Origin of the sequence: Streptomyces sp. P13-3-3 (assembly GCF_050571355.1) — a bacterium.
GTDB classification, from domain to species: Bacteria; Actinomycetota; Actinomycetes; order Streptomycetales; family Streptomycetaceae; genus Streptomyces; species Streptomyces althioticus.
In genome coordinates, this window is sequence record NZ_CP192228.1 from 5,232,677 (window position 1) to 5,290,347 (window position 57,671).

38 protein-coding genes and 1 pseudogene (1 of these 39 cut by a window edge) are annotated in these 57,671 nt (G+C 70.7%); 23 read left to right on the plus strand and 16 right to left on the minus strand.

Going from position 1 to position 57,671, the window contains the following annotated elements; all coding sequences use genetic code 11:
- Positions 1–335: 335 nt before the first annotated feature.
- The 3 genes and pseudogenes from ACQZOG_RS23630 to ACQZOG_RS23640 form a co-directional block, all read right to left on the minus strand.
- On the minus strand, positions 336–1,865 hold the full coding sequence (locus tag ACQZOG_RS23630; protein ID WP_033274070.1) for a helix-turn-helix domain-containing protein: 1,530 nt from the start codon (positions 1,863–1,865) through the stop codon (positions 336–338).
- A 90-nt stretch (positions 1,866–1,955) separates the two neighbouring features.
- Positions 1,956–2,162, minus strand: coding sequence for a DUF4236 domain-containing protein (locus ACQZOG_RS23635; protein WP_078493038.1), 207 nt, complete (start codon positions 2,160–2,162; stop codon positions 1,956–1,958).
- Positions 2,163–2,324: 162 nt separating this feature from the next.
- Positions 2,325–2,492, minus strand: a pseudogene (locus tag ACQZOG_RS23640) (dienelactone hydrolase family protein); the annotation flags it as partial.
- Positions 2,493–3,136: 644 nt separating this feature from the next.
- On the opposite strand from ACQZOG_RS23640, the gene acnA reads away from it, so the two are divergent.
- Positions 3,137–5,860, plus strand: a complete 2,724-nt coding sequence (acnA, locus tag ACQZOG_RS23645; protein WP_352378591.1) for an aconitate hydratase AcnA — start codon at positions 3,137–3,139, stop codon at positions 5,858–5,860.
- A 479-nt stretch (positions 5,861–6,339) separates the two neighbouring features.
- On the opposite strand, the gene ACQZOG_RS23650 is transcribed toward acnA, so the two are convergent.
- Complete coding sequence (locus ACQZOG_RS23650; RefSeq protein ID WP_354794231.1) at positions 6,340–7,332, minus strand: acetylxylan esterase; 993 nt, start codon at positions 7,330–7,332, stop codon at positions 6,340–6,342.
- Between the two features lie 253 nt (positions 7,333–7,585).
- On the opposite strand from ACQZOG_RS23650, the gene ACQZOG_RS23655 reads away from it, so the two are divergent.
- The 5 genes from ACQZOG_RS23655 to ACQZOG_RS23675 are packed head-to-tail and all read left to right on the plus strand — an operon-like array spanning position 7,586 to position 13,360.
- A complete protein-coding gene (locus ACQZOG_RS23655; RefSeq protein WP_058917160.1) occupies positions 7,586–8,578 on the plus strand; it encodes an ABC transporter permease in 993 nt (330 codons plus the stop codon).
- Positions 8,572–9,453: a carbohydrate ABC transporter permease gene (locus ACQZOG_RS23660; RefSeq protein ID WP_033274064.1), complete on the plus strand. Its 882-nt coding sequence runs from the start codon at positions 8,572–8,574 to the stop codon at positions 9,451–9,453. Before ACQZOG_RS23655 ends, ACQZOG_RS23660 begins: the two co-directional genes overlap by 7 nt.
- A gap of 57 nt (positions 9,454–9,510) precedes the next feature.
- The gene (locus ACQZOG_RS23665) at positions 9,511–11,166 is read left to right on the plus strand and encodes an extracellular solute-binding protein (RefSeq protein ID WP_387786919.1); all 1,656 of its coding nucleotides are present in this window, start codon (positions 9,511–9,513) and stop codon (positions 11,164–11,166) included.
- Positions 11,163–12,680: a GH39 family glycosyl hydrolase gene (locus ACQZOG_RS23670; protein WP_037642229.1), complete on the plus strand. Its 1,518-nt coding sequence runs from the start codon at positions 11,163–11,165 to the stop codon at positions 12,678–12,680. Before ACQZOG_RS23665 ends, ACQZOG_RS23670 begins: the two co-directional genes overlap by 4 nt.
- Complete coding sequence (locus ACQZOG_RS23675; RefSeq protein ID WP_033274061.1) at positions 12,677–13,360, plus strand: hypothetical protein; 684 nt, start codon at positions 12,677–12,679, stop codon at positions 13,358–13,360. Before ACQZOG_RS23670 ends, ACQZOG_RS23675 begins: the two co-directional genes overlap by 4 nt.
- Before the next feature lie 14 nt (positions 13,361–13,374).
- Here the strand turns inward: ACQZOG_RS23675 and ACQZOG_RS23680 are convergent, their stop codons facing one another.
- Positions 13,375–15,333 (minus strand): alpha-glucuronidase, encoded by a 1,959-nt coding sequence (locus tag ACQZOG_RS23680; protein ID WP_261675789.1) that lies wholly within the window; start codon positions 15,331–15,333, stop codon positions 13,375–13,377.
- A 120-nt stretch (positions 15,334–15,453) separates the two neighbouring features.
- The gene (locus tag ACQZOG_RS23685) at positions 15,454–19,260 is read right to left on the minus strand and encodes a GH92 family glycosyl hydrolase (RefSeq protein WP_193455877.1); all 3,807 of its coding nucleotides are present in this window, start codon (positions 19,258–19,260) and stop codon (positions 15,454–15,456) included.
- A 673-nt stretch (positions 19,261–19,933) separates the two neighbouring features.
- Between ACQZOG_RS23685 and ngcE the strand changes: the two genes are divergently transcribed.
- The 9 genes from ngcE (at position 19,934) to ACQZOG_RS23730 (ending at position 32,080) form a co-directional block, all read left to right on the plus strand.
- Positions 19,934–21,277, plus strand: coding sequence for an N-acetylglucosamine/diacetylchitobiose ABC transporter substrate-binding protein (gene ngcE / locus ACQZOG_RS23690; RefSeq protein ID WP_430741892.1), 1,344 nt, complete (start codon positions 19,934–19,936; stop codon positions 21,275–21,277).
- A gap of 7 nt (positions 21,278–21,284) precedes the next feature.
- Entirely contained in the window at positions 21,285–22,346 is a 1,062-nt protein-coding gene (locus ACQZOG_RS23695; protein WP_359498663.1) for a carbohydrate ABC transporter permease, read from the plus strand.
- Complete coding sequence (locus ACQZOG_RS23700; RefSeq protein ID WP_033274057.1) at positions 22,343–23,251, plus strand: carbohydrate ABC transporter permease; 909 nt, start codon at positions 22,343–22,345, stop codon at positions 23,249–23,251. Before ACQZOG_RS23695 ends, ACQZOG_RS23700 begins: the two co-directional genes overlap by 4 nt.
- A gap of 229 nt (positions 23,252–23,480) precedes the next feature.
- Complete coding sequence (locus tag ACQZOG_RS23705) at positions 23,481–24,692, plus strand: ROK family transcriptional regulator (RefSeq protein ID WP_033274056.1); 1,212 nt, start codon at positions 23,481–23,483, stop codon at positions 24,690–24,692.
- A gap of 134 nt (positions 24,693–24,826) precedes the next feature.
- Positions 24,827–25,927 (plus strand): ABC transporter substrate-binding protein, encoded by a 1,101-nt coding sequence (locus ACQZOG_RS23710; protein WP_033274055.1) that lies wholly within the window; start codon positions 24,827–24,829, stop codon positions 25,925–25,927.
- 178 nt (positions 25,928–26,105) lie between these two features.
- Positions 26,106–26,897 carry an ATP-binding cassette domain-containing protein gene (locus ACQZOG_RS23715; protein ID WP_033274054.1) on the plus strand — a complete coding sequence of 264 codons (792 nt, stop codon included), beginning with the start codon at positions 26,106–26,108 and terminating at the stop codon, positions 26,895–26,897.
- Positions 26,894–28,189 carry a sugar ABC transporter permease gene (locus ACQZOG_RS23720; protein WP_203549929.1) on the plus strand — a complete coding sequence of 432 codons (1,296 nt, stop codon included), beginning with the start codon at positions 26,894–26,896 and terminating at the stop codon, positions 28,187–28,189. Before ACQZOG_RS23715 ends, ACQZOG_RS23720 begins: the two co-directional genes overlap by 4 nt.
- A gap of 269 nt (positions 28,190–28,458) precedes the next feature.
- Positions 28,459–30,393 carry a 1-deoxy-D-xylulose-5-phosphate synthase gene (gene dxs / locus ACQZOG_RS23725; RefSeq protein ID WP_037642233.1) on the plus strand — a complete coding sequence of 645 codons (1,935 nt, stop codon included), beginning with the start codon at positions 28,459–28,461 and terminating at the stop codon, positions 30,391–30,393.
- Between the two features lie 181 nt (positions 30,394–30,574).
- Positions 30,575–32,080, plus strand: a complete 1,506-nt coding sequence (locus tag ACQZOG_RS23730; RefSeq protein WP_033274051.1) for an amino acid permease — start codon at positions 30,575–30,577, stop codon at positions 32,078–32,080.
- 81 nt (positions 32,081–32,161) lie between these two features.
- Here the strand turns inward: ACQZOG_RS23730 and ACQZOG_RS23735 are convergent, their stop codons facing one another.
- A complete protein-coding gene (locus tag ACQZOG_RS23735) occupies positions 32,162–32,548 on the minus strand; it encodes a hypothetical protein (protein WP_033274050.1) in 387 nt (128 codons plus the stop codon).
- A gap of 103 nt (positions 32,549–32,651) precedes the next feature.
- Here ACQZOG_RS23735 and ACQZOG_RS23740 point away from each other — a divergent pair, with 103 nt between their 5' ends.
- Together ACQZOG_RS23740 and ACQZOG_RS23745 are read left to right on the plus strand one after the other, a co-directional pair.
- Positions 32,652–33,671, plus strand: coding sequence for a hypothetical protein (locus ACQZOG_RS23740; RefSeq protein WP_033274049.1), 1,020 nt, complete (start codon positions 32,652–32,654; stop codon positions 33,669–33,671).
- A gap of 157 nt (positions 33,672–33,828) precedes the next feature.
- The gene (locus tag ACQZOG_RS23745; RefSeq protein ID WP_033274048.1) at positions 33,829–34,947 is read left to right on the plus strand and encodes a hypothetical protein; all 1,119 of its coding nucleotides are present in this window, start codon (positions 33,829–33,831) and stop codon (positions 34,945–34,947) included.
- Positions 34,948–35,054: 107 nt separating this feature from the next.
- On the opposite strand, the gene ACQZOG_RS23750 is transcribed toward ACQZOG_RS23745, so the two are convergent.
- Positions 35,055–36,149, minus strand: a complete 1,095-nt coding sequence (locus ACQZOG_RS23750) for an LCP family protein (protein ID WP_430741776.1) — start codon at positions 36,147–36,149, stop codon at positions 35,055–35,057.
- A 444-nt stretch (positions 36,150–36,593) separates the two neighbouring features.
- Here ACQZOG_RS23750 and ACQZOG_RS23755 point away from each other — a divergent pair, with 444 nt between their 5' ends.
- Genes ACQZOG_RS23755 through ACQZOG_RS23775 form a run of 5 tightly spaced genes read left to right on the plus strand, consistent with a single transcriptional unit; the run spans position 36,594 to position 45,112 of the window.
- Positions 36,594–38,216, plus strand: a complete 1,623-nt coding sequence (locus tag ACQZOG_RS23755) for a stealth family protein (RefSeq protein WP_033274046.1) — start codon at positions 36,594–36,596, stop codon at positions 38,214–38,216.
- A gap of 15 nt (positions 38,217–38,231) precedes the next feature.
- Positions 38,232–39,854, plus strand: coding sequence for a sugar phosphotransferase (locus ACQZOG_RS23760; RefSeq protein ID WP_058917167.1), 1,623 nt, complete (start codon positions 38,232–38,234; stop codon positions 39,852–39,854).
- Positions 39,851–41,614 carry a stealth family protein gene (locus ACQZOG_RS23765; RefSeq protein WP_193467753.1) on the plus strand — a complete coding sequence of 588 codons (1,764 nt, stop codon included), beginning with the start codon at positions 39,851–39,853 and terminating at the stop codon, positions 41,612–41,614. The genes ACQZOG_RS23760 and ACQZOG_RS23765 overlap by 4 nt, the downstream gene beginning before the upstream one ends.
- Entirely contained in the window at positions 41,611–43,707 is a 2,097-nt protein-coding gene (locus ACQZOG_RS23770; RefSeq protein WP_430741777.1) for a glycosyltransferase family 4 protein, read from the plus strand. The genes ACQZOG_RS23765 and ACQZOG_RS23770 overlap by 4 nt, the downstream gene beginning before the upstream one ends.
- 13 nt (positions 43,708–43,720) lie before the next feature.
- Entirely contained in the window at positions 43,721–45,112 is a 1,392-nt protein-coding gene (locus ACQZOG_RS23775) for a GDSL-type esterase/lipase family protein (RefSeq protein ID WP_037642243.1), read from the plus strand.
- Positions 45,113–45,186: 74 nt separating this feature from the next.
- Here ACQZOG_RS23775 and ACQZOG_RS23780 read toward each other — a convergent pair whose 3' ends face one another.
- The 8 genes from ACQZOG_RS23780 to ACQZOG_RS23815 form a co-directional block, all read right to left on the minus strand.
- Positions 45,187–47,316, minus strand: coding sequence for a 3-hydroxyacyl-CoA dehydrogenase NAD-binding domain-containing protein (locus ACQZOG_RS23780; protein WP_033274041.1), 2,130 nt, complete (start codon positions 47,314–47,316; stop codon positions 45,187–45,189).
- The gene (locus ACQZOG_RS23785; protein ID WP_033274040.1) at positions 47,313–48,530 is read right to left on the minus strand and encodes a thiolase family protein; all 1,218 of its coding nucleotides are present in this window, start codon (positions 48,528–48,530) and stop codon (positions 47,313–47,315) included. Before ACQZOG_RS23785 ends, ACQZOG_RS23780 begins: the two co-directional genes overlap by 4 nt.
- 155 nt (positions 48,531–48,685) lie before the next feature.
- Complete coding sequence (locus ACQZOG_RS23790) at positions 48,686–50,404, minus strand: hypothetical protein (RefSeq protein ID WP_261675794.1); 1,719 nt, start codon at positions 50,402–50,404, stop codon at positions 48,686–48,688.
- 390 nt (positions 50,405–50,794) lie between these two features.
- A complete protein-coding gene (locus ACQZOG_RS23795; protein WP_245657396.1) occupies positions 50,795–52,300 on the minus strand; it encodes a TrkH family potassium uptake protein in 1,506 nt (501 codons plus the stop codon).
- Positions 52,301–52,362: 62 nt separating this feature from the next.
- A complete protein-coding gene (gene trkA, locus ACQZOG_RS23800; RefSeq protein ID WP_430741778.1) occupies positions 52,363–53,676 on the minus strand; it encodes a Trk system potassium transporter TrkA in 1,314 nt (437 codons plus the stop codon).
- A 289-nt stretch (positions 53,677–53,965) separates the two neighbouring features.
- Complete coding sequence (locus tag ACQZOG_RS23805) at positions 53,966–55,246, minus strand: HRDC domain-containing protein (RefSeq protein WP_037642249.1); 1,281 nt, start codon at positions 55,244–55,246, stop codon at positions 53,966–53,968.
- A gap of 296 nt (positions 55,247–55,542) precedes the next feature.
- On the minus strand, positions 55,543–56,205 hold the full coding sequence (locus tag ACQZOG_RS23810) for a helix-turn-helix transcriptional regulator (protein ID WP_006130493.1): 663 nt from the start codon (positions 56,203–56,205) through the stop codon (positions 55,543–55,545).
- 316 nt (positions 56,206–56,521) lie between these two features.
- The gene (locus ACQZOG_RS23815) at positions 56,522–57,196 is read right to left on the minus strand and encodes a DUF3000 domain-containing protein (RefSeq protein ID WP_084206961.1); all 675 of its coding nucleotides are present in this window, start codon (positions 57,194–57,196) and stop codon (positions 56,522–56,524) included.
- Between the two features lie 160 nt (positions 57,197–57,356).
- On the opposite strand from ACQZOG_RS23815, the gene hemE reads away from it, so the two are divergent.
- Positions 57,357–57,671, plus strand: the 5' end (the start) of a protein-coding gene (gene hemE / locus ACQZOG_RS23820) for a uroporphyrinogen decarboxylase (protein ID WP_033274035.1). Its footprint extends 753 nt past the window's final position; the window shows 315 of its 1,068 coding nt (coding positions 1–315); it begins with the start codon at positions 57,357–57,359; the stop codon falls past the right edge of the window.

Below are 57,671 nucleotides of genomic sequence, written 5' to 3' on the forward strand. Positions count from 1 at the left end.
CCGAAGCGGGGGCCGACGATGCGGGAAGTAGTTACCGGTTTATCGGCGCTCCCGCAGGGTGTCACTTCCGAAACTCAACGAAATCGACCGGCCGCTCGCTGTCCGAAACTGTTCCACGCCAGGAAGGGGAGGCTCCGGACCGCTCTGCGGTCGGCTGCGGCGATCGGCTGATCCAGAACGAGGGATTGCGCCTGCCGCCTGCTGCGGCGGCCCACCATACGAAGCCCGGGCCGCCGACACGATCGCCCGGGCCGAGCGCGAGGGCCTTGTCCCACACGGGCTTACATGTTGAGGTGTCGTGCCCCTTGCCTCCAAGAGGCACGACACCACGACGGTCAGATGTCCCGGAAGATCTCGATCTGCGCCCCGATCGAGTTCAGCCGCTCCGCCAGGTCCTCGTAACCGCGGTTGATGACGTACACGTTGCGCAGCACCGACGTGCCCTCCGCCGCCATCATGGCGAGCAGGACGACGACGGCCGGGCGGAGGGCCGGCGGGCACATCATCTCGGCCGCGCGCCAGCGGGTCGGGCCCTCGACCAGGACGCGGTGCGGGTCGAGCAACTGCAGGCGGCCGCCGAGGCGGTTGAGGTCGGTCAGGTAGATGGCGCGGTTGTCGTAGACCCAGTCGTGGATGAGGGTCTGGCCCTGCGCCACCGCCGCGATCGCCGCGAAGAACGGCACGTTGTCGATGTTCAGGCCCGGGAACGGCATCGGGTGGATCTTGTCGATCGGCGCCTCCAGCTTGGAGGGCCGGACGGTGAGGTCCACCAGCCGCGTACGACCGTTGTCCGCGAAGTACTCCGGCGTGCGGTCGTGGTCGAGGCCCATCTCCTCCAGGACCGCCAGCTCGATCTCCAGGAACTCGATCGGCACCCGGCGGACCGTCAGCTCCGACTCCGTCACCACCGCGGCCGCCACGAGGCTCATCGCCTCTACCGGGTCCTCGGAGGGGGAGTAGTCGACGTCCACGTCGATCTTCGGCACACCGTGCACGGTGAGCGTCGTCGTGCCGATGCCGTCGACCTTGACGCCCAGCGCCTCCAGGAAGAAGCACAGGTCCTGGACCATGTAGTTGGAGGACGCGTTGCGGATGACGGTCGTGCCGTCGTGCCGCGCGGCGGCCAGCAGCGCGTTCTCGGTGACCGTGTCCCCGCGCTCGGTCAGCACGATCGGGCGGTCCGGGGCGACGGCGCGGTCGACCACCGCGTGGTACTGGCCCTCCGTCGCCGCGATGTCCAGGCCGAAGCGGCGCAGCGCGATCATGTGCGGCTCCACCGTGCGCGTGCCGAGGTCGCAGCCGCCGGCGTACGGCAGCATGAAGCGGTCCAGGCGGTGCAGCAGCGGGCCGAGGAACATGATGATGGAGCGGGTACGGCGGGCCGCCTCCGCGTCGATCGCCGCGAGGTCCAGCTCGGCCGGCGGCACGATCTCCAGGTCGACGCCGTCGTTGATCCAGCGGGTGCGCACGCCGATGGAGTTGAGGACCTCCAGGAGGCGGTACACCTCCTCGATGCGGGCCACGCGGCGCAGCACCGTGCGCCCGCTGTTGAGCAGCGAGGCGCACAGCAGTGCCACGCACGCGTTCTTGCTCGTCTTGACGTCGATGGAGCCGGAGAGGTGCCGGCCGCCCACCACACGCAGATGCATCGGACCGGCGTAGCCGAGGGAGACGATCTCACTGTCCAGCGCCTCGCCGATGCGGGCGATCATCTCAAGGCTGATGTTCTGGTTGCCGCGCTCGATCCGGTTGACGGCGCTCTGACTGGTACCCAGAGCCTCCGCGAGCTGGGTCTGTGTCCAGCCGCGGTGCTGCCTGGCGTCACGGATGAGCTTGCCGATGCGTACGAGGTAGTCGTCTGCCATGAGGTTGAGGCTATCTCAGATATGAGATGGCACCTCTTGGGGGGTCCATTCGGGTGACAGTCGGGATGATGTGACGTCAACACGCCCCGACTATCCGCTGGTCCGACGGCTGCGAGAAGTGCGCCGCCATCCGAAAGGTCCGGGCAAATCCATCGATGTCGTACGACGTCCAGTACTGCTCCGTGTGTACCGGGGGCCGTTCTTCCCGCCTCCGGTGGTGATGGACCACGACTTCTTGTTGATGTTCAGCCGCACCCCCGGAAGGATCCGGAAACTCTTACGGAACGTGAGGGGCATCCTCGCCTCCCTGCTCGGGCCCGCCCGGGCCTGCCGTGACTGACTGTGTCTCAGTCGGATACCCCCTTACCGGGCCCTGATGGCACCCGGCTTCGGGGGCCCCGCCCGAGCGCCGGGCCGCGTAACCGGCCCGCGCGGCCGGCCCGGGCGGGCTCCCGCGCCTCATCCCTCGGCCGGCGCGCCGCGCAGCAGCGGCAGCAGGCGCTCCCAGTGACGCTTCGAGCCGGCCGGGTCGAAGGCGTCGGTGTCGGCCATCGTGAAGCCGTGGACGGTGCCGGGGTAGATCTCCGACGAGTGGGCGATCCTGGCCGCCTCCAGGGGCCGGTTGAGTAACCGCCCCCGCCGCAGGCAACCGCACCTCGGGACCGGCACCCCGGCCCGCAGTGGACCGCGAGCCCGGACGTCGACCCGATATGGCCCGGTATCCAGCGCCCGGCGCCCCTCGGCGGCTCACCGTCTGCCCAGACACGCCGTCCGCCGCCTGCGGGCGGTCCGTGGTCGGTCGCGCAGTTCCCCGCGCCCCTTAGGGGGCGCTCCCGCCGCCGCGCCGAGACGGAGCGGGGGGGGCGGAGACCCCCTGGCGGCTCCCCGTCCGCCAAGGCACGCCCGTCCGCCGCCTGCGGGCAGTCCGTGGCTGGTCGCGCAGTTCCCCGCGCCCCTTAGGGGCGCTCCCGCCGCGGCGTGAGGCGGCCCCGCCACCCCGCCCGGAGGGTCGAGCCGCGCTCACAGGGGTACGCGAAAGCGGACGCACCGGAGCGGGGCCGGGCGTGCCCGGAGGGCCACGCCGGAACCCGGGCATGACCATTCCGCGCCCGTGTACTAGAGTTATCTCGACATCGAGATATCTGCCGAGGCGCACCGCGGTCGCCACTCGAGTTAGGCATGCCTAACTTAGCCCGACCTCACCGGAACGGCCAAGCCGGCGTGGCGGCACGATTGACGGTGGTACGCGCACATCAATGAAGGAGACTGTCGTGTCGGCGAACAGCTTCGACGCCCGCAGCACGCTGCAGGTGGGCGACGAGTCGTACGAGATCTTCCGGCTGGACAAGGTCGAGGGCTCCGCGCGCCTTCCCTACAGCCTGAAGGTGCTGCTGGAGAACCTCCTCCGCACCGAGGACGGCGCGAACATCACCGCCGACCACATCCGCGCCCTGGGCGGCTGGGACTCCCAGGCGCAGCCGTCGCAGGAGATCCAGTTCACGCCGGCCCGCGTGATCATGCAGGACTTCACCGGCGTGCCCTGTGTCGTCGACCTCGCCACCATGCGTGAGGCCGTGAAGGAGCTCGGCGGCGACGCGGCCAAGATCAACCCGCTGGCCCCGGCCGAGCTGGTCATCGACCACTCCGTCATCGCCGACAAGTTCGGCACCAACGACGCGTTCAAGCAGAACGTCGAGCTGGAGTACGGCCGCAACCGCGAGCGCTACCAGTTCCTGCGCTGGGGCCAGACCGCGTTCGACGAGTTCAAGGTCGTCCCGCCCGGCACCGGCATCGTCCACCAGGTGAACATCGAGCACCTGGCCCGCGTCGTCATGACCCGCGACGGCAAGGCGTACCCCGACACCCTGGTCGGCACCGACTCGCACACCACGATGGTCAACGGCCTGGGCGTCCTCGGCTGGGGCGTCGGCGGCATCGAGGCCGAGGCCGCCATGCTCGGCCAGCCGGTCTCCATGCTGATCCCGCGCGTCGTCGGCTTCAAGCTCACCGGTGAGCTGCAGCCCGGCACCACCGCCACGGACCTGGTGCTCACGATCACCGAGATGCTGCGCAAGCACGGCGTCGTCGGCAAGTTCGTCGAGTTCTACGGCGAGGGCGTCGCCGCCACGAGCCTCGCCAACCGCGCCACCATCGGCAACATGTCGCCGGAGTTCGGCTCCACCGCCGCGATCTTCCCGATCGACGACGAGACGCTGAGCTACATGCGCCTGACCGGCCGCTCCGAGCAGCAGGTCGCGCTGGTCGAGGCCTACGCCAAGGAGCAGGGCCTCTGGCTGGACCCGAAGGCCGAGCCGGACTTCTCCGAGAAGCTCGAGCTGGACCTGGCCACGGTCGTCCCGTCCATCGCCGGCCCGAAGCGCCCGCAGGACCGCATCGTCCTCGCCGACGCCAAGTCGCAGTTCGAGCAGGACGTCCGCAACTACGTCAAGGACGGCGGCGACGTCGACGAGGCCGTCAAGGAGTCCTTCCCGGCCTCCGACGCCCCGGCCATCTCCAACGGCGTCCCGTCCAACCCGGTCGAGGTGACCGCCCCCGACGGCACCACCTACACCCTGGACCACGGCGCGGTGACGGTCGCGGCCATCACCTCCTGCACCAACACCTCCAACCCGTACGTCATGGTCGCCGCCGCGCTGGTGGCCAAGAAGGCGGTCGAGAAGGGCCTGACCCGCAAGCCGTGGGTCAAGACCACCCTCGCCCCGGGCTCCAAGGTCGTCACCGACTACTTCGAGAAGGCGGGTCTGACCCCCTACCTCGACAAGGTCGGCTTCAACCTCGTCGGCTACGGCTGCACCACCTGCATCGGCAACTCCGGCCCGCTGCCGGACGAGGTCTCCAAGGCCGTCAACGAGCACGACCTGGCCGTCACCTCGGTGCTGTCCGGCAACCGCAACTTCGAGGGCCGGATCAACCCCGACGTCAAGATGAACTACCTGGCGTCCCCGCCGCTGGTCGTCGCCTACGCGCTCGCCGGTTCCATGAAGGTGGACATCACCCGCGAGGCCCTCGGCTACGACCAGGACAACAACCCGGTCTTCCTGAAGGACATCTGGCCCTCCGAGGCCGAGGTGAACGACGTCGTGGCGAACGCCATCGGCGAGGACATGTTCTCCAAGTCCTACTCCGACGTCTTCGCCGGCGACGCCCAGTGGCAGGCGCTGCCCGTCCCGACCGGCGACACCTTCGAGTGGGACGACGAGTCGACCTACGTCCGCAAGCCCCCGTACTTCGAGGGCATGCAGATGGAGCCGGCCCCGGTCGAGGACATCACCGGCGCCCGCGTGCTGGCCAAGCTGGGCGACTCGGTCACCACCGACCACATCTCCCCGGCCGGCGCCATCAAGGCCGACACCCCGGCCGGCAAGTACCTCACGGAGCACGGCATCGAGCGCCGCGACTTCAACAGCTACGGCTCCCGCCGCGGCAACCACGAGGTCATGATCCGCGGTACGTTCGCCAACATCCGCCTGCGCAACCAGATCGCGCCGGGCACCGAGGGCGGCTACACCCGCGACTTCACGCAGGACGGCGGCCCCGTCTCCTTCATCTACGACGCCTCGCAGAACTACCAGGCCGCCGGCGTCCCGCTGGTCGTCCTGGCCGGCAAGGAGTACGGCTCCGGCTCGTCCCGTGACTGGGCGGCCAAGGGCACCGCGCTCCTCGGCGTCAAGGCCGTCATCGCCGAGTCGTACGAGCGCATCCACCGTTCGAACCTGATCGGCATGGGCGTCCTGCCGCTGCAGTTCCCCGAGGGCCACACCGCCGAGTCCCTCGGCCTGACCGGCGAGGAGACCTTCTCCGTCACCGGCGTGACCGAGCTGAACGAGGGCACCACGCCCCGCACGGTGAAGGTCACCACCGACACCGGTGTCGAGTTCGACGCGGTCGTCCGCATCGACACCCCCGGTGAGGCCGACTACTACCGCAACGGCGGCATCCTGCAGTACGTGCTGCGCAGCCTGATCCGCAAGTAAGCGGCAGGCAGGGCGGTCCGAGGGCCGCATCCCCACGCGGGATGCGGCCCTCGGGCGTTCCCGCTCGCCTCGCCTCGCCTCGTCTCGTTTCGTCTCCGCGGCCGATACGCGCGGTAACCGTTTACATCCCCGCCCCCCGGCGCTACCGTCCCTTCCACGGACGAGGTGGGAGCGCTCCCACTGTTGGGCGTGGCGGACCGGAACCCGTCGCCGGGGCGTCACCGCCTCGTCCGCCCCCACAGTCGCGGACGGGAGTGTCATGATCACGCCACTAAGCGACCGCGTCGGCGCGGGGACGGCCCGGCGCAAGGGCGACCGGATCCTGTTCGTGGTGCTCGTCTGCGTCCTGGCCGCGGTACCGGCGGCCGGCCTGGCCCTCACCGCGGGCGCCGTCGCCCCCACCCGTCCCGACACGCTGCCGCGCTCCGAACTGCGCGCCGTGCTCTGCCGCGCGGGCCCGCTCACCGCCCCCGGCGTCCTCACGCGCCCAGCACCGCGCGCAGCCACCCCAGTTGCCGCCGGACATGCATCGCGTCCCCGCCCTCATGCCCGTTGAACGGGTAGGCGTGCAGGACCTTCTCCTCCTGGCCGCCCGTCAGTTCGGCGTACCGGTTGAACGCCGCGTACGCCCCGCTCGGCGGGCACACCGTGTCGCGGAGGCCCACGCCGAAGTGGGCCGGCGCCTGCGCGCGGCGGGCGAAGGAGATGCCCTCGACGTAGGACAGCGTGCGGTGGACGGCCTCCTCCGCGCCGCGGTGCACGGCGAGGTACGCGGTGATCTCGCCGTAGGGGGAGGCGTCCGTCAGGTCCAGCGCGCGGCGTATCCCGCACAGGAAGGGTGCGGTGGCCAGGACCGCCGCGAGGTCCGGGACCAGTCCCGCGACCGCCAGCGCGACGCCCCCGCCCTGGCTGTTGCCCACCGCCGCGACCCGGGAGTGGTCCACGCCGGGCAGGGCGCGGACGGCGTCCACCGCGCGCACCGCGTCGGTGATCAGCCGGCGGTGGTGGAGGTCGTGCGGGTCGAGCAGCCCCCGCGCGACCGGTCCGGGGCCGCCGGGCGCGACGGCGTGCGGGTCGGGGGTGTCCCCGCCGCATCCGTACTGGTCACCCTGGCCGCGGTTGTCCATCAGCAGGTGCGCGTACCCGGCGTTGACCCAGGTGAGCCGCTCGTGGGGGAGACCCCGTCCGCGTCCGTACCCGGCGAACTCCACCACCGCCGGGAGGGGCTCGCGCACCCCGGCGGGGCGGCTGAACCATCCCCGCACCGGGTCGCCCGCGAAGCCCCGGAACGTCACGTCCCAGGTCTCCGTCAGCCGCAGCCCGTTGTCCACCGGCTCGGCGGAGACCAGGGCGTCGCCCGCGCCGGCCGCCTCGCCCAGCGTGCGCTTCCAGAACGCGTCGAAGTCCGCAGGCTCGGTGATGTCCGGACGGTGACGTTCCAGGTCGGCCGGGGGCAGGTCGAACGCGGGCACGCGGCACCTCGCAGGCTCGGCGGGCGGCACCCCCGATCGTTGCGGGCGAACCGCAGGAAATTTCGGTGGACGGTAACAGATCACAGCCGGGTTCCACAGCGGCCCGTTCCGGACTTCCGTGCGGTCGTGACGTAGCAAAAGTCCCCTGCGCACCACCCATTGACACCGCTTACTACGACTCATAAGTTGCCGCGAAGTTACCGACAGATGCTCGAAAGTTTCGGTTCTGTGTCAGGCGCGGGAGGCCCGGGCAATGAGCAGCTCCACCACGTCGGCTCCACCTCCGGGCACCCAGGAGCCGCCACCCGCGCCCCCGCCCCGCCGGCGCACCCGGCCGCCCTCGCCCACCGGCTGGCGGCGCGCGCTGCGCAAGGACTGGCAGCTCTACTCGCTGGCCGTGCTGCCGCTGCTGTTCTTCCTGGTGTTCCGCTATCTGCCGATGATCGGCAACGTGATCGCGTTCCGCCGCTTCGAGCCGGGCGGGTCGATCCTCGGCGAGTACTGGGTGGGCCTGCGCTACGTCGAGATGTTCCTGTCCGACCCGACGTTCTGGCAGGTCTTCCGCAACACCCTGTGGATCGGCGGGCTGACGCTCGTCTTCTGCTTCCCGGTCCCCATCGTCCTCGCCCTGCTGCTCAACGAGGTCCGCCGCCGGTCGCTGAAACGGTTCGTGCAGTCGGTGTCGTACCTGCCGCACTTCCTGTCCATCGTGATCGTCGCCGGCATCACGATGCAGATGCTCGCCACGGACGGCCCGGTCAACCACGTCCTCGGCTGGTTCGGGCACGACCCCGTCCGGTTCATCCAGGAGCCCGACTGGTTCCGCACCATCTACGTCGGCTCCGAGATCTGGCAGACCGCCGGCTGGGGCACGATCCTCTACCTCGCCGCGCTCACCACCATCGACGAGGACCTGTACGAGGCCGCCCGGATCGACGGCGCGAACCGCTGGCGGCAGATCTGGCACGTCACCCTGCCCGGCATCCGCCCCACCATGATCACGCTGCTGATCCTCAACATCGGCACGTTCCTGGCCGTCGGCTTCGAGAAGGTCCTGTTGCTGTACAACCCGCTGACGTATCCCACCGCCGACGTGATCTCCACGTACCTCTACCGCACGGGTGTGGAGTCCAACAGCTTCAGCTACGCCGCCGCCATCGGCCTGTTCGAGGCGGTCATCGGGCTGGTGCTGATCACCTCGGCCAACCAGCTGTCGCGCCGCACGGTGGGGACGAGCCTGTGGTGAGCACGATCCGCCCCTCGCGGGGGTACCGCGTCTTCCAGGGCGTCAACGGCGTGATCCTCACCCTGGTCGTGCTGATCACGCTGTACCCGTTCGTCAACATCGTCGCCCGCTCGTTCAGCGGCGAGAAGGAGATCCGCGCCGGTGACGTGACGCTGTGGCCCCAGGGCTTCAACCTCACCACCTACGAGATCGTCTTCTCCGACTCGATGTTCTGGCGGAACTACGGCAACACCGTCCTCTACACGGTCGTCGCCACCGCCGTCGCCATGGTGCTGACCACCTGCTACGCCTACGTCCTGTCCAAGCACCACCTCAAGGGCCGCGGTGCGCTCGTCGGGATCGCCGTGTTCACCATGTTCTTCACCGGCGGCCTCATCCCCAACTACGTGCTGATCACCAGCCTCGGGCTGAAGAACAGCGTGTGGGCCATCGCCCTGCCGAACGCCATCAGCGTCTTCAACCTGCTGGTGATGAAGGCCTTCTTCGAGAGCCTGCCGACCGAACTGGAGGAGGCGGCGCAGATCGACGGTCTCAGCACCTACGGCACCCTGCTGCGGATCGTGCTGCCGCTGTCCAAGGCGGTCGTCGCGACCATGGTGCTCTTCTACTCGGTGTCCTTCTGGAACTCCTGGTTCTCCGCGTTCCTCTACATGGACCGCACCGAGCTGATGCCGGTCACGGTGTATCTGCGCAACCTCCTCGCGGGCGCCACCGGAGGGACCGCCGCCGGCGCGGGCACCGAGAACCTCACCCAGGTCAACGCCAACATCCAGGCGGTGACGATCGTGCTCACCTCGCTGCCGATCCTCTGCGTGTACCCGTTCGTGCAGCGCTACTTCGTCTCCGGCGTGATGCTCGGCGCGGTCAAGGGCTGACGGCCGCAGGCACTCCACCCACCCCCCCAAGTCCACCCCCACGTCACAGGAGTCCCCGTGAAGAACGACGGACAGCTCTCCCGGCGCCAGATACTCGCCGCAGCGGGCTTCATCGGCCTCGCCACCCTCACCGGCTGCGGCAGCGGCGGCGGCGAGGACACCAAGGACCTGTCGAAGAAGCGCACGGGCGCCATGAAGAACTACCGGGCGGGACAGCAGTTCAAGGCGACCGAGCCGCTCACCTTCACCGTGCTGCACAACGACAACCCGGTCTACCCGATGAAGAAGAACTGGCTGTTCTGGAAGGAGCTGTCCCGGCGCACCGGCGTCACCCTGGACGCCACCCCGGTCCCGCTGAGCGACTACGAGAAGAAGCGCAGCCTCCTCATCGGCGCGGGCGACGCCCCCCTGCTCATCCCCAAGACCTACCCGGGCGCGGAGACCGCCTTCGTCTCCTCCGGGGCCGTCCTGCCGGTCAGCGAGTACACCGACCTGATGCCCAACTTCCTGGACAAGGTGAAGAGATGGAACCTCCAGCCGGAGGTCGACTCGCTGCGCCAGTCCGACGGCCGCTACTACCTGCTCCCCGGCCTGCACGAGAAGGTGCGCCAGCAGTACTCGCTGTCCTTCCGCACCGACATCCTCGACAAGCACGGCCTCGCCCTGCCCACCACCTGGGACGAGGTGTACACGACCCTCAAGGCGCTCCGTGAGGAGTACCCCGACCGCTACCCGCTCACCGACCGCTGGAGCACCAACACGCCGTTCCCGGCGGGCGCGTTGTTCCAGTATCTCGGGCAGGCCCACGGCGTCCGCGCCGGCTGGTCGTACCAGAACACCACCTGGGACCCCGAGGCGGAGAAGTTCGTCTTCACCGGCGCGACGGACGCCTTCCGCCAGGTCGTGGAGTACCTGCGCAAGCTGGTCGCGGAGAAGCTGATGGACCCGGAGAGCTTCACCCAGACCGACGAGGAGGCGGTCAGGAAGCTGCTGGGGGAGAAGTCCTTCGCGATCAGCGCCAACGCGCAGGAGCTGGTGCAGAACTACCGCTACAACCTCCAGCGGCAGGTCAAGGGCGCCACCATCGAGATGATCCCGGTGCCGCTCGGCCCGGCGGGCGAGATCGTCATGGGCGGCGGGCGCCTGGAGAACGGCATGATGATCTCCAGCAAGGCGCTGGAGCGGGACGACTTCGTCGCCCTGATGCAGTTCGTGGACTGGCTCTGGTACTCCGACGCCGGCCAGGAGTTCTGCAAGTGGGGCGTGGAGAAGACCACGTTCACCCGCTCCGGTGACGCGGGCTACCAGCTCACGCCGGGCATCTCCCTCATGGGCTCCGACCCGGACGCCCCGAAGGACCTGCAGAAGGACTACGGCTTCTTCAACGGCGTGTTCACCTACGGCGGCAGCTGGGCGCTGGTGTCCTCCTCGTTCAGCCCCGACGAGAAGAAGTTCACCGACGCGATGGCCTCCCGCAAGGAGCTGCCCACCGACCCGCCGCACCCGCTGCGCGCCGAGGAGCAGGAGCAGGCCACCCTCTGGGACACCCCGCTGAAGGACCACGTCACCCAGAACGCCCTGCGCTTCGTCCTCGGCAAGCGTCCCCTCTCCGAGTGGGACGACTACGTCAAGGAGCTCGAGGCGAAGAACATGGACCGGTACATCGAGCTGCACAACCAGGCGTACGAGCGCTTCCAGAAGGAGAACGCGTGATCCACGTGCCCGCGGAGCCGGCCGGCCCGCTGTCCGACGCCTGGCGCGCCTGCGTCGGCACCGGCCGCCTCGACCTCGCCCTGCGCCGCGACTACCAGGACTCCCTCGCCCTGCTCCAGCGCGACATCGGCTTCCGGCACCTGCGCGGCCACGGCCTGCTCAGCGACGACATGGGCGTCCACCGCCCCTACGAGTGGCAGGGCTCCCGCCGCACCCACCACTCGTTCACCTACCTCGACCAGGTCTTCGACGCCCTCCTCGCCACCGGCATCCGCCCCTTCCTGGAACTCGGCTTCATGCCAGGGGAGATGGCGTCCGGCACACAGACGGTGTTCTGGTGGGAGGGCAACGTCACCCCACCCGCCGACGAGAAGGAGTGGACCCGCCTGGTGCGCGCGGTCCTCACCCACCTGATCGACCGCTACGGCCTCGACGAGGTGCGCACCTGGCCCGTCGAGGTGTGGAACGAGCCGGACCTGCCCCCGTTCTGGCAGAACGCCGACGAGGCGGCCTACCACCGGCTGTACGAGGCGACGGCGCACACCGTCAAGGAGGTGGACGCCGAGCTGGCCGTCGGCGGGCCCGCGCTGTCCCCGGCCGCCGACGGCTGGCTGGAGCGGTTCGCCGAGTTCGCCGAACACCGTGACGTGCCCGTGGACTTCGTGTCCCGGCACGCCTACGCCTCCGGGCCCGCGCAGAACGTCCCGTTCGGCACCCACCAGACCCTCGCCCCGGCGAGCACCCTGCTCGACCAGTTCGCCCAGCCGCACACGGCCCTCGCGGGCACCCGACTGGCCGGACTGCCGGTGCACATCACCGAGTTCAACTCGTCCTACCGGCCGGACAACCTGATCCACGACACCGCGTTCCACGCCGCCTACCTCGCCCCCGTGGTGGCGGCGGGCGGCGACCACGCCGACTCCTTCTCCTACTGGACGTTCAGCGACGTCTTCGAGGAGACCGGCATCCCCACCGCCCTGTTCCACGGCGGCTTCGGCCTGCTCACCCACCGCCAGATCCGCAAACCCACCTACCACCTGTACGCGTTCATGGCGCGCATGGGCCCGGAGCAGCTGGCGCGCGGGGACGACCACCTGGTCACCCGGCACGCGGACGGCCGGATCACCGTCCTCGCCTGGGCCCCTGTCGACCCCACGGGCGACACTCCCGGCCCGGACGGGCACACCCTGCGCCTGTCCCTCCCCGTGGCCGGCGACGGGCGCGGCGAGGTGTTCGTGCGCCGGTCCTCCGTCGACGAGGAGCGCGGCAACGCCTACACCGCCTGGCGGCACATGGGTTCCCCCCGCTCCCCGCGCCCCGGACAGCTCGACATGCTGCACGAGGCCTCCGAGCCCGTCCGCAGCCACTCCCGGCTGCCCGTCGAGAACGGCCGGACCGACCTCACCGTCACCCTCGCCCGCCACGAGATCACCCTCGTCGAGCTGACCCCGGTGGACGACGAGACCCCGCCCTGGTGGGACGAGCGGCGGCTGCTCGGCCGGGACACGGCATGAGCACCGTACGCGCCGACGCCTTCGGCACCGGCCCGCTGTCCCGGGCCGCCGCCCTGATCCACACGCTCGTCACCGTCGAGGCCCTGCTGCTGCTCACCGCGGCGCCGGGCCTCGCCGGCCTCTTCCTCCTCGCCCCCGACCCCGCCAACCTGCCCCTCGCCGCCCTCTGCCTGCTCCCGCTCGGCCCGTCCGCCGCCGCGGCCCTCTACGCCCTGCACCACCGCAGCGGCGACCTCACCGAACTCCGCCCGTCCCGCGCGTTCCTGCGCGGCTGGCGGCTGGGCGCCGTCCCCGCGCTGAAGCTGTGGGCGCCGCTGCTGGCCTGGCTCACGGTCATCGCGTTCACCCTCACGCACTTCCCCGCGACCGGGCTGCCCGGCTGGTGGGCGGTCCTGCTCGCCGTCATCGGCACGGGCAGCCTGCTGTGGGGCGCCCACGCGCTGGTGCTGACCGCCCTGTTCGCCTTCCGCGCCCGCGACACCGCCCGCCTCGCCGCGTACTTCCTGCCGAAGCACCCGCGGGCCACCCTGGGCGCCCTGTCCCTGCTGATCCTCACAGCAACCGGCACCGCCCGGCTCACGGAGGCGCTGCCCGCCCTGCTCGCCGCACCCCTGCTGCTGTCCCTGCTGCACGCCGCCCGCCCGGTGATCGAGGAGACCCGGGACCACTTCACGGCCTGAGGCCGCACCGGCGTTCAGTGAATCGTGCGCCCGTGCTCGTCCCGCACCCCGGACTTGCGCAGGAAGTAGCTGTTGATCTGGTCCCGCCACTCGCGGGCACAGCGCAGCTGCTCCTCGAACCGCTCCGACACCCGTGCGTGCCGCTCCGGCTCCACCAGGTCCGCGAGGTCCGCCCATACCCGGCGGGCCTCCTCGGCCTCCTCCACGCCCTCGAAGTGGGTGTCGTAGATGTGCTGGATCACCGTCTTCCCGCTGTGCAGCAGATGGCCGTACGGGACGTGGTGGAAGAACAGCAACAGCTCCTCGGGGCAGGTGCCGGGGGACTCGTAGAGCTTCGCCCACGGCTCGGCGTACTGCGCGGCGAAGCCGGTGCCGGTCGCCACGGAGCGGTCGACGCCGATCCCGTCACGGTCGGCGAAGTGGTAGGTGCCCCAGGGGCTGTACTCGTAGCCGTCCACGCTCGGCCCGTAGTGGTGCCCCGGCTGCACCATGAAACCCACCCCGAGCGGAGCCGTGTACTTCTCGTACGTCGCCCAGGAGCCGTCCAGGATCGCGTGCAGCCCGTCGGCCAGCCGGTCCGGGGCGCCCGGGTGGGTCAGCGCGATCCACTCGTCGAGCACGCCCCGCGGGTCCGCCGCGGGGTCCCATGCCAGCCGTCCGAAGGTGTACAGGTTGGCCTGGGCGAGCGGGTGCCCCGTCCAGTAGCGGTCGTCGCCGGCGTTGGACACCGCGACCAGCTCGTGCGCGAGCCGCCCGGCGGGCACCTCGCCGTCCGGGCGGAACCGCAGCACCTCGCTCCACATCGGGCCCAGCCAGCACACGTGCCTCTGCTGCCCGGTGTACTCCTGGGTGACCTGGAGCTCCACCGCGAGCCGGGTGTCCGGCATCGCGCCGATCAGCGGCGACACCGGCTCACGCACCTGGAAGTCCATCGGCCCGTGCTTCACCTGGAGCACCGCGTTGTCCGCGAACTCCCCGTCCAGCGGGGCGAAGTGGTCGTACGCGGCACGCGCCCGGTCGGTCGAGCGGTCCCGCCAGTCCTGACGGTGGTCGTAGACGAACGCCCGCCAGTGCACCGTGCCGCCGTGCGGCTCCAGCGCCGCGGCCAGCATGTTCGCCCCGTCGGCGTGCGAGCGGCCGTAGGCGAAGGGGCCCGGCCGGCCCTCGGAGTCGGCCTTCACGACGTACCCGCCGAAGTCCGGGATCTCCGCGTACACGCGGGCGGTCACCGCCGCCCACCACTCGCGCACCGCCGGGTCCAGCGGGTCGGCGGTGTCCGGTCCGCCCAGCAGCATCGGCGCGGCGAAGCTGACGGAGAGGTGCGTGCGGATGCCGTACGGGCGCAGCGCCCCCGCGATGGCGGCCACGTCGCCGATCCGGTCGGTCAGCAGCCGCGCCTCGGTGGCGTGCACGTTGACGTTGTTGACGGCGACGGCGTTGATCCCGCACGCGGCCAGCAGCCTGCCGTACGCCCGCACCCGGCCGAGGTCGCCGCGCGCCTCACCGTCCGCCCAGAACAGGGAGCCGCCCGCGTAGCCGCGTTCGACCTGCCCCATCACCGGGTGCACGGCCACGTTGTCCCAGTGGTCCAGCATGCGGGTGGCGAGGGCGGGCCGGTGCGTGCGCGGCGCCAGGTCACCGGCGAAGGCGTCCTCACCGAGCCGCACGACGTGGAACAGCCCGTACAGCAGTCCGCGCCCGCTCGGCGCGGTCAACGTCGTGGCCCCGCCGGCGCGTCGGAGTGTGTAGCTCTCGTCGTCCGGGCTGCCGCCGGTCACTTCGAGGACGAACTCGGCCGTGTCCCCGTCCCGGACCACCTCACCGCCGAACCACGCGCAGGCGTCGATGAGTTCACGGCGTACGGTGTCCGTCAGGGGGTCCGTGCCGCCCCGGATCACTGAACGGCGGGCGCCGACCGCGCGGAACGCGGCGTCGGGCAGCCAGGCGGCGTCGAAGTCCCCCGAGTCCGTCATGGCTCCATTCTGGTGCACCGGGTGCTCCGGAAGGTACCCGTGGTGGTCGACCGAACCAGGCGGACAGGGCAAGGAAACGGCGGGCCCGGACCAGGTCCGGACCCGCCAGGTGGGCGTGGATCAGCCCAGCAGCTCCACCTCCGCCAGCGTCGCCTCACCGGTCAGCACCAGCCGGTAGTGCTCGTACGGCTTCGGCTTCGCCACCGAGAAGACGCGGGTCTGCCTGTCCCAGCGGAAGGACTCGTCCGCCCGCCGGTCCACGTCCTGCCACGTCTTCCCGTCCGCCGAGCCCTGGAGCACCCAGCCGGTGGGCGCCTCGCCGGCCTTGGCGGAGGTCAGCGTGTACTGCACCGCCGCGGCGGCCTTCTCCACGGGCAGTTCGGCCTCGGTCACCGCGGCGGCGGTCTCCGACGTGTTGTCGAACAGCGGGCCCTCGCCCTTCACCGCGTCCTCGCGCGGGGCGGGCACCTCGTCGTCCTGGGTGATCGACACCGGCGCGGCGTTCTTGCCGGTGCCCCACGCCGACGGGCGCGGACCCATGTCGAACTCGAGCACTCCGCCCTTGGCGATCACCGAGTGCGGCAGCGCCGTGGAGTTCCACCGCTTGCCGTTGACCTTCAGGCCCTGCACGTACACGTTCTTCGCGCTGTTCTTCGGCGCCTTGACGACCAGCTCGCGGCCGTTCTCCAGGTGCACGGTGACCTTGGTGAACAGCGGGGAGCCGATGGCGTACTCGCCGCTGCCCATCACCAGCGGGTAGAAGCCGAGCGAGGAGAACAGGTACCAGGCGGACTGCTCGCCGTTGTCCTCGTCGCCGTGGTAGCCCTGCCCGATCTCGCTGCCGGTGTAGAGGCGGGACAGCACCTCACGCACGTTCTTCTGCGTCTTCCAGGGCTGCCCGGCCGCGTCGTACATGTACAGGGCGTGGTGCGCCACCTGGTTGGAGTGGCCGTACATGCCCATGCGCACGTCGCGCGCCTCGATCATCTCGTGGATGACGCCGCCGTAGGAGCCCTTGAGGTCCGGGGAGGCCGTCTCGGGCGTGGAGAGGTACTCGTCCAGCTTGTCGGCGAGTCCCTTGCGCCCGCCGTACAGGTTGGCGAGGCCCCGGCTGTCCTGGGCGGCGGTGAACGCGTAACCCCAGCCGTTGGTCTCCGTGTAGTCGTAGCCCCAGACGCGCGGGTCGTACGCGGAGGACTTCACCCGCCAGTCGCCCTCGAGGTCCCGGCCCTGGAAGAAGCCGGCCTCGGCGTCGAACAGCTTGACGTAGTCCTGGGCGCGGTTGAGGAAGTACGCGGACTCCTCCTTGTAGCGCCTGTCACCGGTCTTCTCGTACAGCGCCTCGCCCATCTTGGCGATGCCGTAGTCGTTGAGGTAGCCCTCCAGGGCCCAGGACAGGCCCTCGTGGGTCTCGGTGCTGGTGTAACCGAGGAACGGCGAGGTCGCCATGCCCTTGCGGCCCACACCGGACGACGGCGGCACCACGGTGGCGTTCTTCACCGCCGCGTCGTAGGCGGCCTTCGCGTCGAAGCCGTCGACGCCCTTGACGTAGGCGTCCGCGAACGCCACGTCCGAGGAGGTGCCGGTCATCAGGTCCGCGTAGCCGGGGGAGGACCAGCGGGAGGTCCAGCCGCCGTCCTTGTAGTGCTGCACGAACCCGTCGACCAGCTCACCGGCCTTGGAGGGGGTGAGGAAGGAGTACGCGGGCCAGGTCGTCCGGTAGGTGTCCCAGAAGCCGTTGTTGACGTACACCTTGCCGTCCACGATCTTCGCGCCCGTGTGGGTCGGCGTGTCCTGCTCCGGCATCTTCGAGAACGGCGAGGCGTACTTGTCCTTTCCGTCGACCTTCTCGAAGCCCGAGTTCGGGTACAGGTACAGCCGGTACAGGCTGGAGTAGAGCGTGGTCAGCTGGTCCGGCGTGGCGCCCTCGACCTCGACCTTGCCGAGGATGCGGTCCCACTGGCGCTGCGCGTCCCGCTTGACCTTCTCGAAGGAGGTCTTGCGCCCGATCTCCTGGCGCAGGTTGTCCTTCGCCTGGTCGACGCCGATCAGGGAGGTGGCCAGGCGCAGGGTGACCGTGCGGTCCTTGCCGGCGTCGAAGCGCAGGTGGCCGCGCTCGCCCTTGGAGTCGCCGCCGGTGACCTTCTTGTCGAACTCGCCGTAGACGAACAGCCGGGTGGCGCCGGTGGACAGGCCGGACTTCACGTCCGAGTAGCCGGTGAAGGAGGAGTCCTCCTCGTTCAGCGTCAGCCCCGCCTGGTCCGTGACGTTGTCGAAGATCACGCTCGCGTCGTCACCGGGGTAGGTGAAGCGCATCATCGCCGCGTGGTCCGTCGGCGCCATCTCGGCCTTCACGCCGTTCTCGAACCGCACCCCGTAGTAGTACGGCCGGGCGGTCTCGTTCTCGTGCCGGAAGGCCAGCTCGCGCGCGTCACGGCCGGTCTCCGGGGTGCCCTCCGCAGCCGACGGCATCACCTGGAAGGTCTGCCGGTCGCCCATCCAGGGGCTGGGTTCGTGGCTCGCGCTGAACGCCTGGATCGTCGGCAGGTTGTCGTCGTTGTTGCCCGCCGCGTACTCGTACAGCCAGCTGTCGGAACCGGCGTTGGTCACCGGGGTCCAGAAGTTGAAGCCGTGCGGCACGGCCGCCGCGGGGAAGGTGTTGCCACGCGAGAAGCTGCCGCTGGAGTTGGTGCCGCGGGTGGTCACCGCGTAGTCCGACAGATGCGCCTTCGGCGGCTCGGGCCGCGCCTGCTTCAGCGCCACGTCGTCCAGCCAGCCGCGGAACTTCGCCGGGCCCTTGGGGGAGTCGTACGCCACCAGGATCCGGTCGACCGTCCTGCCCTTGGCCACCGACCCGATCCGGGAGACCACGTTGTTCCACTGGTTGACGTACAGCACCTTGGACTCGCCCTGCCCGCGCGGGGTGAGCGGGAAGCCGTGCTGGTCGGTGGCGCGCAGGTCGCTCAGATAGGTGCCGTCGGTGAAGGCGAGGTCGACGGCGACGTTCGTGGCGTCGTAGTCGAGGTCGCCGTCCGCCATCGACGGAAAGATCCGGTAGGACAGCTGGGTGTCCCGCTCGACCTTCACGTTGACGTCGAACACCTTGTTGTACGAGTACGCCCGCCCGTCGGCGAGGTGCCGGCCCGCGTAGCGCAGCGCCCGTACGCCGGTGAAGCCGGCCCGCGCCTTCGCGGTCGGGGAGCCGGTGGGGCCGCGGTCGACCAGCGACAGCATGTCCTCGGGCTCCGGCTCGTCCTCGCCGCCGGCCGCGAACTGCACGTCGGCGAGCTGCACGAGGTCGCCGCTGCCGTTCCTGGTGATCTCCAGCCGGAAGTGGCGGTACTCGCCGACGACGGACGCGTCCAGCGCGTACGTCTTCGTCTGGAAGCGCTCCTCGAACGTCTCACCCGTGCGGGTGTCGAGGGTCGTCCAGTCCTCCCCGTCGGTGGAGCCCTTGAGGGTCCAGTCGCGCGGGTCGCGCTCCTCGTGGTCGTTGGCGGAGGTGAGGGCGTAGCGCTGCACCTCGACCGGCGCGTCGAAGTCGAACTCGAGCCAGGCGGTGGGCTCGAAGGCCAGCCACTTGGTGCTGGACAGACTGTCGACGAGGTGCTCCTTCACCTCCCGGCCGTCGGTGTTCTCCGCGCTCGCGCGGACCTCGGTGACATGGTCGGTGACGTTGCCGGGTATCCCGGCGCTGTACCCGCCGTTCACGCCGGAGGCGCGCTTGCCGCCGCCGCGCGTGGTCTCCACGGTGTTCAGCCAGTCCGGGGCGGGGTCCCCGGACTCGAACGACGAGGAGAACTCCCGGTCGGTCTTCGGCGGCGCCTCGGAGAGCGCCACGGCGACACCCTGCGAGCCCGCGGCCAAAGCGAAGGCGGTCGTCGCGACGACCGCCGTTCCCCATCTGTGCCGAACCCTCTGTTGCATGCGCGAGCACCCTCCCTGCGCTGGACAACGTTGTCAATTGCAGTGCGCAAGGACCAGTAGTGGGTCAAGTGGTCTTTGATGTCAAGGGGTTGATTGTGGCATTCGCAAGCGATGGCGCGGACTTTTCCGTTGCGTAAGGTGCCCGAGGCTCTTATTTCCGCGAGGTCTCAACTCGGAAAAGACGTACGGGGAACCTTGCATTCGATCTTGCTCCGTCGGCGTGAAGTGGACTATACCTGTCGGCACTCCGGGGCAATCTTCACCGCACCCGCCCCGTACCAGCCGCACTTCCTGCACGACCCAGCTTGACCCGAACGCGGTGCCGGAGGATCCGGTTCACCGCCTGAGTCCTGGAGAAGGCGAGGACTTGAGCATGGGATCCACTTCCGGCGTAGGCCATGGCGATCTGATCAGGCGGGGTGCGACCACCGCTCCGGCCCCGGCGGCTTCCGCGCCGGCATCGCTCAGCTGATCACCGGCGCCGCACCGCGGCTCCGAGACGACGGCGACAACGCCCCAGGTACGGCCGGCGGGGGACCGGTCCGGCCACGGCGGGCGCACACGCAGCACACCCGTACCGAGCCAATCGATCAGTGAGGATGCAGAGATGACCATTCGTGCCGGCTCTCTTGACAGGCGGACGCTCCTGCGCGGGGCCATCGCCACCGCGGCGGTGGGATCGTTCGCGGTAGCGTGCAGCTCTCCTTCCAGCAAGGACAGCGGCGGCGGCAGCGGCCCGAAGGGCGAGAAGAGCGCCACGAACCCGTTCGGTGTCGCCGCGAACTCCACGGTCGAGGCGGCCATCTTCGACGGCGGCTACGGCACCGACTACGTCGACTACACCAACCAGGTGCTCGGCAGCCAGGTCAAGGGCCTCAAGGTCAAGGTCGACCCGGTCGTCGACATCGCCCCCCAGCTCCAGCCCCGCTTCGTCGGCGGCAACCCGCCGGACCTCATCGACAACTCCGGTGAGGACCAGATCGGCTTCCTGGGCATCCTCGACCAGCTGGAGGAGCTCGACGACCTCTTCGAGGCCAACACCTACGAAGGCAAGAAGATCGCCGACATCGTCTACCCCGGCGTCAAGGACCCCGGCACGTTCAGGGACAAGTTCGTCGCGCTCAACTACGTGATGACCGTGTACGGCGTCTGGTACTCGAAGACGCTCTTCGAGGAGAACGGCTGGACCCCGCCGAAGACCTGGGACGAGGCGCTCGACCTCGGCCAGCAGGCGAAGAAGAAGGGCAAGTACCTCTTCGTCCACGGCAAGGAGGCGGCGACCTACTACCGCACGCTCCTGATCGACTCGGCGATCAAGGAGGGAGGCGACGAGGTCCGGCTCGCCCTGGAGAACCTGGAGAAGGGCTGCTGGTCGCACCCGGCCGTCCAGGGCGTCATCAAGGTCATGGAGACCATGGTCAGGCAGAAGATGTTCGTCCCCGGCGGCTCCGGCACCCAGTTCCAGAAGGCGCAGGCGATCTGGAGCAACGACCAGAAGGCGCTGCTCTACCCGTCCGGCGGCTGGATCGAGAACGAGATGAAGAAGGCCACGAAGGCCGACTTCCAGATGACCAGCTTCCCGTCGATGACGCTCACCGACAAGCCGGCGCTGCCCTACGAGTCGCTCCGCGCGGCCGCCGGCGAGCCGTTCATCGTGCCCCGGCAGGGCAAGAACCCGGCCGGCGCCAAGGAGGTGCTGCGGGCGATGCTGTCGGAGAAGGCGGCCGCCAACTTCTCGAAGACGAAGCTGGCCCCGACGATCGTCAAGGGCACCGTGCCCGCCGACGGTTACGGATCGACGGCCCTCGTCTCGCAGACGACGATGCTGGAGGCCGCGGGCACCAACATCTTCAACTACATGTTCGTCGAGACCTACGGCATGAACACCGACCAGCTGGTGCCGTGGAACTCGTTCCTCGCCGGTGACCTCGACGGCAAGGGGCTGACCTCCGCCCTGCAGAAGATCTCCGACAAGGTCCGGGAGGACGACTCCGTCGACAAGGTCAAGGTCAGCTAGCAGCGCGATGAAGGACACGATCCCCACTGCCGAGACCGCGAGCCGCCGGCCCGAGCCGGCCGCTCGCGGTGGGCGCCCACGGCGCCGCAAGTTCACCTTCGACCGGGTGACGTTCTTCCTCGCGTTCCTCGGTGTCCCGCTGGCCATCTTCGTGATCTTCGTCCTGATCCCGTTCGGCCAGGCGATCTTCTGGGCCATGACCGACTGGCGCGGCTTCAGCCCGGACTACACCTTCGTCGGCTTCGACAACTTCACGAAGATGTTCCAGGACGACGTGTTCCTGAAGGCGTTGCGCAACGTCGCACTCCTCGCGGTCTTCGTGCCGCTGGTGACGCTGACGCTCGCCCTCGGGGTGGCCGTGGCCATCACCCTGGGAGGGCCGAGCAAGGGCCCCGTCCGAGGGATCCGGGGAGCGTCGTTCTACCGGATCGTCTCGTTCTTCCCGTACGTCGTGCCCGCGATCATCGTCGGTCTGATCTGGGCGCAGATGTACGACCCGAACGCCGGTCTGCTCAACGGCGTCCTCACGGGCCTCGGCCTCGACCGGTTCGAGACGTTCGCGTGGCTGGGCGAGAAGGCGACGGCGATGCCGTCCCTGATGTTCGTCATCGTCTGGGGGCTCGTCGGGTTCTACGCGGTGCTCTTCATCGCCGCGATCAAGGGCGTCCCCGCCGAGCTGTACGAGGCGGCGAGGATCGACGGGGCCGGCCGGCTGCGCACCACGGTCTCGATCACCTTGCCGGCGATCCGGGACAGCGTGCAGACGGCGTACATCTACCTGGGCATCGCCGCCCTCGACGCGTTCGTCTACGTGCAGGCGATGCTGCCGAACGGCGGTCCGGACAACTCGACCCTGACGATCAGCCAGCGTCTGTTCAACGTCGCCTTCGCCAAGCAGCAGTTCGGCTACGCCACCGCGATGGGCGTCGTCCTCGCCGTCGTCACCCTGGTGTTCGCGGCGCTGGTGTTCCTCGTCAACCGCCTCACGGGCGGCGGCGAGGGCGAGAGCAAGAGGAAGGCACCCGGGTCGAAAGCCCGGCGTGCCGCAGCCGAGGGAGGTGCCGGGTGAGCGTCATCGCCGCCGACCGGAAGACGGCCGGTGACCGTGAACCGGTGAGGGACCGGAGGCTGACGCGTGTCGCCGCGAGCAGCGACCGCCGCTTCGCGGCGATCTCGCACGCCCTGCTGATCGTGTGGTCCGTGGTCGTGATCGTGCCCATGCTGTGGGTGCTGATGTCGTCGTTCAAATCGACCGGCGAGATCCTTTCGTCGCCGTTCTCGCTGCCGGATCACTGGCGGGTCGAGAACTACGCGAACGCGTGGACCGACGCGAACATCGGAAGGTACTTCCTGAATTCCGTGATCGTCGTGGTCTCGGCACTGATCCTGGTGATGCTGCTCGGCGCGATGTGCGCCTACATTCTCGCCCGGTTCGAGTTCCCCGGCCGTCGGCTGATCTACTACGTCATGCTCGCCGGCCTGACGTTTCCGGTCTTCCTGGCGATCGTTCCGCTTTTCTTCCAGTTGCAGAACTTCGGGCTGCTGAACACGCGTCCAGGACTGATTCTCACCTATGTCGCGTTCGCGCTTCCGTTCACGATGTTCTTCCTCTATTCGTTCTTCCGGTCGCTGCCGCACGACGTGTACGAGGCGGCGCTGATCGACGGTGCCGGGGACTGGCGGGCGTTCTTCCAGGTGATGCTGCCGATGGCCCGTCCGGGCATGGCGGCGGTGGCGATCTTCAACTTCCTGGGCCTGTGGAACCAGTTCCTGCTGCCGGTGGCGCTCAACACCGACCAGGACATGTGGGTCCTCACCCAGGGCATGGCCGCCTACGCGTCCTCACAGGTCTACGACATCGACTACGGCGCGCTGTTCGCGGCCATCGTGATCACGGTGGTGCCCGTGCTGATCGTCTACTGCGTCTTCCAGCGGCGGATCGCCGGTTCGGTGTCGCAGGGGACCTTCCGCTGACGCACGCCGTCGCTCCACCCGTCGTACACAGGGGTCCGGCCCCGGAGAGACAGCTCTCCGGGGCCGGACCCCTGTGACGCACTGCACGTAGTCGGCCGGACACGGCCTGGAACCGATTTCTGTCAAGGTCTTGACGGCACTGGGCGATTCAGCGGAGCTTGGACTTCATAACTTGTACAAGGCCTCGTCGCCCCAGGGTGACGCGGGCCAGGGATGAGGGTGAGAGTCAATGGAGACTCCGGGGTCGCAGTCGTCGCTGCACCGAGCCAACCTGGAGCGGGTCGTCCGAGCAGTACGTCTGGCGGGTTCCCTGACCCAGGCGGAGATCGCGAGGACGACCGGCCTGTCCGCGGCCACGGTCTCCAACATCGTCCGGGAACTGAAGGAGGGCGGGACGGTCGAGGTCACCCCCACCTCCTCGGGGGGACGCCGGGCCCGCAGCGTATCGCTGAGCGGGGACGCCGGCATCGTCATCGGGGTCGACTTCGGCCACACCCACCTGCGGGTGGCGGTGGGCAACCTCGCCCATCAGGTGCTCGCGGAGGAGTCCGAGCCGCTGGACGTGGACGCCTCCTCCTCGCAGGGCTTCGACCGGGCGGAACAGCTGGTCAACCGGCTGATCGAGGCCACCGGCGTGGACCGGTCCAAGGTCGCCGGTGTCGGCCTCGGCGTGCCGGGACCGATCGACGTGGAGTCCGGCACCCTCGGGTCCACCGCGATCCTGCCCGGCTGGTCCGGCACCCGCCCCGCCGAGGAGCTGCGGGGGCGGCTCGGCGTGCCGGTGCACGTGGACAACGACGCCAACCTGGGCGCCCTCGGCGAGATGGTCTGGGGCAGCGGCCGGGGCGTGCGCGACCTGGCGTACATCAAGGTCGCCAGCGGTGTCGGCGCCGGTCTGGTGATCAGCGGGAAGATCTACCGCGGCCCGGGCGGCACGGCGGGCGAGATCGGACACATCACCCTGGACGAGTCCGGCCCGGTCTGCCGCTGCGGCAACCGCGGCTGCCTGGAGACCTTCACGGCCGCGCGCTACGTGCTGCCGCTGCTCCAGCCCAGCCACGGCACGGACTTGACCATGGAAGGCGTCGTGAGGATGGCCAGGGACGGCGACCCGGGATGCCGTCGGGTGATCGCCGACGTGGGCCGCCACATCGGCAGCGGTGTGGCCAATCTGTGCAACCTCCTGAACCCGAGCCGGGTCGTCCTCGGCGGTGATCTCGCGGAGGCCGGGGAGCTGGTCCTTGGCCCCATAAGGGAGTCCGTGGGACGCTACGCCATCCCCAGCGCCGCGCGCCAACTGTCCGTGCTTCCAGGGGCACTTGGAGGCCGCGCCGAGGTGCTCGGCGCCCTCGCGCTGGCGCTGAGCGAGATGGGCGATTCGACCCTTCTGGACGGAACTGCGACGGGGTCCCTCGCGGCCTCCACGCCTGCCTTCACTTAGAGAACGGATGGCACCGTTGCCATCTCGTTAAGGATTTACTTCTTGACGTCGCACGTGCGGCCGAGTTGACTTCCAGCCACCTCGGCCGCAACGACGCGGCCTCGTCAGGGAGGTTTGTAGAAGTGAACACGCGTATGCGTCGTGCCGCCTTCGCCATCGCCGCGGGTGCGATGGCCGTCTCGCTCGCCGCCTGTGGCAGCGCCGCCGAGTCCGGCGACAAGAGCGACTCGGGCGACTCCGCCGCCAAGGGCGACAACATCAAGGTCGGTCTGCTCCTGCCGGAGAACCAGACCGCGCGGTACGAGAAGCTCGACAAGCCCTTGATCGAGAAGAAGGTCAAGGAGCTCACGAACAACAAGGGCGAGGTCGTCTACGCCAACGCCAAGCAGGACGCCAGCCTGCAGAACCAGCAGGTCGACACGATGGTGACCAACAAGGTCGACGTGCTCATCGTGGACGCGGTGGACGCCAAGGCCATCGCCGGCTCCGTGAAGAAGGCCAAGGACGCGGGCATCCCCGTCGTGGCCTACGACCGCCTCGCCGAGGGCCCGATCGACGCCTACACGTCGTTCGACAACGTGACCGTCGGCAAGACGCAGGGCGAGGCCCTGCTGCAGGCGCTGGGCGGCAAGGCCAAGAGCGGCCAGATCGTCATGATGAACGGCTCCTCCACCGACCCGAACGCGGCCATGTTCAAGGAGGGCGCGCACTCCGTCCTCGACGGCAAGGTCAAGATCGGGCGCGAGTACGACACCAAGGAGTGGAAGCCCGAGAACGCCAACGCCAACATGGAGGGCGCCATCTCCGCCCTCGGCAAGGACAAGATCGTCGGCGTCTACTCCGCCAACGACGGCATGGCGGGCGGCATCATCACCGCCCTCAAGGCCGCCGGCCTGAAGAACATCCCGGTCACCGGCCAGGACGCCGAGCTCGCGGGCGTGCAGCGCATCGTCACCGGTGAGCAGTACATGAGCGTCTACAAGCCGTACCCGCAGGAGGCGAACGTCGCCGCGGAGATGGCCGTCGCGCTGGCCCAGGGCAAGTCGCTGGACTCCATCGCCAAGGACAAGGTCGACAGCCCCACCGACAAGGGCATCCCGTCGGTGATCGTCCCGGTCGTCTCGCTGACCAAGGACAACATCAACGACACCGTGATCAAGGACGGCATCTACACCGTCCAGGAGATCTGCACGGACAAGTACAAGGCCGCCTGCGACGCGATCGGCCTCAAGTAAGCAGTCCCGCATCCCGTGACGAGGGGAGTCCGTAGACCCGGACTCCCCGACGGGACGACTGCCCAGCGCTTCCGCCGGCGCCCCGCACACACCAGCCCCGCAAGCTACGCGGGGCGCCGGACGGAACACCCCCCCAAATTCCTTGCACAACCTCCCGCCGGGTCAGGCGGCGAAGGAGATGGTTCACGTGTCCGCTACGCCCGTGCTGGCGTTGCGCGGGGTCTCCAAGCGGTTCGGTGCCGTCCAGGCGCTCACCGACGTCGAGCTTGAGGTCCACGCCGGTGAAGTGGTCGCCCTGGTGGGCGACAACGGCGCCGGAAAGTCCACGCTGGTCAAGACGATCGCCGGCGTGCACCCCATCGATGAAGGCGCCATCGAGTGGGACGGCAAGCCCGTCCAGATCAACAAGCCGCACGACGCCCAGAACCTGGGCATCGCGACGGTGTACCAGGACCTCGCGCTCTGCGACAACATCGACGTCGTCGGCAACCTCTACCTGGGCCGGGAGCTGCGCAGGCGCGGCATCCTGGACGAGGTGGAGATGGAGCGCCGCTCCCGCGAGCTCCTCGACACCCTGTCGATCCGCATCCCCAGCGTCCGCATCCCGATCGCCTCGCTGTCCGGTGGACAGCGCCAGGTGGTCGCCATCGCCCGGTCCATGCTCGGCGAGCCCAAGCTGGTCATCCTGGACGAGCCCACCGCCGCCCTCGGCGTCGAGCAGACCGCGCAGGTCCTCGACCTGGTCGAGCGGCTGCGTGAGCGCGGCCACGCGGTCATCCTCATCAGCCACAACATGGCCGATGTGAAGGCCGTCGCGGACAAGGTCGCCGTCCTGCGCCTCGGGCGCAACAACGGCGTCTTCGAGGTCAAGTCGACCTCGCAGGAAGAAATCATCTCCGCCATCACGGGCGCCACGGACAACGCCGTGACCCGTCGTGCGGCGCGCACCAATGGGGAGATCAAGAAGTGAGCACCGAGAAGACCTCCACCCCCACCGCCGAGGACCACTCCGTGGCGAACCCCGCCGCGGCCGCCAAGGCCGTCACCGCGGTCGACCCCCGGCTGCTGGTGCGCGAGCAGGGCCTGGCCGGCTACCTGAACGAGTTCAAGCGGAAGATGAAGGCGGGTGACCTCGGCTCCATCCCCGTGGTCGTCGGCCTGCTGGTCATCTGGGCCATCTTCACCAGCCTGAACGGCAACTTCCTCACCGCCGGCAACTTCTCCGACATGTCCGTCGCCATGGTCGGCACCGGCATGATCGCCGTCGGCATCGTCTTCGTCCTGCTGCTCGGCGAGATCGACCTGTCGGTCGGTTCCGTCAGCGGTGTCGCGGGCGCCACGTTCGCCGTGCTGAACATCACGCACGGCATGAACGAGATACTCGCGCTCGTGCTGGCGATCCTCACCGGCACGGTCGCCGGCGCGATCCACGGCTTCTTCTTCGCCAAGATCGGCGTCCCCGCCTTCGCCGTCACCCTGGCCGGCCTGCTGTTCTGGCAGGGCTTCATGCTCCAGGTCCTCGGTGACAACGGCACCATCAACCTGGACTCCGAGGGCCTGGTCGTCAAGCTGACCAGCTACTACTTCACCGACGTGGCCGCCGCGTACGGTCTGGCGCTGTTCGCGACCGTGGCGTACTTCCTCACCGCGTTCTTCGACAACCGCCGCCGCGAGGCGGCCGGGGTGCCCTCCCGTCCGCTGAACGAGATCATCGTCCGTACGGCGCTGCTCGCGATCCTGGCCTTCGCCGTGGCGATCGTGTTCAACCAGTACAAGGGCCTGCCGCTGGCCGTGGTGATCTTCCTGGCCTTCCTGGTCATCACGGACTTCGTGCTGCGCCGCACCTCCTACGGCCGCAAGGTGTTCGCGCTCGGCGGCAGCGTCGAGGCGTCCCGCCGTGCGGGCATCAACGTGGAGATGGTCCGGATCTCGGTCTTCGCGATCGCCGGCACCTTCGCCGCGATGGGCGGTCTGTTCGTCGCGTCGAAGATCGCCTCCGCCAACCAGGGCGCCGGTACCGGTGAGTTCCTGATGAACGTCATCGCCGCCGCGGTGATCGGTGGTACGTCGCTCTTCGGCGGTCGTGGCCGCACGTGGAACGCCCTGCTCGGTGTGATGGTCATCGTGTCCATCCAGTACGGGCTGGCGCTGGAGGGCATCGCCTCTCCGGTCCAGTACATGATCACCGGTGGTGTGCTGCTGGCGACGGTCGTCATCGACGCCGTCACCCGGAAGACGCAGAAGACCGCGGGGCGGGCCTAGGCCTAGTCGCCTGGCTGCGGGCCGGTTCACGGCTGGTCGCGCCCGCGCGGCAGAGCCGCAGACGGATACGGTCCCGCGCCCCGTTCGGGGTGGCTGTGCCCGGTGCCTTCACAGGCGCCGGGCACAGTCGTGTCGTAGGGGCGTCTTACGGGGGTACTGCCCGAACGGGTGATGTAGGACGCACCGCCCCGGGAACGATCGGTTGAGCGGAAGATTAGACTCGACCCGCCCGGCAACAGCTCGATCAGCTCTACTGCAAGGAGGCACGGGTGCCGCTGCTGACCCGCATCAGGGGACCGCGCGATCTGGACCGGCTCACCCTCGAGGAGCTCGACCAGCTGGCCGGGGAGATCCGGACCTTCCTCGTCGACGCGGTCTCCAAGACCGGCGGCCACCTCGGCCCCAACCTCGGTGTGGTGGAGCTCACCATCGCCCTGCACCGGGTGTTCGAGTCCCCGAGGGACAAGGTCCTCTGGGACACCGGCCACCAGTCCTACGTGCACAAACTGCTGACCGGCCGGCAGGACTTCTCCAAGCTGAAGATGAAGGGCGGCCTGTCCGGCTACCCCTCGCAGGCGGAGTCCGAGCACGACGTCATCGAGAACAGCCACGCCTCCACGGTGCTCGGCTGGGCCGACGGCATCGCCAAGGCCAACCAGCTGATGAAGCGGGACGACAGCCACGTCGTCGCGGTCATCGGCGACGGCGCCCTCACCGGCGGCATGGCCTGGGAGGCGCTCAACAACATCGCCGACGCCAAGGACCGCCCGCTGGTCATCGTCGTCAACGACAACGAGCGCTCCTACTCGCCCACCATCGGCGGCCTGGCGAACCACCTGGCGACCCTGCGCACCACCGACGGCTACGAGCGCTTCCTGACCCGCACCAAGGACCTCCTGGAGCGCACCCCGGTCGTCGGCCAGGCCCTCTACGACACCCTGCACGGCGCGAAGAAGGGCCTGAAGGACTTCATCGCCCCGCAGGGCATGTTCGAGGACCTCGGCCTGAAGTACGTCGGCCCCATCGACGGCCACGACATCGAGGCCCTGGAGTCCGCGCTGGCCCGCGCCAAGCGGTTCAACGGCCCGGTCATCGTCCACTGCATCACCGAGAAGGGCCGGGGCTACCAGCCCGCCCTGCAGGACGAGGCCGACCGCTTCCACGCCGTCGGCAAGATCCACCCCGACACGGGCCTGCCGATCGCCACCTCCGGCGCCGACTGGACGTCCGTCTTCGGCGAGGAGATGGTCGCGCTCGGCGAGGAGCGCGAGGACGTCGTCGCCATCACGGCCGCCATGCTCCAGCCGGTCGGCCTGGACAAGTTCGCCAAGCGCTTCCCCGACCGCGTCTACGACGTCGGCATCGCCGAGCAGCACGGCGCGGTCTCCGCCGCCGGCCTCGCCCACGCGGGCGTGCACCCCGTCTTCGCCGTGTACGCCACCTTCCTGAACCGCGCCTTCGACCAGGTGCTCATGGACGTGGCCCTGCACAAGTGCGGCGTCACCTTCGTGCTCGACCGCGCCGGCGTCACCGGCACCGACGGCGCCTCCCACAACGGCATGTGGGACATGTCGATCCTCCAGGTCGTGCCCGGCCTGCGGCTCGCCGCCCCGCGCGACGCCGACCAGGTCCGCGCCCAGCTCCGCGAGGCCGTCTCCGTCGAGGACGCCCCCACCGTGGTGCGCTTCTCCAAGGGCGCCGTCGGCCCCGCCGTGCCCGCCGTGGGCCGCGTCGGCGGCATGGACGTGCTGCGCGAGCCCGGCACCGACACCCCCGACGTGCTCCTCGTCTCCGTGGGCGCGCTCGCCCCGATGTGCCTGGAGATCGCCTCGCTGCTGGACCGTCAGGGCATCTCCGCCACCGTCGTCGACCCGCGCTGGGTCAAGCCGGTCGACGAGGCCATGGCCCCGCTCGCCGCGAAGCACCGCGTCGTCGTCACCGTCGAGGACAACTCGCGCGTCGGCGGCGTCGGCTCCGCGATCGCCCAGGCGCTGCGCGACGCCGGGGTGGACATGCCGCTGCGCGACTTCGGCATCCCGCCGCGCTTCCTCGACCACGCCTCGCGCGCCGAGGTCATGGCGGAGATCGGGCTGACCGCCCCGGACGTGGCCCGTCAGGTCACCGGCCTGGTGGCCAAGCTGGACGGCCGGTACGAGCGCTCCTCCGCGGACGCCGTCGACTCGGTGGAGCCCGCCAGGGACTGACCCGCCGTCGCGCGCGACCCGCCGTCACCGGTCCGGCCGCGCGCACGTGGTCCGAACGGGCCGCGCGTGCCACCGTGAAGTGTGGCGCGCGCGGCCCGTTCGCGTGAAGGCGCCTGCGCCGGGGCATACGAACCACGCCCCCTCTCGATCATGTCGAGGACGACAAGCGTGGGAGGTACCCGTGACAAGCCCCCTCTTCCGGACGAAGAAGATCGAGCAGTCCATCCGCGACACCGAGGAGCCCGAGCACGCCCTCAAGAAATCCCTGTCCGCGCTGGATCTGACCGTCTTCGGTGTCGGTGTCATCATCGGCACCGGCATCTTCGTCCTCACCGGCACGGTCGCCAAGGACAACGCCGGTCCGGCCACCGCCCTCGCCTTCGTGGTGGCCGGTGTCGTCTGCGCGCTGGCCGCGCTCTGCTATGCCGAGTTCGCCTCCACCGTCCCCGTGGCGGGCTCCGCGTACACGTTCTCGTACGCCTCCCTCGGTGAGCTGCCGGCCTGGATCATCGGCTGGGACCTGGTCCTGGAGTTCGCGCTCGGCACGGCGGTGGTGGCCGTCGGCTGGTCGGGCTACATCCAGTCGCTCCTGGACAACGCGGGCTGGGAGATGCCCGCCGCGCTCGGCAGCCGTGAGGGCTCCGACGTCTTCGGCTTCGACATCCTCGCCGCCGCCCTGGTGCTCGTCCTCACCGGCATCCTCGTCCTCGGCATGAAGCTGTCCGCCCGGGTGACCACGGTCGTCGTCGCCATCAAGGTGACCGTCGTCCTGGTCGTCATCATCGCCGGTGCCTTCTTCATCACCGCCGACAACTACGACCCGTTCATCCCGGACTCCAAGCCCGTGCCCGCCGGGGACAGTCTCGACTCGCCGCTCATCCAGCTGATGTTCGGCTGGGCCCCGGCCAACTTCGGCGTGATGGGCATCTTCACCGCCGCGTCCGTGGTGTTCTTCGCCTTCATCGGCTTCGACATCGTCGCCACCGCCGCCGAGGAGACCAAGAACCCGCAGCGCGACATGCCCCGCGGCATCCTCGGCTCCCTGTTCATCTGCACCCTGCTGTACGTCCTGGTGTCGCTCGTCGTCACCGGCATGCAGCACTACACCGAGCTGTCCGTGGACGCCCCGCTCGCCGACGCGTTCAAGGCCACCGGGCATCCCTGGTTCGCCGGCTTCATCAGCTTCGGGGCCGCCGTCGGACTGACGACCGTCTGCATGATCCTGCTGCTCGGCCAGACCCGCGTCTTCTTCGCGATGAGCCGCGACGGACTGCTGCCCCGGTTCTTCTCCCGGGTCCACCCGCGGTTCAAGACCCCGCACCGGCCGACCATCCTGCTCGGTGTCCTCATCGCGATCCTGGCCGGCTTCACCCCGCTGAACGAACTGGCCGCGCTGGTGAACATCGGAACGCTGTTCGCCTTCGTCATCGTCGCCATCAGCGTGCTCATCCTCCGCCGCACCCGCCCCGACCTGCCCCGCGCGTTCCGCACCCCGTGGGTCCCGGTCCTCCCGATCGTGTCGGTGGCGGCCTCCCTGTGGCTGATGCTCAACCTGCCCGCGGAGACCTGGGTCCGGTTCGGCATCTGGATGGCGATCGGCATCGTCGTGTACTTCCTGTACAGCCGGACGCACAGCCGGATGGCGAAGGAGGAGGACACCACGTCACCGGCGCCGCCGGCCTCCTGATCCGTCCCGCGGTTCCACGGCCCCGTGCACCCGGCCCGTCCGGAGGCGCGGGGCCGTGACGCGCGGTGACGTGACCGGGGCTCAGTCGCGGCGCGGGGCGGGCCGTACGGTACGGGGCCCGGCGACGTCGGCGCCCAGCTCCCGTACCCGGCGGCGCAGCTCACGGTCGGCCGTGACGACCAGGACCGGACGGTCGCCCGCCTCCGCCACGAGGGCGACCATGTGGTCGTCCCCGCTGCCGGGCGCGGACGCCACCCGGACGCCCGGGACGGGCTCCACACCCCGGGCCGCGCCCTCCACCACCAGCAGGATGTCCACGGGCCCCTCGTGCCCGGGCACCCCCTGGGCCGCGAGACGGTCCCGCAGCCGCTCGGCGGCGCCCCGGCGGTCCCGCCACCACCCGTCGGGCACCGAACCCACGACGTTCGCGGCGTCGACGATCACGAGCAGGGGAACGTCCTCTTCCATACGGTCAGGGTCCCACGCAAGCCCGGGCAATCCCCCCGCGGGGGAGACCGTACGGCGGGATCCCCGCGCCCACGGCACGGACCGCAGTGCGTAAGGTGAACAGGTGAACGGCGACTGGCTTCTCCGCGGCCGCGACGGCCGCCTCACCGTCTATCTGAAATCGGACGACGCCGTCCTGTGCCGCGCGGAGACAGCTCCCGGCGGCCCCTGGGAGCCCTTCCGCCGGGCCGGCGGCGACCTGGGGCTCCAGCAGGGACCCGCGGCCGTGGGACAGGGCGTGGACGGGTATGCCCATCTGGCCGCGTGGCGGCATGCGGGGCCGGGTGAGTCCCGGCTGGTGCACTGCACGCACTTCCGCCCGCTGCTCGCCCCGCTCGACTGGTCCGCGGTCGGCCACCCCAACGGCAAGGGCGACCGCACGGGCACGCCCGCCGTGGCCGTGGACGACCGCAGGCGCGCGTACGTCTTCGTGCGCAACGCGGGCGGCGGGGTCAGCCTGCTGGTGCAGAAGGAGCGGGGCGGCTGGTACCCCTGGCGGGACCTGAAGGGCTCCGGCGTCCACGAACAACTCGCCGCCGCGAGCCGGGAGTCGGGCCTGGTCGAGGTCTACGCGTCGACGCCGGACCGGATCCTGCACTGGCGTCAGGAGGAGCCCGGCAGGACGCCCACGCGGGACGAGACGGCGGACGTCGCCGCCCGCCCCGGCACCCTGCGGGTGCTGCGCACGTCGGCCGAGCGGACCACCCTCTTCTTCACCGCCCAGGACGGGGAGTTGTGCGCCTGGCGCCCCGGCGGCAAGCCGGTGCCGCTGCTTCAGGCGGCGGGCCCCGGCCCGGTCGCGGCGGTGCGCTGCGAGATAGACGGGCACGACTGCACGGTGCTGGCGCAGCGCTCGGCGAGCGGCCGGGTGGCGTTCGCGGCGTACCCCACGGAGCAGGAACAGGCGGGCGCCTGGTGGACCGAGTCCGGCCCGCCCCTCCCGGCCACGGCCGAGGTCGCCCTGGCGGTCGACGCCCGGGGCACCCTGGTCGCGGCCGCCCTCGACCCCACCACGGCCGCGCTGCGCGTCACGCGGCGGAAGGAGGAGGCGGGGCTGGCGCTGGAGGGGTGGCGGGAGGTCTGAGCGCGGTCTGACCAGAGGTGGGTCGTGAAGTGATTGTCACATCATGGTCGTCAAATGTTCGATCTATGATGGTCTGCGCTCAGCCTCCGCGTAGAACAAGCTGCTCGTGAGGGTGGCCGTTCGCCGCAACCAGCGGCAGGAGGGGGCAGGTCACGTCATGCGGACCAGATCCGGGCGGGCCTCGGCCCGCGGCAGAGTGAGCGACCGGAGCGCCGATGCGGTCGGCGAGCGGTACGTGGCCGAGCAGACCCTCGACGGCCGCTGGCTCGTCCTCGGCAAGGACGGCAGGCTCTCCGCCTACGCCCGCTCCCGTGACGGACTGCTGCGCTGGACGGAGGCCAGGCCCGGCGGCCCGCACTGGTCAGCGCCGGAACTCGTCGCGGCCCCGGATCTCACCCATCTCTCGGTGGTGCAGGGCGCGGACACCTACGTCCACTTCCTGGGCCGGCGCGCCCGTGGGGGCGACGGCGCGACCGTCGTCGACGTGGTCCATGCCATCCAGTACCAGACCGCCCGCCCGGTCACCGAGTGGCGGTCGGTGGGCAATCCGCACAAGGACCAGGAGCGGGCCGCGCGGCTCGGCGCGCCCGTGGGCGCGGTGAGCCCCAGTGGCCGGGTGCACGTCCTCGTCCCCAACGCCGGCGGGGGCCTGATGCTCCGCAGGGAAGGGACCGACGGCAGGTGGGAGGCCTGGGCGGACCTCAAGGGCAGCGGGGTACGGGGCGGGCTGGCGGCGCTCGCCCACGCCTCCGGGCGCGTCGAAGTGCTCGCCGGCAACCGCGCCCACACCTTGAGGTGGTCGCAGGCGAAGGCCGACGGCGCACTCGGTCAGGAGCCGAACATCGCGCTGCGGGTGAAGCCCGGCACCCTCGCCCTGCTGGAGACGGCGCCGGACCGGGCGACGTACTACTGGGCGGACCTGGACACGGGTCAGCTCCTCGCCCACCGCCTCGGCGGCTGGGTGATCCCGCTCGGACAGGTCACCACCGACGACAGGATCGCGGCGCTGCGCACGGTGCTCGACGGCTACGACTGCACGGTGCTGGCCCACCGGGGGCCGGACGGCCACGTGATGCTGGCGGCGTGCGGCACCGAGAACGAGGGCGGGGGCCTGTGGTGGTCGCCCACCGGTGAGTTCGGCACGGGTGCGCCGGCGCTGGCCCTGGACGGTCACGGCCGGGTCGTCCTCGCGGTGATCGGACAGGACGGGGCACTGCACGTCGCCCGTCAGGCCGACGGGCCGGGGCTGTCCCTCGATCCCGCGGTGCGCGTCTGACGCACCGGCGGCCGCCCGGTGGGAAGGGAGCCGGGGCTCCTGCCTCACCGGGCGGCCGCTGTCGTGCGTCTTCTCGTCCCCGGGACTCTCCGTGCCCGGGGCTCAGTTCAGGAGCTGCCGCCCTTGGCGGGGGACTTCCTCGCCGACTCGGGGACGTCCTTGTCCTCGCGCAGCGCCTTCCACAGCTCGTCCGCCTGCGGCTGGGCCGCCACCACCCGGTTGGGGTCCTGCTTGTCGTAGGCCACCGGCAGCATGATGGTGTCCATGGTGGACGGGTCGACACCGTTCAGACTGCGCCCGAACTCCGCGAGCTTGGTCAGCGAGGCCAGTTCGGAGTCCGTGGTGAGTGCCGAGGTGAGCTGGTCGGCGATCGTGTACGTCTTGGTCGGGCTGCCGAACAGGTCCTGGCGCTTGATCTCGCTGAGCAGCGCGAGCATGAACTGCTGCTGGAGGCCGATGCGTCCGAGGTCGCTGCCGTCGCCGATGCCGTGCCGGGTACGGACGAACGCCAGTGCCTCGGTGCCGTCCAGCTTGTGGGTGCCGGCGGTGAGGTCCAGGCCGCTGGAGGTGTCGTGGATGTCCTGGTCGACGGTGACCGTCACCCCGCCGATCGCGTCCACGAGGTCCTTGAAGCCGGCGAAGTCGATCTCCATGTAGTGGTCCATGCGGATCCCGGACATCTGCTCCACCGTCTTGACCACACAGGCCGGACCGACCTGCGAGTAGATGGAGTTGAACATCACCCGCTCCGCCGCCGGGACCTCGGAGTCGTCCTGCTTGGAGCAGGCGGGCCGGGTCACGAGGGTGTCGCGCGGGATGCTCACGGCGACGGCCTCCTTGCGGCCCTCCGGTATGTGCATCACCAGTGCCGTGTCCGAGCGGGCTCCGGCGATCTTCCCGGTTTTCAGGGCGGCGTTGTCCCCGGAGCGCGAGTCCGAGCCCAGGACCAGTACGTTCCGGCCGGAGGTGGGCAGCTTCTCGGGGCGGTCGTCGCCGATCGCCTCGTTGATGTCGACGCCCTTGATGTTCCCGTTGAGGTCGCTGTACAGCCAGTAGCCGACCCCGCCCCCGATCAGGACGAGCAGGACCAGGCTCAGCGCGATCCAACGCCAGACACGGCGTCGGCGCGGCCGTTCCTGCCCTCCGCCGGACGGCGCACGCCTGGACCGGCGGCCTCGCGTCTCCGTCGGGGCATGCGTCATGGACCTCTGTCCTCTCTCTCGTGCACCGGCTCATGGGTCCGGGCGTCAAGCAGGGCACGAGTGGGGGTGAGGCCGGGCCCCGCCGCAGCGGTGTTGGTCGAAGTGCCCCCGAACTATAGACCGAATGTCGGACGTCTCCGGGCGGCGGCTCCTGATCTTTCGGCGGATGCCTGCCACGCAAATGGTTGTACGGAAATGCTGTGGTTTCCGCCATAGGTGCTTGTAGTTGACAGCTTTAAGAAAGCTTGATGAAGATACGCCTGTCCTGTGAAGGTTTAAAGTTCATGAGAAAACTGGTCCGGCGGTGCCGGACCGGGAACGGTCGTGGATCCAGCCGGGGGCACACGAGGTCACGGCCGCCGGTGCCCACCCGCGTGTGTCCCGAGTGAGGGGAGTCTGGGTGGCTGTGCCGCTGCGTACGTGGCGCCTTCAGGGGGGTAAGGCGTGACGGCCGTATCCGATGTCGCCGCCCGGCGAAGCGCATCGACGGACAGCCCCCGGCAGGACGGTCATCACGGAACGCGACGGTCCGCCGCGCCCACGACCCTCACCGCGGAGCACGGCGACGTCTACGTCGAGCCGGCCCTGACGCCGCTGGGGGCCCGTGAGGCCAATCGCTCGGCGCTGTCCGCGCTGCTCGACACGGTCGGCATCCCCCACTTCGCGGTCCGCGGCACGGTCGATCACGGCACGGTGATCGGCGTGGACGAGGAGCACCGGGAGCGCGTGCTGCAGGCGGTGTTCCGCGGCCTGAGTCAGTTCCCGGGACATCTGACCGTCGTCGACCCGGACGCGCCCCGGCCCGCCAGGCCGGTGTCCTCGCGCGACCCGCGCGCCTGGCGGGACGTGGCCACCGCGCGTGTCCTGCAGATCAGCTGGTACCGCACCGACCCGGGCCGGCACCTGCTGCTCGGGCACGAGTACGGCTGCGCCCTGGAGTTCTGGCAGCGGCAGGGCGCGCACCTCGTCGCTCCCCGCGCCAACCGCATCACCTGGGCCGTGGCAGCCGACGGCGGCAACGTCAAGGGCGCCGCACGGCTGTTCAGCCGGTTCGTCTCCGACTGGACCCCCGAGCCCTTGGCTCCCGCGCTGTCCACCCGCCCCGAGTTCCTGGTGAACTGCGCCGACGACATCGCCTTCCCCGTCGACGCCGTGTACACCTGGGTCGACGGCAACGACCCCGCCTGGCAGCAGCGCAAGGCGCAGGCCAAGGGCGAGGTCTACCACGCGGAGTCGGCGAGCGACGCCCGCTTCATCAGCCGGGACGAACTGCGCTACTCGGTGCGCTCCCTCCACCTGTTCGCGCCGTGGATCCGGAACATCTACGTCGTCACCGACGACCAGGTGCCCGCCTGGATGCGTGAGGACGTGCCCGGCATCCGCATCGCCACCCACCGGGAGATCTTCCGCAACCCGGAGGACCTGCCGACCTTCAACTCGCACTCGATCGAGAGCCAGCTGCACCACATCCAGGGCCTGGCCGAGCACTTCCTGTACTTCAACGACGACATGTTCATAGGGCGTCCGGTGGCGCCCCACGCGTTCTTCACGCCGAACGGGACGGCGCGCTACTTCCCGTCGCGCAACCGCATCCCGCAGGGGCCGGTGGCGGAGACCGACTCTCCCGTGGACGCGGCGTGCAAGAACAACCGGGCGCTCCTGAAGGAACGTTTCGGCAAGGTGATCACGCAACCGATGGAACACATCCCCTACGCCCTGCGCCGCTCCGCGATGGAGGAGGCGGAACGCGAGTTCCCCGAGGCCTGGGCGCGCACCTCGGCCAGTCGGTTCCGGGCCATGACCGACCTGTCGCCGACCTCGTCGTTCGCGCTGTACTACGCGGCGATGACCGGACGCGCCCAGCCGAGCTCCATGCCCTTCGCCTACCTCCAGCTGGCCGTGCCCGATCTGGCGGACCGGCTGCAACGCCTGTGCGAGGGGCGGGACCGGGACACCTTCTGCCTCAACGACGCCTTCTCGACCCCGGAGGACATCGAGGCGCAGCAGGAGTTGCTGGACGACTTCTTCACCTCCTACTTCCCCACCCCCAGTCCCTACGAACGATGAGACGGAGTTCATGACGTGTCGCAACCGACGTCGTTGAGCTCCGCGGCCCACGTCTACCGCAGGTTCGTCCCCCAGCCGGTGCGCTCGGTCGCGGCCACCACGGTCCCCGCCGGGGTGCGGCGCAAGGTCAAGGGCGGACTCGCGCGCACCCTGAGCCGCCGAGAGGCCCGTCTGCACCGCAAGGCCCTGCGGCGTGTGCGCCGGGCAGGGCTCGGACAGTCCGAGCGCAGGACGAAGGCCGCCGACGGCCGGGTCGCCCACGTGCACACCGGCCTCACCGTCGACCTCGCCCGCCGGCTCGACCACGACCTGGTCACCCAGGCCCTCGACGCGGCCGAGGTGCCCTGGTTCGCCGTACCCGGCCTGGACGACCGCCGTCTCTGCATCGCCGTGATGCAGAAGGACAAGGGGACTGTGCGCCGGGTGTTGCGCGCACTCATGGAGGAGCACACCGGCTACGTCGTCTCCGTCTCCCCGGCAGCGAGCGACACCCGCGCGACACCGGCCAGCCACATGAAGGCGTGGAAGAACTTCGGCAGGGCCCGGGTGATCCGCCTGACGTGGCTGCGCACGGACCCCACGGAGAACCTGTGGCTCGGGGAGGACCAGGGCGTCGAGATCGAGTTCTGGGCGACGAACACCGACCTGCCCCAGGAACGGCTCATCGGGCCGCGCCCCAACCGGGTCCAGCGTGCCGTGCCCGCCGAGGCGCGCGGGGTCGAGATCGGCCTCGACCGGCTGTGCGGCTACTGCGACAACGACGGCGACCTCGAGCCGACGGTCACCCTGGAGAACTTCGACGTCCCACGGCTCGACGAGATCACCTTCCCCGTCGACGCGGTGCTCCTGTGGCAGCACGCCACACCGTGGGGCGAGGAACTGCTGCGCGCGTCCCTCCGGTCCCTGCACCAGTACGCGCCGTGGGTCGACGTCGTGCACATCGTGGCGCAGGCCGAGCCCCCGGCCTGGCTGCGGGGGAACGAACGGCTCAGCGTCGTCCGCGCCCGGCCCGGCGCCGAGTGGCAGCTGGACCAGCTCCCCGACCTGGCCGACCACTTCCTCCTGCTGCGCCCCGGAGCCCTGTTCGGGCGTCCGGTGCGTCCGTTCGACTACTTCACGCCCAGCGGCGGGACCCGTCCGAGGCGCGGAGCGTGGAACGCCTCGGAGTCCTTCGCCGAGTGGGTCCGCGCAGGTTACTCCGCCACCGGCCGCCTCACCGGACACGGTTACGCCCCGGGGCCGCAGCCCTACCGGACGGACGTCCTCACCAGGCTCGCCGAGACGGGAGCGGGCCCCCTGTCCGCCGAGGACGACCAGATGCTGCCCACCGCGCCGGGGACCCACCCGATGGACGGCGTGGCCCACCACGTCGGGTTCGTCGCCGGCTCCGCCGACCCGTCGGGGGAGGCCTGGACGGCGTTGCACGCGGCACTGCCCGGCATCGGCATCCGCCTGGAGCGGCTGCTCGTCCGCCGTGACCTCCAGCAGCTCCACCTCTTCGGCCTCGGCACCGACCAGGCCGTCGCCGGCGGCGGCACCCAGGCCGTCGTGCGCTTCCTCCACACGTACTTCCCCGTCCCCAGTGCCTTCGAGCACGACGGCGCGGGGGTCACGACAGATCCGGACACCCCTTCGTGAGCACAGGCAACCCCGAGGCGTCGGCCGCGGTCGGGGCCTACCGCAGCCTGGTCCCCGCGCGGCTCAGACGACGTATCGCACGCCGGGTCCCCCCGCGCCTGCGCATGGCGCTCAAGCAGCTGCTCCGCCGGCTGCACGTGTTCTCCCTCCTGCCCCGGCTCGTCCGCGGCCTCCGGGCCCGCCGTCGTTGGCCGCACCTCTTCGGCGAGGGCGAGAGGCTCGCCGCACTCGCCGGACCGGGAGACCGGATCGCCCTCGTCCGGCCCACCGTCTCGCCCCTCGGCCTGCGCGAGGCCAACCTCGAACTGGTCGTGACCGAACTGGAGGCCGCGGGCATCGACTACTTCGCGGTCCGCGGTGCCTCCGACTTCCGCTCCTGCCTAGCCGTGTCCGAGGCCGACCGTGAACGGGTCGGCGAGGCGCTGGAACGGTGCGCCGGGCACAGCCCCGTGTACGTCCGGGCCTGCCGCGGCGAGACCCCGCAGGGCCGTGAGGTGCCGGCGGACTCGCGTCACGGCCGCCAACTGGCGCGGCACGCCTCCGTCCTGCAGGCCGGCATGGTGTGGAGCGACCCCACCGGCACCCTCCTGCTGGGCCTGGAGCACAGCTGCGACATCGAGTTCTGGCGGCCCGAGGACGGACGGCTCGTGGCGCCGCGCCGCAACCGCGTCACCGAGGACGTGCCGCTCGACGAGGCCCGCGTCACCGTGCCGGTCAGCCGGCTGACCGGGTTCGCCGCCCTGCACACCCGCCGTACTCGCTCGGTACGCACCGTTCCGGCGTGCGCCGACGCCCTGCCCGAGGACGTCCAGTTCCCCGTCGACGTCGTCTACACCTGGGTCGACGGCAACGACCCCGCCTGGCAGCAGCGCCGCAGCGCCTACGGCGAGGGCGGCTACCACACCGAGGCGGCGAACGCGGCCCGCTACATCAGCCGGGACGAACTGCGTTACTCCCTGCGGGCCCTGGAACAGAACGCTCCCTGGGTGCGCCACGTCTACCTGGTGACGGACCGCCAGCGCCCCGCCTGGCTCAACGACGCCCACCCGCGGCTGACCGTCGTCGACCACTCCGAGATCTTCCCGGACCCGTCGGCGCTGCCCACCTTCAACTCGCACGCCATCGAGAGCCGGCTCCACCACATCAAGGGGCTGGCGGAGCACTTCCTCTACCTCAACGACGACATGTTCCTCGGACGCCCCGTCACACCCCAGGACTTCTTCCTGTCCAACGGCATGACCCGGACCTTCTTCTCACCGGCCCAGGTCCCCCGTCGCAGGCCCGGCCACACGGACCGGCCGGTCGACGCGGCCGGGAAGAACAATCGGAGGCTCCTGCGGGAGAGGTTCGGCCCGGTCATCGTCCAGAAGCTGCGGCACGCCCCCTACGCCCTGCGGCGCAGCGTGCTGGAGGAGATCGAGCACGAGTACCGCGAGGTGCACCGGCAGACCTCCCACAGCCGGTTCCGCAGTCCCACCGACATCTCCATCCCGTCGTCCCTGTACCACTACTACGCCTATTTCACCGGCCGGGCCGTCCCGTCCGACATCAAGTTCGCCTACCTGGACCTCTCCAGGCCCGAGGTCCAGCGGCGGATGGGCATCCTGCTGGCCCGCCGCGACCGGCAGGCGTTCTGCATCAACGACACCCTCTCCGACGGCAACGATGTCGAGCGCCAGACGGCGATGCTCGGTGCGTTCCTCGAGGCCTACTACCCGGTGCCCAGCCCCTTCGAGCGGAAGGTACGCGAGGTCCGGTGAAGATCTCCTTCCTCATCAACAACATCTACGGCATCGGCGGTACCAACCGGACCGTCATCAACCTCGCCGAGGCGCTCGCCGTCCGGCACGACGTGGAGATCGTCTCCGTCTTCCGGCGGGCCGCCTCGCCCAAGTTCGCGATCAGTCCGCGCATCACGGTCCGGGCCCTGGTCGACCTGCGTCCGGGGTCGGCCGACCGCGGCGCCGCGGGCAGCAAGGAACCCAGCGAGGTGGTCCCGCGCCAGGAGGAGTTCTACGCCCAGTACAGCCGCTTCACCGACGAGCGGATCATCCGGGACCTGCGCAGGACGGACGCCGACGTGGTCGTCGGCACCCGGCCCAGCCTCAACCTCTTCGTCGCCGCCCACACGAGGGACGGTGCGCTGCGCGTCGCACAGGAACACATGACGCACCTGGCGATCCCGCCGGCCGTGCGGGCCGAGATGGCCCGGGTCTACCCGCGCCTGGACGCGATCACGACGGTCACCGAGGCGGACGCGCGCTCGTTCCAGGAGAACACGCCGATCCCGGGCGTCCCCGTGGTGGGCATCCCCAACAGCGTGCCCCGACCCGTCGTGCAGCCCTCCGACTGCACGCACAAGATCGTGGTCAGCGCCGGCCGCATGCACCGCATCAAGCGGTACGACCTGCTGATCCGTGCCTTCGCCGAGCTGGCCGGGGAATTCCCCGACTGGCAGCTGCGCATCTACGGCGACGGCGGCGAGGCCGGCAAGCTGCGTGCGCTGGTGACCGAACTCGACCTCAACGGCCGGGCGCTGCTCATGGGCGGGTTCTCGCCCATCGAGTCCGAGTGGGCCAAGGGATCCATCGCGGCCGTCACCTCCAGCGCCGAGTCCTTCGGCATGACCCTGGTCGAAGCGATGCGCTGCGGGCTTCCCGTGGTCTCCACCGACTGCCCCGTGGGCCCCCGGGAGATCCTGCGCGACGGCGAGGACGGCTTCCTCGTGCCCAACGGCGAGGTGGAGGGCATCGTCCGGGGGCTGCGCCGGCTCATGGCCGACGAGCCGCTGCGACGCGCCATGGGCGAGGCCGCGTTGCGCAACGCGGCCCGCTACGACCCGGCCGCCGTGGCGGACCGCTACATGAAGCTGTTCGAGGACGCGGCACGGCGGAGGGCCGCCACCGTCCGCGGTTACCGCGCACCCGCCGGCCTCCGCAAGGCCGCGGCAGGGACGGCCACCGTTCCCCCGGCCGGCCTCGGCTCGACGACGGTCGACGTCACCGCCGACGGCGCGGGCCGGCTGCACTTCCGGGCCGACGGCCCCGCCGAGGGCCGTCAGCGCCGGCAGTTCGCGCTCCGCCACAAGCCCTCGGACGGCACCCGCCGGCCCGACCTGCCGCTGCCCACCTCGCGTGAGCAGCTGGACAACGGCGGCACCCGCTACACGGCCACGCTCGGCCCCGAGGCCCTCGAGGAACTCGGTGACGGACGCTGGCAGGTGACGATGCGGTCGCCCAAGTCGGCCCCTGTGCACATGAAGGCAGGCCTGCGGGACACCCGCGCGCTCATCGACGTGCGCGAACACGTCGTCGGCCGGCCGCCGTCCGGGCGGACCACCTGGAACCTCCCCTACGCCCAGCCCAACGGCCGCCTGATGCTGCGCACGGTGCTCCGCGAGGAGCACGCCGAGTGCACCGCGATCGAGATCGGCGAGGGCGCCATCACCGTGCAGGGGGTGCTCTGCGGCGGCCGGACCGTCGACCCCGGAGCCTTGTTCGTCGTCAGCCGCCGCGGGCAGCACAGCAGGAACTTCGCCGTCCCTGTACAGGTCCTCGGCCGGCGGTCCTTCCGCGCCGAGGTGCCCTTGCGGCGCGTCGTCGACCACCGGCTCGAGCGCTGGGAGGACTGGGACTGGTGGCTGCAGCCGGACCCGGACGACTGGCGCAAGACGCGCGTCTGCCACCTGCTGGAGGACTTCCCCGACGTCAAGGGCGCCTACGCCTACCCGTCCCTGCCGCTGGTCGGGGACGAGGACTCGGAGTACTCCGTGTCCCAGCCGGTCCGCCCGGTGTGGGTGCGGCCCTACTGCTCGGCCTCGGGGGCCATGGCCATGAACGTGGTCGACCGCTAAGAATGGAAGATCAGTGAACCGCACCATCTTTGTCCTCGGGGACTCCGTACCCGCCCCGCGGACGGACGAAGAGGCCCCGATGGCGGGCTGGGGACAGAAGATCGAGGACTTCCTGTCGGGTCCGGTCACCGTCGCGAACTACGCCCGCAGCGCGATGACCACACGGAAGTACTTCACCGAGCGCTTCCCGGCGATGCTCAACCGCATGAAGCGCGGCGACATCGTGCTCATCGGCTTCGGCGGCGTGGACCACATGATCAGCAACGGCATGCGCTACGTGCCTGTACCCGAATACCAGGAGCTCCTCCGGCTGTTCGCGCGGTACATCCACGCCGAGGGAGGTGTACCGGTCCTGGTCACCCCGTGCGCACGTTACGCCTTCGCCCCCACCGGCGAGGTCGTCAACACCCGGGGGGAGTACCCGCGGGCGATGCTCGAGGTGGCCGCGGAGCTGGGCGCCCCGGTGATCGACCTGACCGGCCGGACCATGGAACTGTGGGCGCAGATCGGTCCGACCCGGCTGCGCCAGTACTTCGCCTGGGTCGACGCGGGGGAGCACCCGCTCCACCCGGACGGACAGATCGACTCCTCGCACCTCAATCACGAGGGCGCCGCTCAGGTGGCCCGTGTCGTCGTGTCCGAACTGTGCGCCCTCGGAGTCCTCGATCAGGCGGACGTGGACGTCAACGCCCTCATGACACCGCCGGTCCTGCCGCCCGTGTCCACCGAGTTCACCATCCAGTCGCCCGAAGCGGCGCTGCACTACCCGCAGCCGGTCGGTGAGCCGCCCTCCCTGTCCAAGCCTGCGGTGGACGGACTGGCCGGCCCGATGATGAAGTTCTCCGGGACCGCCGCGACCGGGACCGACTACGTCCTCTTCTTCGAGCAGGGCCAGTACCTCGGAGGCGCCCAGGTCGGCCCTGCCGGCCAGTGGGTCTGGCGCCGCTCCGTCAGCTGGACGGCGGGGGAGCACGTCGTCCAGTGCGTCGGGCTGCGCGGAGACGGGTGCACCCCTGTGCTCGAACGGCGGTTCACCGTGCGGACGGACGTGCTTCCGCCCGTCATATCCGTGCCGTCCGAGGGGGCCTTCAGCGGACCGCGGCCCCGCTTCTCCGGCAAGGCCCAGCCGGGCACCACGAAGATCGTGCTGATGGAACGCGGCCTCCTCATCGGCGCGACCGGTGTCGACGAGAAGGGCGAATGGGGGTTCAAGCACGGGCACCCCTGGCGGGCCGGCACCCACACCGTCGAGGCGATCGCCCTCTTCGGTGCGACGGAGTCCGCGCGGACCCGCACCACGTTCACGGTCGTCGGCATCCCGGAGGACAGCCCCATCCGCTCCTTCGGAGCCTCGCGCCACGCGTGCGGCGACGTGTGCGAACACCGTCCCTTCACCGGCGACTGACAGACGCATGCGAAAGGGGCCTCCGCCCAAGGCGGAGGCCCCTTCACGCGTCACTTCCGCGTGTCACACCCGCGTCACGCCGGAACCGACGCCACCCCCGGCTCCAGGAACCGCTTCCCGTTCACCCGCTCCGAGACACCCTCGCGGTCCAGGTACGGCGTGATGCCGCCCAGGTGGAAGGGCCAGCCGGCGCCGGTGATCAGGCACAGGTCGATGTCCTGGGCCTCGGCGACGACGCCCTCGTCGAGCATCAGGCCGATCTCCTGGGCCACCGCGTCCAGCACCCGGTCGCGGACCTGCTCCTCGGTGAGGACGGTGTCGCCCTGCTTCAGCAGCGCGGCGACCTCCGGGTCAAGCTCCGGCTTGCCCGAGTCGTACACGTAGAAGCCGCGCTTGCCGGCCTCGACGACCGCCTTCAGGTTCGGGGAGACCGTGAAGCGGTCCGGGAACGCCCGGTTGAGCGTCTCCGAGACGTGCAGGCCGATCGCGGGGCCGACCAGCTCGAGGAGGACCAGCGGGGACATCGGCAGGCCGAGCGGCTCCACCGCCTTCTCCGCGACCTCGACGGGCGTGCCCTCGTCGATGACGTTCTGGATCTCGCCCATGAAGCGGGTCAGGATGCGGTTGACGACGAACGCCGGGGCGTCCTTCACCAGCACCGCGGTCTTCTTCAGCTTCTTGGCGACACCGAACGCCGTGGCCAGCGACGCGTCGTCCGTCTTCTCGCCGCGCACGATCTCCAGCAGCGGGAGGACCGCGACCGGGTTGAAGAAGTGGAAGCCCACGACCCGCTCGGGGTGCTGGAGCTTCGACGCCATCTCCGAGACCGACAGCGAGGAGGTGTTGGTGGCGAGGATCGCGTGCGCCGGGGCGACCGCCTCGACCTCCGCGAACACCTGCTGCTTGACGCCCATCTCCTCGAACACGGCCTCGATGATGAAGTCCGCGTCCGCGAAGCCCTCGGCCTTGTCCAGCACACCGGTGACCAGGGCCTTCAGGCGGTTGGCCTTGTCCTGGTTGATCCGGCCCTTGCCCAGCAGCTTGTCGATCTCGGCGTGGACGTAGCCCACACCCTTGTCGATGCGCTCCTGGTCGATGTCCGTGAGGACGACCGGCACCTCGAGGCGGCGCAGGAACAGCAGCGCGAGCTGGGAGGCCATCAGACCGGCGCCGACGACGCCGACCTTGGTGACCGGGCGCGCCAGGTTCTTGTCCGGGGCGCCCGCGGGACGCTTGCCGCGCTTCTGCACCAGGTTGAACGCGTAGATGCCGGAGCGCAGTTCGCCGCCCATGATCAGGTCGGCGAGCGCCTGGTCCTCGGCGTCGTACCCCTTCTGCAGGTCGCCGTCCTTGGCGGCGGCGATGATGTCCAGGGCGCGGTAGGCGGCCGGGGCCGCGCCGTGCACCTTGGAGTCGGCGATGAAGCGGCCCTTGGCGACGGCCTGGTCCCAGGCCTCGCCGCGGTCGATCGCCGGACGCTCGACCGTGATCTCGCCCTTGAGGACGGACGCGGTCCAGATCAGCGACTGCTCCAGGAAGTCCGCGCCCTCGAACAGCGCGTCCGCGATGCCGAGTTCGTAGACCTGCTTGCCCTTGAGCTGGCGGTTCTGGTTGAGGCTGTTCTCGATGATCACCGAGACGGCCTTCTCCGCGCCGATCAGGTTCGGCAGCAGGGTGCAGCCGCCCCAGCCGGGCACCAGGCCGAGGAAGACCTCGGGCAGCGAGAACGCGGGCAGGGCCGCGGACACCGTGCGGTAGGTGCAGTGCAGACCGACCTCGACGCCGCCGCCCATGGAGGCGCCGTTGTAGTACGCGAAGGTCGGCACGGCCAGCTTCGACAGGCGCTTGAAGACGTCGTGGCCGCCCTTGCCGATGGCCAGCGCGTCCTCGTGGCGCTTCAGCAGCTCGACGCCCTTGAGGTCGGCGCCGACCGCGAAGATGAACGGCTTGCCGGTGACGCCGACGCCGACGATGTCGCCGTCCGCGGCCTCCTTCTCGACCTGGTCGATCGCGGCGTCGATGTTCGCCAGCGACTGCGGGCCGAGGGTGGTCGGCTTGGTGTGGTCGTGGCCGTTGTCCAGGGTGATCAGGGCGAAGCGCCCGGCACCCAGCGGCAGGTCGAAGTGGCGCACGTGCGCCTGCGTGACGACCTCGCCCGGGAACAGCTCGGCCGCACCCTTCAAAAGCTCAGCGGTGGTGCTCACTTGTCCCCCTCGAAGTGCGGGTTCTCCCAGATGACCGTCGCGCCCATGCCGAAGCCGACGCACATGGTGGTCAGGCCGTAGCGGACGTGCGGCTGCTCCTCGAACTGGCGGGCCAGCTGCGTCATCAGGCGGACGCCGGAGGAGGCCAGCGGGTGGCCGAACGCGATGGCGCCGCCGTACTGGTTGACGCGGGCGTCGTCGTCGGCGATGCCGTAGTGCTCCAGGAACGCGAGGACCTGGACGGCGAAGGCCTCGTTGATCTCGAACAGGCCGATGTCGTCGATGGACAGGCCCGCCTGCGCGAGGGCCTTCTCCGTCGCCGGGATCGGGCCGTAGCCCATGACCTCGGGCTCCACACCCGCGAAGGAGTAGGAGACCAGGCGCATCTTCACCGGGAGGTCGTTCTCGCGGGCGAAGTCCTCGGAGGCGATGACCGAGGCGGTGGCGCCGTCGTTCAGACCGGCCGCGTTGCCCGCGGTGACCCGGCCGTGCACGCGGAACGGCGTCTTGAGACCGGCCAGGTTCTCCAGCGTGGTGCCCGGGCGCATCGGCTCGTCGGCGGTGACCAGACCCCATCCGGTCTCGCCGCCCTCGGGCGAGGTGCGGCGCACCGAGATCGGCACCAGGTCGGCCTGGATCTTGCCGTCGGCGTACGCCTTGGCGGCCTTCTCCTGGGAGCGCACCGCGTACTCGTCGGCGCGCTGCTTGGTGATGCTCGGGTAGCGGTCGTGCAGGTTCTCCGCGGTCATGCCCATGAACAGGGCGGACTCGTCGACCAGCTTCTCGGAGACGAACCGCGGGTTCGGGTCCACGCCCTCGCCCATCGGGTGGCGGCCCATGTGCTCGACACCGCCCGCGATGGCGACGTCGTACGCGCCGAAGGCGACGGAGCCGGCCACCGTGGTGACGGCGGTCAGCGCGCCGGCGCACATGCGGTCGATGGAGTAGCCCGGCACTGACTGCGGCAGACCCGCGAGGATGCCCGCCGTGCGGCCGATGGTCAGGCCCTGGTCGCCGATCTGCGTGGTCGCGGCGATCGCGACCTCGTCGATCTTCTTCGGGTCCAGACCCGGGTTGCGGCGCAGCAGCTCCCGGATCGCCTTGACGACGAGGTCGTCGGCACGGGTCTCGTGGTAGATGCCCTTCGGGCCCGCCTTGCCGAACGGGGTACGGACGCCGTCGACGAAGACGACGTCCCTGACGGTACGAGGCACGATGGCTCTCCTCCAGGTACGGGATGCTGAGCGCTTGCTTACGGCCCATGCTACTTGCGGGTAACGTCACTGCACACCCCCGTCGGCCGGAGCGGCGAACATCACACGACCGGCCCCCGCGGACGGGGGCCGGTCGTGCGGGGTCCACGGCGGTGCTACGACCGCCAGAGCCGCCGTCGCAGGCCCCGGCGCAGCCGCGCCCGGGTGCTGACCCGCTCGTTCCGGCCGGAGATCCGGCGGGCCACGGAGGAGGCCCGGTTCTCCCGCACCTCCAGCTCACCGGCCTGGTGCGCGAACAGCCCGCCACCGGTGCTCATCGCGATCTCCGCCGTGTACGTCCCCGGCGGCACGTCGGAGAGGTCCACGCCCTCCTTGTCCACCGAGGTGAAGTACCCGAAGGCGTACGAGCCGAAGTCGCCCGGCGCCATGTGCGGGCGGACCTTGTCCTCCCGCTTCACCGCCTTGAGCGCGACGGTGTGCGTGCTGTCCGCGCCCCGCAGCGTCAGGTAGTACGTCGAGTGGGTGGCGCGGTCGGCGTTGCGGCCCGGGAGGAAGAGGACGCCGTACACCCGCAGCCGCGGGCCCTCCATCGCGAACCGCTTCAGCGCGAACACGGAGCCGCCGGGGCCGGCCGCCGTGAGGTCGCGCTTGATCACCCGGACGCTCTTCGCGTCGCCCCGGAGGACCACCTCGCGCCCTCGGGAGGCGGCGCGCCGGTCGAGCGGCCGGTAGGCGACCAGCGGCACCCTGCGGTCGATGTCCTCGCTCTCGCTGGTCACCCGGGCGAACACGTCGTACACGCCGTCGGGCAGCGCGTCGAACAGCTCCCGCGCCTCGCAGGTGAAGCCGCCGTCCTTGTAGGACACGAAGTGCGTGTCGAAGTACTTCAGGTACAGCTGGTCCACCGGCACGGTCTTCGCGTCGGCCGCCCACGCCTGCTCGTCGCGGACCAGCACCAGCTGCTTGGTCTCCCGCGCGCCGGCGTCCTCGTCCTGCCCGGCCGGGACGCCGGGCAGGAAGGCGTGCCCGGACAGCGTGGCCCGCTCGGGGGTGAGCTGCGCGGCCGTCAGCACGCCCGCCGCGGTGTCCCGTGCCCGCAGGTCCGCCAGATGCTCGGCGGCGGCGTCCCCGTCCACCTCGTTGGAGCCGATCTGCACCTCGCCGAACCGCGGCACGGTCCCCTCGGTCAGCGCGTAGATGACGCTGAGGATCACCGAGAGACCCTGCCGCGTCACCTCCGCGTGCTTCACCAGGGCGGGCGATTCCACCATGAAGAAGTTGAAGTTGGAGTACTTCCGCAGGGCCGGGAGGAAATGGACGACGTGTTCCTCGTACTGGTAGTCCTTCGTCGAGGAGAACAGGTAGATGTTCCGGTCCAGGTCGGTCGTCTCCGCCAGTATCTCGGGGAGCACCGAGTCCAGCCGGTCCACGTTCTCCTGCGGCTGCCCCTCGCCGAGCACCCACTCGCCGAGCACGCCGTGCCCCTGCGAGTAGCTGCCGATGAAGTACTGCGGCGTGGAGGCGACGATGTGCCGGTAGCCGTACTTCAGCGCGTAGAAAATGGCGGCGCTGCCGCCCTTCGAGGAACCGGCGAGAACCACCGTCTCCCGCGCCAGGCCCAGCTTTTCCCGGTAGTGGGTAATCAGTTCCTCGACCGCGTCCGAAACGGAGAAGTCCATCGCCCGCGCCACGTAGTACGACGGGCCCCCGTCGAACCGGTCGCGGATTCTCAGCACGTTGCACTGGACGCCCGAAAGGGCGGCGCCGAATCCGTACTTCGAGCCCACGGAGGAAAACACCACGAGCAGGTTGCCGTGGTCACCCGCAGCGGGTGTGAACTCGTACTCGATCTCCCAGTTGCCGTATTTCTCCACACGTATCGTGGGCGTGCGGATCGTCGCTGTCCTGTAGTTTTCGGACGTGTGGGGGAGTGTGTCCGAATGCTGCGGGTTGGCCGGGCGGACCTGGGTGGGTTCCATGAAATGGTGCCCCTTGTTCCTGTCAGAGATTTTCCGTTCGGAGTTCGGGCCGCTCCGCAGGAAACACTCTCCGACGTGGGGGTGCGGGCGTTTTCGCAGGAAGAGCAGCCGGGACGAGGCTAACCCATGCTCCCGCCGCGGAGCGAGAGGCGGACCTGTGCCCCGTTCCGCGTATTCCCGATCACCGGCGACGCATGCGGACAGGGCGCCGGAATTCAGGCCAAGTGACCCTGGCAACAGCTCACTTCCCGGGGCGTCGGCCGGGTCCGGCCCGGTCCGGCGGGCTCACGCGCGCCAGTAGCCGCGCCGGAGCAGCACCGCCAGGGGCACGATCTCGATCCGGCCGAGCAGCATCAGCGCGCCGAGGACCACCTTGGACACCGCGCCGAGCGGCGCGTACGAGCCGGACGGGCCCAGCTCGCCGAAGGCCGGGCCGACGTTGCCGAGGCAGGCCGCGGCGGCCCCCAGCGCGGTGAACACCCCGCCGCCGCCCGCCCCGGCTCCCGTCGCAGTCCCCGTCCCCGCCCCCGCGTCCAGCGTCAGACAGAACGTCCCCACCGCCAGGACGAGCAGATAGAGCAGCGCGAACAGCAGCACCGAGCGGAGCACCCGCGCCCCGATCACCCGGCCGCTCACCCGCACCGGCAGGACCGCGTCCGGGTGCACCGCCTGCTCCAGCTCGCGCCGGGTGAAGCGGAGGAGGACGAGATGGCGGACGACCTTGACCGAACCGCTCGCCGACCCGGCGCACGCCCCGACGAACATCAGCGCCAGCAGGGTCAGCGTGGCGACCGTGCCCCAGACCGCCCAGTCGACGGTGGCGAAACCGGTGGTGGTCATCACCGACACCGCCTGGAACGCCCCGTGCCGCAGGGCGCCGGCCCCGCCCGCGTCCCCGGCGGCCCACAGTTCCGCCGCCACGACGCCCGAGGCGACGACGAGGAGCACGGCGTACGTCCTCAGCTCCTCGTCCCGTGCGGCCGCCCGGACCTGACGCAGCGCGGCGAGCCGGTACAGCTGCAGCAGGTTCACCCCCGCCACCGCCATCAGTCCGCACAGCACCCACTGCGTCACCGGCGCGAGACCCCGCGCCGAGTCGTCGTGCGGGGCGAACCCGCCGAGGGAGACGGCGGACGTCGCGTAGGAGAACGCGTCGAAGAGGCCCATCCGGCGGTCGAGACCGGCCCACCCCAGTGCGGCCAGCGCCAGGACGCCGGCCGCCGTCACCGCCAGGTACACCTTCCACAGCCGCCGGGCCGTGCCCCGGACGGTCTCGCCGAGCGTCTCGATCTCCACCGGCCCCGGCAGCTCCGACCGCAGCAGTTCACGGCCGCCGATGCGCAGCCGCGGCAGCACCGCGAGCGCCAGCACGATGATGCCCGCGCCGCCCAGCCAGTGGGAGAACTGACGCCAGAACAGCATGTCCGTGCCGAGCGCGTCGAGATCCGTCACGACGGTCGCGCCCGTCGCGGTGAACCCCGACATCGCCTCGAACCAGGCGTCGGCCGGACGGTCCAGCTGCGGGACGTCGCCGAGCAGGAACGGCACCGCGCCGAACGCGGGCGCGAGCAGCCACACGGCGACGACGACGAGAAAGCCCTCCCGGACGCCCAGCGGCGGGCGCGGGCCCGTCAGCCGTCTCAGCGCCAGCCCGGTCAGCGCCACGGCGGACCCGGTGACGAGGAACGGCCACGGCGGCTCGCCGACCGCGATTGCCACCGCCGCCGGCGGCACGAACGCGAGCGCGTACCAGGCGAGGAGGGTGCCGACGACACCCAGCGCGGTCCGCACGTCGACGTCGGTACGGCCGCGCGGCAGCCACCGGCGGCGGTACGGCAGTGGACGCGGCGGCCTCACAGGTCGTGCTCGATCGAGGGGACGCGGTCGGGCTCCGTGAGGACGACGACCCGGTCCCCGGGCCGCAGTTCGTCCTCCGCGCCGGGGAAGAGCACCGTTCCGTCCCGCACGATCGCGCCCACGGCGGCGCCGGGCAGCGCGCCGGCGGGGCGGTGCGCGAACCGGCTGCCGGGGCGCACGGTCACGTCCAGCACCTCGAAGCGGTCGTCGCCCAGGATCGCCATCTGGTGCGTGCGCTCCCCGAACGTGAAGCGGGCCATCTTCTCTGCGGTCTCGTCACCCGGGTCGATCGTCACGTCCGTGCCGGCCGCCTCGAAGACCTCGGCGGCGGCGGGGTCGTCGAGGACCGTCAGGGTCAGCCGCACCCCGTGCAGCTTCGTCAGCACCGCCGCGTGCAGGTTGCGGGAGTCGTCCTTCGCGGCCAGCACCGCGGCGCCCGCCGTGCCGATGCGCTCACGGCGCAGGAACGCCGGGTCCAGGCCCCGCGCATGGAACACCCGCGCCCGCTCCAGCGCGGCGGCCGCCGCGTGCGCCAGATCCTCGTCCGGTTCGACGATCCGCACCCGGACGCCGCGGCGGAGCAGCACCCGTGCCACGGCCGTGCCCATGCGTCCCGCGCCGTAGATCACCACGTCGTCGACGGGAGCGGCGCCCGTGACCACCCGGCTCCAGGCGCGGGCCGCCGTGGGGGACGCCATCGCGATGATCCAGTCGTCCTCCCGTACGGCCTCGTCCGCGTCCGGCACGGTCCAGCTCCCGTCGCGCACGACGGCGACCACCCGGGACGCGACGGGCAGCCCCGTGGCGCGCAGGGGCCGGCCGGCCAGCCGCGCGGCCGCAGGCCCCCGTACGTCGACGCCGAGGACGACCACCTCGCCGTGGGCGAAGAAGTCCACGTGCCGGGCGCCCGGCACCTGGAGCACCCGCTCGACCGCGCTCGCCGTCTCGAACGCCGTCGACACCAGCAGGTCCACGTCCAGGTCACCCGCCCGCCAGGCACCCAGATAGTCCGTCCCGGTGGCCCGTACGACCGTCCGCGCCGACGACAGCCGGCGCGCGAGCATGGCGGTGACGAGATTGACCTCGTCCCGCGAGGTGCACGCCATCACGAGGTCGGCGTCGGCGACACCCCCGTCGAGCAGCGTCTCCCGCCGGGTCCCGCTGCCGTGCACGATGCGTACGTCGTACGCGTGCGACACGGCCTCCAGCCGCGCCCGGTCGACATCGATCACCGTGCAGTCGTGCGCCTCGGCCAGCGACTTGACCACGGTCCCGCCGACCTGCCCGGCCCCGACCACGACGACCCGCATACCGGCATCGTGGCACGGCGGCGAAGCACCCGCCCGGCATGCGCGCCGGGCGTGGGACGCGTGGCCCGGCGGCCCGGGAGGGACGTGGGCGGGACGCACCGCCGACGGCGCCCGCCGCGAGGGCGGCCGGCCCGCGCGCGGCGCGCGCGGGCACGGACGGGCGGCCGGGAGGCGGCGTGGCACGGCACCGGTCGCCCGGCGCGGAACGTCACGGTGGCCCTGGGTCGCGCTCCGGCCGGCGCGCCCCGCAGGGGACTCTTCGCACCGCGTGCCGGGCGCGGAGGCGGGGTCAGCCCGTCAGGGCCGACACCAGGACCGGGGTCACCTGTTCCACCTGCCAGGCGCGGGCGCCGTGGGACGTCAGGGCCGCGGCGACCGTCTCGGAGGTGGCAGGGGCGGGCGGCTCCCAGCAGACCCGGCGCACGGTGTCCGGCGTGATCAGGTTCTCCGCGGGCATGTTCAGCCGCTCGGCGAGGGCGGTCACGCCGGCCCGCGCGGCCGACAGCCGCGCCGCGGCCGCCGGGTCCTTGTCGGCCCAGGCGCGCGGCGGCGGGGGACCGGTCACCGGCTGGCCCGGCTGGGGCAGCCGGTCCTCACTCAGCGCCTTCGCCCGGTCGACGGCCGCCTGCCACTGCTCGAGCTGGCGGCGGCCCACCCGCTGGCCGAAGCCGTTCAGCGCGGCCAGGGCGTGCGGGTTGGACGGCATGGCGAGGGCGGCCTCGACGATCGCCGCGTCGGACAGCACCTTGCCGGGGGAGACGTCACGGCGCCGGGCGATCCGGTCCCGGGTCTGCCACAGCTCCCGTACGACGGCCATCTGCCGGCGGCGGCGGACCTTGTGCATGCCCGACGTACGGCGCCAGGGGTCCTTGCGGGGCTCGGGCGGCGGCGCCGAGGCGATCGCGTCGAACTCCTGCCGCGCCCAGTCCAGCTTGCCCTGCCGGTCCAGCTCCTTCTCCAGCGCGTCCCGCAGGTCCACCAGCAGCTCGACGTCGAGGGCGGCGTACCGCAGCCACGGCTCGGGCAGCGGGCGCGTGGACCAGTCGACGGCGGAGTGGCCCTTCTCCAGCAGGAAGCCGAGCACGTTCTCCACCATCGCGCCGAGGCCGACCCGGGGGAACCCGGCCAGGCGGCCCGCCAGCTCGGTGTCGAAGAGCCGCGTCGGCGCCATGCCTATCTCGCGCAGGCAGGGCAGGTCCTGGGTGGCGGCGTGCAGCACCCACTCCACACCGGACAGCGCCTCGTCCAGGGCGGACAGATCGGGGCATGCGACCGGGTCGATCAGCGCCGTGCCCGCGCCCTCGCGCCGGAGCTGCACGAGGTAGGCGCGCTGTCCGTAGCGGTAGCCGGAGGCGCGCTCGGCGTCCACGGCGACGGGTCCGCGGCCCGCGGCGAAGGCGGCGACCACCTCGGCGAGGGCGGCTTCGTCGGCCACCACGGGCGGGATGCCGTCGCGGGGCTCCAGCAGGGGGATCGGCGCCTGTTCAGCAGAGGATCCGCCGTCGTCCGGAGGGGCGCCTCCGGTGGTGCGCAGTGAACTGTCTGCTGCGGTGTCGTGGGCGTCGGTCACCTGTCAAGAGTATCCGTACGGCCCGGTACCCGGCCCGCCCCACCGGTCGGCGACGCCGCCGACCAGCGAAAACAGGCCGCCCGCGCAGGCGCCCCTCAGGGACGCAGGGAACGGCGCGACCGGCCCCGCAAGGGGCGCGGGGAACTGCGCGATCAGCCACGGACGACCCGCGCCCGGCGCTGCGAGGTGGCACCACGCCCACCACCCCCAACCACCCCCACCAAGCCCACCGCGCCCGCCGACGCGAGAAGCATCGGCGGGCGCGGCGCGGGCAGGGGACGGCTCGGTAGGAGGGGTCAGTGAATGATTCCGGTGCGCAGGGCCACCGCCACCATCCCGGCGCGGTCGCCCGTGCCGAGCTTGCGGGCGATGCGGGCGAGGTGGCTCTTCACGGTCAGGGCGGACAGGCCCATGGAGACGCCGATCGCCTTGTTCGACTGGCCCTCCGCCACCAGCCGCAGCACCTCGACCTCACGGCCGGACAGCTCGCGGTAGCCACCCGGGTGGCTCGGGGCACCCGGGGGACGGCGGTGCAGGCGGGCGGCCGCCGCGCCGATGGGGGCCGCACCGGGACGGGTGGGGAGCCCGAGGTTGGTGCGGGTGCCGGTGACGACGTAGCCCTTCACGCCGCCGGCGAGGGCGTTGCGCACGGCGCCGATGTCGTCGGCGGCCGAGAGGGCGAGGCCGTTGGGCCAGCCCGCGGCGCGGGTCTCGGAGAGGAGGGTGAGGCCGGAACCATCCGGCAGGTGGACTTCGGCGACGCAGATGTCGCGGGGGTTGCCGATGCGGGGACGAGCCTCCGCGACGGACGAGGCCTCGATCACGTCGCGCACACCGAGGGCCCACAGATGGCGGGTGACGGTGGAACGGACGCGGGGGTCGGCCACGACCACCATGGCGGTCGGCTTGTTCGGGCGGTAGGCGACCAGGCTTGAGGGCTGCTCGAGGAGAACGGACACCAGGCCTCCTGGGGTGCGGGACGGGGCCGGCTCGTGGGGGTGAAGCCGGGACGAACCGTGCTTTCAAGGTCACAGTCGTCTTCGGCAGCAAACCTGATGTCCTTTAGGAAATGATCACGATCTGGTGAGTAACAATCCGGGCAATTCGGACGCACGATCGATCATTCGAAGATCGAACGGTTTCGGTCTGCGGCGAAACGCTTCCGAATGTGGCCGTATCGACAAAGAGACGGCCCGCGAGGCATCCGTGAGGGGTGAGGGGGACACCCGAAGAGCGGCATCCCGGACTGGCCGAAACCCGACCACCTGGCGACCCTCAGCGCGACTGCGGCCCCCGGCGCTGCGGCAGCGTCACCACCGACGCGTCCCCGGGCGCGGTCGGCGGCAGGCCCGCCACCTGCGCGAGCAGATCGCACCAGGCGACCAGATGGGTCGCCGTGTCCGGCACCCCGCCCAGCCCCTCCCGCGGCGTCCACGAGGCGCGGATCTCGATCTGCGAGGCGGCCGGCCGCTCGGACAGCCCGCCGAAGTAGTGGGAGCTCGCCCGCGTCACCGTCCCGCTCGGCTCGCCGAACGCCAGCCCGCGCGCGGTGAGCGCGCCCGTCAGCCAGGACCAGCACACGTCCGGCAGCAGCGGGTCCGCCGCCATCTCCGGCTCCAGTTCCGCGCGGACCAGGGTCACCAGCCGGAACGTGCCGCGCCAGGCGTCGTGCCCGGCCGGGTCGTGCAGGAGCACCAGCCGGCCGTCGGCGAGGTCCTCCTCGCCGTCCACGACCGCCGCCTCCAGCGCGTACGCGTACGGCGCGAGACGTTTGGGCGCGGGGGTGGGCTCGACCTCGACCTGCGGCCGCAGCCGCGCGCCGCGCAGCGCGTCGACAGCGGCCCGGAAGGGCAGCGGGGGCGTTTCCCCGGGTCCGGTGGTGCCCCCTGCCTCCTTCGGTTCGTCCATTCCGCCAGCGCCGTCCGACAGTCGTCCCTGAGCCGCAGCCATGCGGGGAAGATTAAGCGGAACGGGCCGTCGGCGCAGGGAGGGACACCCGTGCCGTCCGGGGGTGTCCGGATCACGCCGTCCCCCGCCGCGCGCCCCCGCTCCCCGTGACCAGGCATCCCGGCGGCCGGGACGGTTCCGGCGACATGCGAAACTGGCCGGTGTGAGCGCCAACGTGAGCCCGACGGGCAGCCAGCCGACCTCGACGTACGACAGTGCCTTCCTCAAGGCGTGCCGGCGTGAGCCGGTGCCGCACACCCCGGTGTGGTTCATGCGGCAGGCCGGGCGCTCCCTGCCGGAGTACCGGAAGGTGCGCGAGGGCATCGGCATGCTCGACTCCTGCATGCGCCCCGACCTGGTCACCGAGATCACGCTCCAGCCGGTGCGCCGCCACCAGGTCGACGCGGCCATCTACTTCAGCGACATCGTCGTGCCCCTCAAGGCCATCGGCATCGACCTCGACATCAAGCCGGGCGTC

Bases quoted from the DNA above. Each gene is read 5' to 3' on its own strand.
- ACQZOG_RS23635 (WP_078493038.1), bottom strand. From the start codon at position 2,162: ATGCCCCTCACGTTCCGTAAGAGTTTCCGGATCCTTCCGGGGGTGCGG.
- ACQZOG_RS23710 (WP_033274055.1), top strand. From the start codon at position 24,827: ATGCGTCGTGCCGCCTTCGCCATCGCCGCGGGTGCGATGGCCGTCTCG.
- ACQZOG_RS23815 (WP_084206961.1), bottom strand. From the start codon at position 57,196: ATGGCTGCGGCTCAGGGACGACTGTCGGACGGCGCTGGCGGAATGGAC.
- ACQZOG_RS23705 (WP_033274056.1), top strand. From the start codon at position 23,481: ATGGAGACTCCGGGGTCGCAGTCGTCGCTGCACCGAGCCAACCTGGAG.
- ACQZOG_RS23695 (WP_359498663.1), top strand. From the start codon at position 21,285: ATGAAGGACACGATCCCCACTGCCGAGACCGCGAGCCGCCGGCCCGAG.
- ACQZOG_RS23630 (WP_033274070.1), bottom strand. From the start codon at position 1,865: ATGGCAGACGACTACCTCGTACGCATCGGCAAGCTCATCCGTGACGCC.
- ACQZOG_RS23685 (WP_193455877.1), bottom strand. From the start codon at position 19,260: ATGCAACAGAGGGTTCGGCACAGATGGGGAACGGCGGTCGTCGCGACG.
- ACQZOG_RS23750 (WP_430741776.1), bottom strand. From the start codon at position 36,149: ATGACGCATGCCCCGACGGAGACGCGAGGCCGCCGGTCCAGGCGTGCG.
- ACQZOG_RS23675 (WP_033274061.1), top strand. From the start codon at position 12,677: ATGAGCACCGTACGCGCCGACGCCTTCGGCACCGGCCCGCTGTCCCGG.
- ACQZOG_RS23655 (WP_058917160.1), top strand. From the start codon at position 7,586: ATGAGCAGCTCCACCACGTCGGCTCCACCTCCGGGCACCCAGGAGCCG.
- ACQZOG_RS23735 (WP_033274050.1), bottom strand. From the start codon at position 32,548: ATGGAAGAGGACGTTCCCCTGCTCGTGATCGTCGACGCCGCGAACGTC.
- ACQZOG_RS23715 (WP_033274054.1), top strand. From the start codon at position 26,106: ATGGTTCACGTGTCCGCTACGCCCGTGCTGGCGTTGCGCGGGGTCTCC.
- ACQZOG_RS23680 (WP_261675789.1), bottom strand. From the start codon at position 15,333: ATGACGGACTCGGGGGACTTCGACGCCGCCTGGCTGCCCGACGCCGCG.
- ACQZOG_RS23745 (WP_033274048.1), top strand. From the start codon at position 33,829: ATGCGGACCAGATCCGGGCGGGCCTCGGCCCGCGGCAGAGTGAGCGAC.
- trkA (WP_430741778.1), bottom strand. From the start codon at position 53,676: ATGCGGGTCGTCGTGGTCGGGGCCGGGCAGGTCGGCGGGACCGTGGTC.